General features: G+C 64.7%; 41 protein-coding genes (2 of these 41 only partly in view). 23 read left to right on the top strand and 18 right to left on the bottom strand.

The features are described from left to right. Positions 1-157, top strand: partial view of a glucosamine-6-phosphate deaminase gene (nagB, locus tag BOX37_RS08555; protein WP_071927177.1) — the 3' portion only. Its footprint begins 623 nt before the window's first position; 157 of the gene's 780 nt are visible here — the last part of the coding sequence; the start codon falls outside the window, past its left edge; it ends in the stop codon at positions 155-157. Position 158: 1 nt separating this feature from the next. Then, a complete protein-coding gene (locus BOX37_RS08550) occupies positions 159-902 on the top strand; it encodes a copper homeostasis protein CutC (RefSeq protein WP_071927176.1) in 744 nt (247 codons plus the stop codon). A 176-nt stretch (positions 903-1,078) separates the two neighbouring features. Here the strand turns inward: BOX37_RS08550 and BOX37_RS08545 are convergent, their stop codons facing one another. Together BOX37_RS08545 and BOX37_RS08540 are read right to left on the bottom strand one after the other, a co-directional pair. Then, complete coding sequence (locus tag BOX37_RS08545; RefSeq protein WP_071927175.1) at positions 1,079-1,720, bottom strand: HD domain-containing protein; 642 nt, start codon at positions 1,718-1,720, stop codon at positions 1,079-1,081. 42 nt (positions 1,721-1,762) lie between these two features. Further along, the gene (locus BOX37_RS08540) at positions 1,763-2,461 is read right to left on the bottom strand and encodes a class I SAM-dependent methyltransferase (RefSeq protein WP_240505271.1); all 699 of its coding nucleotides are present in this window, start codon (positions 2,459-2,461) and stop codon (positions 1,763-1,765) included. A 99-nt stretch (positions 2,462-2,560) separates the two neighbouring features. Here BOX37_RS08540 and BOX37_RS08535 point away from each other — a divergent pair, with 99 nt between their 5' ends. Continuing rightward, positions 2,561-3,145, top strand: a complete 585-nt coding sequence (locus BOX37_RS08535) for a TetR/AcrR family transcriptional regulator (RefSeq protein WP_071927174.1) — start codon at positions 2,561-2,563, stop codon at positions 3,143-3,145. On the opposite strand, the gene BOX37_RS08530 is transcribed toward BOX37_RS08535, so the two are convergent. Beyond that, positions 3,075-3,374: a hypothetical protein gene (locus BOX37_RS08530; RefSeq protein WP_071927173.1), complete on the bottom strand. Its 300-nt coding sequence runs from the start codon at positions 3,372-3,374 to the stop codon at positions 3,075-3,077. The two genes, BOX37_RS08535 and BOX37_RS08530, sit on opposite strands and share 71 nt — an antisense overlap. A 176-nt stretch (positions 3,375-3,550) precedes the next feature. On the opposite strand from BOX37_RS08530, the gene BOX37_RS08525 reads away from it, so the two are divergent. The 3 genes from BOX37_RS08525 (at position 3,551) to BOX37_RS08515 (ending at position 6,901) form a co-directional block, all read left to right on the top strand. Next, positions 3,551-4,483 (top strand): NAD(P)H-dependent flavin oxidoreductase, encoded by a 933-nt coding sequence (locus BOX37_RS08525; RefSeq protein ID WP_071931291.1) that lies wholly within the window; start codon positions 3,551-3,553, stop codon positions 4,481-4,483. Between the two features lie 39 nt (positions 4,484-4,522). Beyond that, positions 4,523-5,077 carry a TetR/AcrR family transcriptional regulator gene (locus BOX37_RS08520; protein ID WP_071927172.1) on the top strand — a complete coding sequence of 185 codons (555 nt, stop codon included), beginning with the start codon at positions 4,523-4,525 and terminating at the stop codon, positions 5,075-5,077. A 72-nt stretch (positions 5,078-5,149) separates the two neighbouring features. Next, positions 5,150-6,901 carry an alpha/beta fold hydrolase gene (locus tag BOX37_RS08515; RefSeq protein ID WP_071927171.1) on the top strand — a complete coding sequence of 584 codons (1,752 nt, stop codon included), beginning with the start codon at positions 5,150-5,152 and terminating at the stop codon, positions 6,899-6,901. A 213-nt stretch (positions 6,902-7,114) separates the two neighbouring features. Here BOX37_RS08515 and BOX37_RS08510 read toward each other — a convergent pair whose 3' ends face one another. The 4 genes from BOX37_RS08510 to BOX37_RS08495 form a co-directional block, all read right to left on the bottom strand. Continuing rightward, a complete protein-coding gene (locus BOX37_RS08510; RefSeq protein WP_240505270.1) occupies positions 7,115-8,746 on the bottom strand; it encodes a CocE/NonD family hydrolase in 1,632 nt (543 codons plus the stop codon). A gap of 97 nt (positions 8,747-8,843) precedes the next feature. Continuing rightward, complete coding sequence (gntA, locus tag BOX37_RS08505) at positions 8,844-9,536, bottom strand: guanitoxin biosynthesis heme-dependent pre-guanitoxin N-hydroxylase GntA (protein WP_071927170.1); 693 nt, start codon at positions 9,534-9,536, stop codon at positions 8,844-8,846. Positions 9,537-9,917: 381 nt separating this feature from the next. Further along, the gene (locus BOX37_RS08500; RefSeq protein ID WP_071927169.1) at positions 9,918-14,858 is read right to left on the bottom strand and encodes a DEAD/DEAH box helicase; all 4,941 of its coding nucleotides are present in this window, start codon (positions 14,856-14,858) and stop codon (positions 9,918-9,920) included. Then, positions 14,855-18,238: a hypothetical protein gene (locus BOX37_RS08495; protein WP_084759496.1), complete on the bottom strand. Its 3,384-nt coding sequence runs from the start codon at positions 18,236-18,238 to the stop codon at positions 14,855-14,857. Before BOX37_RS08495 ends, BOX37_RS08500 begins: the two co-directional genes overlap by 4 nt. Between BOX37_RS08495 and BOX37_RS08490 the strand changes: the two genes are divergently transcribed. After that, positions 18,184-20,355, top strand: a complete 2,172-nt coding sequence (locus BOX37_RS08490) for a DEAD/DEAH box helicase (protein ID WP_338039847.1) — start codon at positions 18,184-18,186, stop codon at positions 20,353-20,355. The two genes, BOX37_RS08495 and BOX37_RS08490, sit on opposite strands and share 55 nt — an antisense overlap. Here BOX37_RS08490 and BOX37_RS08485 read toward each other — a convergent pair. The 3 genes from BOX37_RS08485 to BOX37_RS33825 all read right to left on the bottom strand — a co-directional run bounded on the left by BOX37_RS08485 (position 20,352) and on the right by BOX37_RS33825 (position 28,009). After that, on the bottom strand, positions 20,352-25,607 hold the full coding sequence (locus tag BOX37_RS08485; protein ID WP_071927167.1) for an AAA domain-containing protein: 5,256 nt from the start codon (positions 25,605-25,607) through the stop codon (positions 20,352-20,354). The genes BOX37_RS08490 and BOX37_RS08485 overlap by 4 nt on opposite strands. 82 nt (positions 25,608-25,689) lie before the next feature. Next, a complete protein-coding gene (locus tag BOX37_RS08480) occupies positions 25,690-27,096 on the bottom strand; it encodes a serine/threonine-protein kinase (protein WP_071927166.1) in 1,407 nt (468 codons plus the stop codon). A gap of 1 nt (position 27,097) precedes the next feature. Continuing rightward, positions 27,098-28,009: a hypothetical protein gene (locus tag BOX37_RS33825; RefSeq protein ID WP_156910332.1), complete on the bottom strand. Its 912-nt coding sequence runs from the start codon at positions 28,007-28,009 to the stop codon at positions 27,098-27,100. 44 nt (positions 28,010-28,053) lie between these two features. Between BOX37_RS33825 and BOX37_RS08470 the strand changes: the two genes are divergently transcribed. From BOX37_RS08470 to BOX37_RS08455, 4 genes are all read left to right on the top strand, one after another. After that, positions 28,054-30,933 (top strand): helicase-related protein, encoded by a 2,880-nt coding sequence (locus tag BOX37_RS08470; RefSeq protein ID WP_071931288.1) that lies wholly within the window; start codon positions 28,054-28,056, stop codon positions 30,931-30,933. Positions 30,934-30,935: 2 nt separating this feature from the next. Then, a complete protein-coding gene (locus BOX37_RS08465; RefSeq protein ID WP_071927164.1) occupies positions 30,936-35,516 on the top strand; it encodes an Eco57I restriction-modification methylase domain-containing protein in 4,581 nt (1,526 codons plus the stop codon). Between the two features lie 259 nt (positions 35,517-35,775). Continuing rightward, positions 35,776-38,022, top strand: coding sequence for an ATP-dependent nuclease (locus BOX37_RS08460; RefSeq protein ID WP_071927163.1), 2,247 nt, complete (start codon positions 35,776-35,778; stop codon positions 38,020-38,022). Further along, positions 38,019-39,908, top strand: a complete 1,890-nt coding sequence (locus BOX37_RS08455; RefSeq protein ID WP_071927162.1) for a UvrD-helicase domain-containing protein — start codon at positions 38,019-38,021, stop codon at positions 39,906-39,908. The genes BOX37_RS08460 and BOX37_RS08455 overlap by 4 nt, the downstream gene beginning before the upstream one ends. Positions 39,909-40,036: 128 nt before the next feature. On the opposite strand, the gene BOX37_RS08450 is transcribed toward BOX37_RS08455, so the two are convergent. Beyond that, positions 40,037-40,828: an inositol monophosphatase family protein gene (locus BOX37_RS08450; RefSeq protein ID WP_071927161.1), complete on the bottom strand. Its 792-nt coding sequence runs from the start codon at positions 40,826-40,828 to the stop codon at positions 40,037-40,039. After that, entirely contained in the window at positions 40,815-41,633 is an 819-nt protein-coding gene (locus BOX37_RS08445) for a DUF5919 domain-containing protein (RefSeq protein WP_206045789.1), read from the bottom strand. Before BOX37_RS08445 ends, BOX37_RS08450 begins: the two co-directional genes overlap by 14 nt. 247 nt (positions 41,634-41,880) lie before the next feature. Between BOX37_RS08445 and BOX37_RS35175 the strand changes: the two genes are divergently transcribed. The 5 genes from BOX37_RS35175 (at position 41,881) to BOX37_RS08420 (ending at position 44,137) form a co-directional block, all read left to right on the top strand. Beyond that, positions 41,881-42,444: a hypothetical protein gene (locus BOX37_RS35175; RefSeq protein WP_240505269.1), complete on the top strand. Its 564-nt coding sequence runs from the start codon at positions 41,881-41,883 to the stop codon at positions 42,442-42,444. Beyond that, positions 42,441-42,902 carry a macro domain-containing protein gene (locus tag BOX37_RS08435; protein ID WP_071927159.1) on the top strand — a complete coding sequence of 154 codons (462 nt, stop codon included), beginning with the start codon at positions 42,441-42,443 and terminating at the stop codon, positions 42,900-42,902. The genes BOX37_RS35175 and BOX37_RS08435 overlap by 4 nt, the downstream gene beginning before the upstream one ends. A gap of 118 nt (positions 42,903-43,020) precedes the next feature. Then, positions 43,021-43,212: a hypothetical protein gene (locus tag BOX37_RS08430; protein ID WP_071927158.1), complete on the top strand. Its 192-nt coding sequence runs from the start codon at positions 43,021-43,023 to the stop codon at positions 43,210-43,212. Between the two features lie 14 nt (positions 43,213-43,226). Continuing rightward, on the top strand, positions 43,227-43,571 hold the full coding sequence (locus BOX37_RS08425; protein WP_071927157.1) for a hypothetical protein: 345 nt from the start codon (positions 43,227-43,229) through the stop codon (positions 43,569-43,571). A gap of 203 nt (positions 43,572-43,774) precedes the next feature. Further along, positions 43,775-44,137, top strand: a complete 363-nt coding sequence (locus BOX37_RS08420) for a macro domain-containing protein (protein WP_071927156.1) — start codon at positions 43,775-43,777, stop codon at positions 44,135-44,137. A 318-nt stretch (positions 44,138-44,455) separates the two neighbouring features. Here the strand turns inward: BOX37_RS08420 and BOX37_RS08415 are convergent, their stop codons facing one another. The 3 genes from BOX37_RS08415 to BOX37_RS08405 all read right to left on the bottom strand — a co-directional run bounded on the left by BOX37_RS08415 (position 44,456) and on the right by BOX37_RS08405 (position 47,380). After that, the gene (locus BOX37_RS08415) at positions 44,456-45,718 is read right to left on the bottom strand and encodes an Abi family protein (protein WP_071927155.1); all 1,263 of its coding nucleotides are present in this window, start codon (positions 45,716-45,718) and stop codon (positions 44,456-44,458) included. Positions 45,719-45,750: 32 nt separating this feature from the next. After that, positions 45,751-46,851: an IS630 family transposase gene (locus BOX37_RS08410; RefSeq protein WP_071927154.1), complete on the bottom strand. Its 1,101-nt coding sequence runs from the start codon at positions 46,849-46,851 to the stop codon at positions 45,751-45,753. Positions 46,852-46,975: 124 nt separating this feature from the next. Then, complete coding sequence (locus tag BOX37_RS08405; protein WP_156910331.1) at positions 46,976-47,380, bottom strand: restriction system modified-DNA reader domain-containing protein; 405 nt, start codon at positions 47,378-47,380, stop codon at positions 46,976-46,978. Positions 47,381-47,674: 294 nt separating this feature from the next. On the opposite strand from BOX37_RS08405, the gene BOX37_RS08400 reads away from it, so the two are divergent. The 3 genes from BOX37_RS08400 to BOX37_RS08390 all read left to right on the top strand — a co-directional run bounded on the left by BOX37_RS08400 (position 47,675) and on the right by BOX37_RS08390 (position 50,411). Further along, complete coding sequence (locus BOX37_RS08400; protein WP_156910330.1) at positions 47,675-48,574, top strand: ABC-three component system protein; 900 nt, start codon at positions 47,675-47,677, stop codon at positions 48,572-48,574. A gap of 257 nt (positions 48,575-48,831) precedes the next feature. Beyond that, positions 48,832-49,131, top strand: a complete 300-nt coding sequence (locus BOX37_RS08395) for a helix-turn-helix domain-containing protein (RefSeq protein WP_071927151.1) — start codon at positions 48,832-48,834, stop codon at positions 49,129-49,131. Continuing rightward, complete coding sequence (locus BOX37_RS08390; RefSeq protein ID WP_084759493.1) at positions 49,128-50,411, top strand: type II toxin-antitoxin system HipA family toxin; 1,284 nt, start codon at positions 49,128-49,130, stop codon at positions 50,409-50,411. Before BOX37_RS08395 ends, BOX37_RS08390 begins: the two co-directional genes overlap by 4 nt. A 145-nt stretch (positions 50,412-50,556) precedes the next feature. On the opposite strand, the gene BOX37_RS08385 is transcribed toward BOX37_RS08390, so the two are convergent. Together BOX37_RS08385 and BOX37_RS35950 are read right to left on the bottom strand one after the other, a co-directional pair. Then, positions 50,557-51,144 carry a HEAT repeat domain-containing protein gene (locus BOX37_RS08385; RefSeq protein ID WP_156910329.1) on the bottom strand — a complete coding sequence of 196 codons (588 nt, stop codon included), beginning with the start codon at positions 51,142-51,144 and terminating at the stop codon, positions 50,557-50,559. Between the two features lie 309 nt (positions 51,145-51,453). Next, entirely contained in the window at positions 51,454-51,642 is a 189-nt protein-coding gene (locus tag BOX37_RS35950) for a hypothetical protein (protein ID WP_071927150.1), read from the bottom strand. A gap of 465 nt (positions 51,643-52,107) precedes the next feature. Between BOX37_RS35950 and BOX37_RS08375 the strand changes: the two genes are divergently transcribed. After that, the gene (locus BOX37_RS08375; protein WP_071927149.1) at positions 52,108-52,689 is read left to right on the top strand and encodes a hypothetical protein; all 582 of its coding nucleotides are present in this window, start codon (positions 52,108-52,110) and stop codon (positions 52,687-52,689) included. Beyond that, complete coding sequence (locus tag BOX37_RS08370) at positions 52,686-54,983, top strand: AAA family ATPase (protein ID WP_071927148.1); 2,298 nt, start codon at positions 52,686-52,688, stop codon at positions 54,981-54,983. The genes BOX37_RS08375 and BOX37_RS08370 overlap by 4 nt, the downstream gene beginning before the upstream one ends. A 20-nt stretch (positions 54,984-55,003) precedes the next feature. On the opposite strand, the gene BOX37_RS08365 is transcribed toward BOX37_RS08370, so the two are convergent. Then, positions 55,004-55,372 carry a hypothetical protein gene (locus BOX37_RS08365; protein WP_071927147.1) on the bottom strand — a complete coding sequence of 123 codons (369 nt, stop codon included), beginning with the start codon at positions 55,370-55,372 and terminating at the stop codon, positions 55,004-55,006. Positions 55,373-55,477: 105 nt separating this feature from the next. On the opposite strand from BOX37_RS08365, the gene BOX37_RS08360 reads away from it, so the two are divergent. Both BOX37_RS08360 and BOX37_RS08355 read left to right on the top strand, forming a co-directional pair. Next, on the top strand, positions 55,478-57,442 hold the full coding sequence (locus BOX37_RS08360; RefSeq protein ID WP_084760735.1) for a TerD family protein: 1,965 nt from the start codon (positions 55,478-55,480) through the stop codon (positions 57,440-57,442). Between the two features lie 102 nt (positions 57,443-57,544). Continuing rightward, positions 57,545-57,671, top strand: the start of a protein-coding gene (locus BOX37_RS08355; protein ID WP_071927145.1) for an McrB family protein. 1,919 nt of this gene lie beyond the right edge of the window; only the first 127 of its 2,046 coding nucleotides appear in the window; its start codon is at positions 57,545-57,547; its stop codon lies off the right edge, out of view.

The raw sequence follows: 57,671 nt of genomic DNA, 5'->3' as shown, positions 1-57,671 counted from the left end.
GGCCGAGGGGCCGCTGTCGGCGTTCTGCCCGGCCTCGGTGATGCAGTGGCATCGGCATGTCACCGTGGTGATCGACGAACCTGCGGCGAGCAAGCTGAAGCTGGCGGACTACTACAAGTACGCGCTGGCGAACAAGCCGGCCTGGCAGTCGTTCTGAGGTGACCGCGCTCGAGTTCGCGGTGCAGGACGTGGCGGGTGCGCACGGCGCCCGCCGGGCCGGGGCGGATCGGGTGGAACTGTGTGCGGCGCTGGGCAGTACCGGCGGGCTGACCGCGAGTATCGGCACGATCGAGGCCGTAGTCGGGGCCGGGGTTCCGGTGCACGCGCTGATCCGTTGCCGCGCAGGCGGTTTCGTGTACACCGATGACGACGAGATCGCGGTGATGAACGCCGACGCACGGGCGGCGGTATCGGCCGGAGTGGCGGGCTTGGTCGTCGGGGCGTTGACCCAGGACCATCGAGTCGATGTCGAGGTGATGCGCAGGGTGCTCGACGGTATCGAAGTCGACGACATGGAACTCACCTTTCATCGGGCGATCGATCAGATCGACGACCGCTCAGCAGCATTGGACACCTTGATCGACAGCGGAATGACCCGGGTACTCACCTCGGGCGGCGCATCCCACTGTGCCGAAGGTCTCGGCGAACTCGCCGCGATGGTCGAGCACGCCAGGGGGCGGATCCAGATCATGGCGGGCGGCGGCGTCACCGTCGGCGACATTCCCGGCCTGCACCGAGCCGGGGTCGACGCGATCCACCTGTCCGCCCGGCGGGTTGTCCCCGACGACGGCGGTCCCGGCGGTGGTGGCACCTCGGGTCACGAGCAACTGGACAACCACCTCGCGGCCGCCGCGGCGGAGCAACTGCGGTCAACAAGCAGCGCCGAACATCCGACTTCCTAGCGCTGGGTGTGCGAACAGCAGCCGAGCGCGAGCCGAGTTGCTGGTACCCGTAGGACCCGCTCTGGCAGGCCGATGTCTCGGGTTCGGCGACGCCGTCCGCGCTGGGTCGTCCGCTGAGTCAGTGAACGTTCAGCGCGGGGCCACCGGTCGATGGCGGACGCCGAGCAGCCAGGGACTCACACCCGTTCGGCGAGAATCCGCTCCGCTTCCCCCGGGTCGCAGTCGAAGGCGGCTTGTACCGCCGCGATCGCCTTCTCCCGCTCCCCCACGGCGAACAGACGGTCGATCTCGACCCACTGATCGGTCGGCGGCGCCACCGACAGATCGAGACACTGTTCGAGCCTTTCCCACATCCGCGCCACCGTCGGGTCGTCGGGTAACAGCCCACCGAGGTGCGCTTTGAAGGTGGGGTGTTCGGTGCGGTACATACCCATCCAACTGCTGGCGGGCGGGCTGGCCTCCGCATTGGCGGTGCGGTCGGCGAGTTTGAGGATCACGGCCCGTGGGTGCGCGGCGATCTTGTTGTAGGCGTCCAGGTTTCGCGCCTTGCGATCGGGGCCGACGCCTGTGACCGCCCAGACCAGATCGAGAACCTCACGGCCGAAACGGGATTCGACTTCCGCGGCGGTGACGGGTGTGTCCTCGACGACATCGTGCAGCCAGGCGGCGAGCGCGAGATCACCGCCGTAGCCGAAGTCCGCGAGCACGCCGCGCACCGCCGCGAGATGTCTGCTGTACGGATGCTCCCCGTAGCGCTGGTCGCCGTGCGCTGCGACGGCGAACTCCCGCGCCTCGGCTTCGCGCTGATCGAACGTCATGCCACACCCCCGTGCTCGATTCCGATCCTGTCGAAACCGACCCTAGCCGAGGCCACCGACAACATCCGCCGATCCGTCCGGCGGGGCGCTGCCCTCGGGTTTCACGGCGGTCAGGATACCGGTCTGGTACCGGCTGTCGGTGTAGTCGAGGTCGGTGAAGCCCACCGCACGCAACTGCTCGGCGTAGCGGCGGATGTCGACCTCGGCGAACGGGTCACCGGACCGCCGCGCGAACACTCGGCGCATCCACGGCGCGGGCGCCGCGTCGGCCAGCAGGACCCGACCGCCAGGGCGTAGCACTCGCCACATCTCGGCGAGCGCGGCGTCGCGATGCTGCTCAGGAACGTGGTGCATGACGAATGTGCAGGTGACGACATCGAATTCGGCGTCTGCGAACGGGAGTTCCTGCGCGGGTCCGCGCTCGTAGCGATGATTCGCCGCCCGGTCACGCCGCCGATTGTCGGTGATCGCGGTCTCCGACGGGTCGACCCCGACCGCGACACCCGACCCTCCGACCGCGGCACCCAGCGCCCGAACGAGTTTGCCCGGCCCGCAGCCGATGTCGAGCGCGCGCTCCCCCGGCGCGGCACGGGAGATCGCGGCCAATTCGGTGAGCAACCGACGATGCCTGCCGAGAAAGAACACCGCGGTGAACACGTTGTACCGGCGCAGGCCCGCGATGACCAGGCCGGTGTCACTGTTGTCGACGAACATGGGAGTGAGAAGCTGGTTTCCTGACATGCGTCCATGGTCGAACGCCGACACCGCGCCGACCAGGAACAGAACGGCCGGATCCGTCCGTTTCCGGACAGATCCGGCGTATCCGTCCCGGGAGGAACGATGGCCGAGTACACCGATCGCCGGGTCCGCCGCACCAGAGACCACCTCCACCGAGCGCTGATCGAGTTGATGATCGAACGGGGCTACGACCGGGTGACGGTCAGCGACATCATCGACCGGGCCGATGTGGGACGCTCCACCTTCTACGCCCACTACCGCGACAAGGACGACCTGCTCCTGGTCGGCTGCACCGAGTTCCTGCGCCGCGAGATCGCCCGCACCACGGTGCCCGGCTCACCACTCGGCCCGCTGCGGGTGATGTTCCACCTCGCCGCGCAGTACCCCGAGGTGTACCACCCGCTGATCGGCCCGAAAGCCACCACGACGGTGCTGCACGCCTACCGGCGCGGGGTCGCCGACATCGTCGGTGAACTGCTCACCGATCAGCCCGCCGACACCGTCGCGTTCCTGTCGTGGGGACTGCTCGGCCTCCTCGGCGTGGTGATCGACCCGGTCGCGCCGGTGCCGCCCGCCGCGGCGTGGCAGCGTTTCGAATCCCTGGCCCTGCGCGGACTCACCCTCGGCGGCGCAGATCCGGCCACGGCGGACGACGCAGAATCGCCAGCGCCACGACCACCCCGGTGACCAGACCGATCATCTCGCCCAACTGGGCGATGCGGGTGGCATCGACCGCCGGCGTCCAGTGCGCGCGGCCGTCGTGGAGCACGAACACCCCGACCGGCTTCGCCGAACGACCGAAACCGCCGCCACGGGCCACGGTGATCACCGTGGCACCGTCGGTGGTCCGGATCGGCTCACCGAACACCATCGGCGACTCGGTGACCATCTGTTCCAGCCGATCCCTGATGGTCATCCGAGCCCCTGTTCGTGGTAGCGACAGTGCGACCATACGCGTCCCAGCATCCGCCGGGTCCGCGAAACAGGCCCGCACGACGCGACCGGGAAAGTCGGTACGGACTGCCATGATGATTCGCCGGAGCCGCGACGAAAGGTGATGAGCCGATGAGCACTACCTCGGAGCCCGATCCGATCCTGTCGACCACCTGGTCCCGCGCGCTCGGATTACGGGTGCCGGTGGTGAACGCGCCGATGGGCGGCGCGGCGGGCGGCCGGCTCGCGGCGGCGGTCACCGCGGCGGGTGGGCTCGGCATGATCGGCATGGGCAGCGCGGGCTCGGTCGACGCGCTCCGACGGGAACTCGTCGAGGCCGGTGACGCTACCGTGGGAATCGGACTGGTGGACTGGGTGCGCACCCGCGAGTCCGATCTGCTCGACACCGCGATCGCCGCCGAACCCCGCGCGCTCTCGGTCAGTTTCGGGACCGATTTCTCCTGGGTGCCGGCCGTGCGGGACGCGGGCATCCGCACGGTGACCCAGGTCTACGACGTGCCCGGCGCGCACCGCGCCCAGGACGCCGGGATCGATGTCCTCGTCGCCCGCGGCAGCGAAGGCGGTGGTCACGGCGCCGATCGCCTCGCCCTCCTGCCGCTGCTCGACGCGGTGCTCGAGATCGCGACCGTTCCGGTGCTGGCGGCGGGCGGAATCGGTTCGGGGCGCGCCCTCGCCGCGGTGCTCGCGGCAGGGGCGTCGGGGGCGTGGCTGGGCACCTGTCTGGCCGCGGCCGAGGAATCCCTGCTGCCGGAGAACGCCCGCCGGGCCATGCTCGCCGCCGACTCCACCAGCACCGTCCTCACCACCGCCTTCGACGAAGCACTCGATCTGCCCTGGCCACCGATCTACCCGGCCCGCGTGCTGCGCAACGAGTTCACCGATCCGTGGTCGCGGCCCAATGGCGACGAGGAGCCCCCGAGTACCGAAAGACTGCGCGAAGCCATCTATTCCGATGATCCGCGGCTCGCTCCGGTCGACGCGGGGCAGGGCGTCGGCCTGGTCACCCACGTCGAGCCCGTCGCCGTCACCATCGAACGCCTGTCCACCGACGCCGCCGCCCTGCTCGGCTGACGGTTGCCAAAATATGTCGATCGGTCTAGTTTTGGGGGCATGGGCAAGAAGGGCGCCGAGACGCGGAGCAAGCTGATCAGGGCCACACGCTCGCTGATCGAGTCGCAGGGCTACTTCGGCGCCGGACTCAATCAGATCGTGCAGGACAGCGGAGCGCCACGCGGGTCGCTGTACTTCCACTTCCCTGGCGGCAAAGACGAACTGGTCTCGGCGGCACTCACCGAGAGCGGGGCCGACATCGCCCAGATCATCCGCACCATCGAGGCGAGCGACGCCCCCGATTTCGCCCGCAAGATGCTGACCCTGCTCGGCGATCAACTCGAAGCCTCGGACTGGACCATCGGCTGCCCTGTCGCCGCCGTCGCGTTGGACACCGCATCCACCAATACCGCGGTGCGGCAATCCTGCTCGGCTACCTATCAACTCTGGGAAGAGGCGATTCGCGAGCGACTGATCGGCTTCGGCCACCCCGAACCGGAACGTGTCACCACCGTGGCACTCGCCCTGATCGAGGGCGGACTGATTCTCGCCCGCACTCATCGTGACCGCCGGCCGCTGCGCCAGCTCGCCGACACCATCGACATGCTGATCTGACATCGCGCGCCGAACACAGCCCCAATCCATCTCCCAAAAATATGCCAATCGGTCTATAGAAAGAAGTGCATCATGGTCACCACCGACTCGATCGTCTTCGGCGCCGCCGGATTCATCGGCCGCTCCCTCGTCGCCGAACTGTTGCGCACCGGACACACCGTCACCGCCGCGCTGCGCGCGGGCAGCCACGATCGGCTCCGCACCTGGCTCGACAGCCACGACGTCGACACCACCGCGCTGACAATCACCACCACCGACATCGGCGAACCGGATCTGGCCCTCGGCAAGCCGATCGAAGGAGTTCGCGATGTCTACAACGCGGCCGCGCTGATGAAATTCGGCCTCGATGCCGACGTGGCCCGCCGGGTCAATCTCGACGGGGCCCTGCACGTGCTGGAATGGGCCGCGCGGCAACCGGATCTGCGGCGCATCGTGCACATCACCGGCTACCGCGTCCAGGGATCGGACAACAGCCTGGAAGCCGACTACCGCAACGGCGCGTACGGCGCCTCGAAGACCGAAGCCGACGTCTTGCTACGCGAGGTCGCCGCCGCACGCGACATCCCGTTGACCTTCGCCAACCCCGCCGGGGTCCTCGGCCCCGGCCAGTACTTCGGGCTCGCCGACATCATCGACAATCTGTGGCGGGGCCGGTTGCCCGCGCTGCCGGGCTCTGCCGACACCTTCATCCCGGTCGTCGACCTCGACTACCTGGTGCGAGTCATCGCCGGACTGCCCACGCTGCCCGACACCGTGGGCCGGTCCTACCCGCTGCTCGACGCGACCACGCCGAACCTGCCCGAGTTGATCCGGCTGGTCGCCGACCACTTGCGCGTTCCGGCACCACGTTTCACCATTCCGGTCTCGGTGGTGCGCCGACTCCCCCGGGCACTGTCGCACGCCGATCCCGAAACGTTGCCGTTCATCAGCGACGACCGCTACGACACCACGGCGAGCGAGGACGTCGCGCGACGGCTCGGTGTGGCGCATCCGCCGGTCGGCGACCTTCTGCGTACCTACGCCGAGGGGATCGTCGCCACCCGCAACGGCGCCGTCGACGCACCGGCGCACGCCGGATTCCGGGACGGCACCTGGGTGAGTGGCGATCAGCGGGACCCCGGTTACGTTTTGTTGCACGGGATTCCGATCGACAGCGATTCCTGGCTCGACGTCACCCAGCGATTGGACCGACCGTATCTGGCGGCCGATCTGCCCGGGCTGGGACGATCGGCGAAGTCGACTGCCTCGCCGGGCGACTGGGCCGATGAGCTCATGGCGCCGGTGCGCACCACGCCGGTGCTCGTCGGTCACTCGCTCGGGACCGGACCGGCGATCGAGTTCGCCCTGCGTCATCCCGAACGGGTGGCGCGGCTGGTACTGATCGCGCCCGCCCTTCTGCAACAGCCCGCCGCGTGGCTGATCGGCACACCGATCACGGCAGAGGTGGTCAAGCGGCTTCCCACCGCGAAACTCGCCGAGTTGCTCGGCACTCCGGACGGCCCGGCAATCGCCTCGGCTGCGGCCAACCTTCGACGTCCCGGTGTCGCACAGCGCACCTTCGCTACGCTGCGCGCTGCCGGTGCAGCTGCCCGCCGGGCCGAACTCGCCGCGAAACTCGCACGCGTGCAGGTCCCGGTCGACATCATCGTCGGCGCGAACGATCCGCTGACCGAACCGACGGGCCACTCTGTCATCACGATTCCCGACACCGGCCACTACCCGCACCTGACACATCCCGAACTGGTGGCGCAGATTCTGCGCGGTGAACCTCCCGCCACGACAGCGGGATCGGTTCAGAATTCCCGTCAGGGCATCACGACCTAGCGCCTGTTCCAGCGGCAAGCGGTCCCCAGCGCCCTGTTGGGCGGTTGATCACCAGGCTCTCAGCATCGGCCCCGAGACGCGAACGCCACCATCGCCTGCTGTCCGTCTGTCCAGGATGTGAACGCACCCTTTGCCGCACCGCTGTGGGCGCCGACAAGGGCCGTTGCCCTCTACACCCCCGCGTCGGGTGTAGAGGGCGCGAGGGAGACGTGTTCAGTTCACGGTGGGCAGTTCGACTGCGTGTGCGGGATCGGACAGCATCGCCTGGTCGAGGTGGACCGCTTCGACGTTGCGCCAGCGTTCGTGCCAAATGGGGACGCCGCCGGTCAGGTCCAGCTCACGCGGAGTGGTGAGCAGCGGCAGGTCGAGGCGCGCCGAGGTCACCGTGATGATCGCGTTCGCCGGGATGTGCGACCAGACGTCGTCGACGACATCCGTGATGCGAATGCCGAGCCGATGTCCGATGTCGAGCCGGGCGTCCTGCCAGAGCAAGCGGATCTCGGCGTCCGGGCCGACCGGAGCGATGCCACGCGTGAAGACCGTGGCCTGCCCGTCCGGGGCGATGTCGTAGAGCTCCAGCGCGACGGTGGCATGGTGTGGTCCCGCCAGCTTCAGCGAGGCCGTGGCGCGTCCGGCCAGGTGCACGGGCTCGGACACCGGCGCCGAGATCGACCAGATCTCACGGTCCGGTCCGGGCAGCAGCCCACGATCGGTGTAGGTGCCGGTCCGCAGATCGACCGACACTCGACGGGAATCAGTCGGCGGCCAGACAGGCTCACCACGCCACCCACCGTCGAACTGGCCGACCGTGACCGGCGGGCCCGGCACCTCCACCTCGGCACCCGCCACATGCCGGTCGAGGAAGGCGAACAGTTCATTCGCGAAATGCGGTGTCCCACAGCGAGTACTGCAGTCGGAGTGTCCCCACTGCCCGAACCACGCCCGGTGCTCGCCGGGACCGCGCGCCTCCCACGCCTCGATGACGCGGTCGGCCCTGGTGTTGGAGTCGAGGAAACTCTGGCCGAGGAACAGCGGAATCGTATTGCCGCGCAGCGCATCGACCATGTTGCGCTCCTGCCAGCCAGGGTTGGCACCGTTGTGGTCGGTGGTGAGTGCCAGGTAGCCCTCGGCGCAGCCCGGAGGCATCGCGACGGCATTGGCCCGGTACTCGTCGGAGTCCGACCAGTGACCGGGCGTCGAGGCGATCGCGAGATGCTCGGCCCCCGCGGTGTCGGCGGGCCGAACCCCGTCCTCGGTCAGCGGCTTGCCACCGAATTTCCACGCCGTGCCCTGCATGTACAGATAGGAGTACGGATCGACGACCGGTTCGAACGCCGCCACCGCGGCCAGCCCCTTCGCCTTCCCGGCCAGCGCCATCATGCCGGTCCAGCCCTCATACGACGTCCCGACCATCCCGACCCGCCCCGTCGACCACGGCCGGCTCGCCGCCCACTCCACCGCGGCCACCACATCCGACTGTTCCCCCGGCCCACCGAAATCCGGACACCCGTTGGACCCACCGAACCCCCGAAGATCCACGATCACATAGGTGTACCCCGCCCGCAGCGCCCACTCGACGGGCAGATTCTCCGTCGACGGCCCGCCCTCGGGCCGTGGCTGACTCAGGTAGGCCAGATGCGCCCGATACGGACTCGCCGTCAGGATCACCGGCGTCCGCTCATCGGCCGCCACCCCCGCCGGCCGCAAGATGTCAGCATGCAACCGGGTCCCATCGGGCGCGGTCAGATACTCCTGCGTCCACGTGTACTCCACCGTCAACGGCTCAGCCGTCACCGGCACCGCCACTGCCAGCACCAACGCCACACCAACCGCTACCCGCGCCACCAACGCACCCCATCGCACCACTGGACTATCGCCGTTCGTGACAACGGCGTCCAGCCCCGAGAATCCGGGGCGTGTCACCGCCACGGCGACCGGGCGGTCAGACGTGCCGAGCACCTGACAGCGCACCCTCGGCCGCCGCGGCACGGGCGCTGAACGGGCATTGCCAATCCGCGGGCTTGGGGCGACCGGAGTAGCGGCGCGCTTCGGACAGCGTCTCGTACTCCATCAGATTCGGGTTGATGTCACCCTGCAGCATGATGTCCTGCTTACGGATCTTGTCTGCCAGCCGATCCCACATCCCGTCGGCCTTGATCCGCGCGAACTGCTCGTGGGAATTGAACGCCAGCATCGGAAACGGCGGACGGCGGCCGACCCGCCGATGTGTCTCGTGCAAGCCGATCACGAAGAACGGATGCCCCGCCACGCTGTACTTGAACTCACCGGACCGCGGATCCGACGAACATCCGGCCGCCCAGGCGAACCGGTCCGCGTCCGCCTCGTGCAACAGCTGCAGGTGCTGCCACAACAGCTCTTCGAAGCGCAGCTCGTCCACACCGCGAGGCTGCTCGAAGGTCGCGATGAAGCTGGTGAACTTGCGAGAGCCCCAGTCGGCGCCGTCAACGAACTCCGCGAGATCCGCGGCCAGCAGCCGCGCCGACTCCTCGCCGCCCATGACGTCGTAATGGCCATGAGTGATACCGCCCTGACGCCAGGCGGAGCGACCCGCCAGACAGGCGAACCGGTCTCCGAGAAGGAAGGACTCCACCTCGGCTCGCACATCCGTCGCCAACCCCGACGTTCCTTTCCCACGATCTCTACCCGAGCGGGTGCGCTGCGATCCGCAGCCACCTCGCCCACACTGCGGCGCTGATCCTGTCAGCCGACCAGCCCGGGACGCGAATCGATGGGATCGACACCGCCAGCTGTTCGCGCCGCTCGAGAGCCGAAACGGCCGCGCGAACGTGTTGCGGATCACGTCGCTGTCCAGACTGTGAACCGGCAGCACGGATCGCGGCCCGGGTACGACGCACCTCGTCCTCGGACAACTCCGCCGGTCGAGACCTCGACCCGTGACTGGCCCGACAGCTCGACGCTGGTGGTACCTGGGGTTGGAAAACCGGTCCCGACCACCTGGCCTTTCGCGGTGGGCGCAGTCAGCAGAAAGGGCCCTTCACCGCGCCGTGAACAGCGCGCCGACCCGCCGTGCGACATCGGACGCCTCGACCGGAATCACCTGGTAGCCGTCTTCGTTCAGGCCTGAATCGCGGTCATCGTCCAGGCCTTCGACAACGACGACCTTCTCCGTGGGCCATGCGAGTTCGACCGGCCAATAATGACGACCTTCCTCGATCCCGATCTGAGGTTGCGGCACCCCTGCCTTGTCGAGCTCATCGAGCAGTATCCGGACAGCGTCGGATACCCCCACCGACTCCGAGTCCCAGCGCGCGACAGCCGCACGAGGGTCGGCGTCGGGGAGACCGAGACCGTCGAATATCGCCAGCGCACCGGCCCGGGACAAACTGTCGTGGTGGCGCTCATTGCGAAACGAGCGTAGGCATCCATAGCACGAGGTCTCTGGACCACAATCGCAATCGGCCACCCGCCCCGCGGCGACACGCAGGACCCGATCGAGTTCAGCTGCGATCTGCTTCGACGCGCCCGCCCCTGCCGGAACGGTATCGAACAGTACGATGCTGCGTCGCCCGTCGACACTCCACGACAGCGTGCCGTCGATGTCATCGCGGCTGATCTCGAGCGCTTCGGAAGCCCCCTCGAGCAACGCATACAGCACCGACAACCACCGCGCTTCGGCTTCGGGCGTGTAGGTGAATTCGGAGGAGAAGGTGATCTCGGCGACGTCGGTCTCGTAGCGATGCGCCAGCGAAACCACCTCCAGCGGTCCGGAACACTCGCTTCCCGTCGCGGGACGATGATGGGATTTGGCCTTGCTGCGGTTCGGGCCGATCGGGTCCGCCCAGCCACACCACGTGCAGAGCACAAAGCCTGCGCCCGATCCTTCGCCGATCACCGCGAGCCTGGCCCGGGTGCCGGAGCGCGCGCGTACCTCGACCCCGGTGTCCGATCGCCACGGCGGCAGTTCGACCGCTTCGCCGATGGTCTCCACATAGCTGGCGCCGAACCACGCCCGCCGAGGCGGCTCGGACTTCACGTCCTCGGGCTTGCGGTCCGCCACGAATCCGAATTCGGGTAGCACGCATCGCTTGGCAGGTCCGAACTCGGTGCCGCAGTTCCGGCAGACCGACTCGTCGAGCACATGTCCGGACTCGAAGTGGTTGCACTCCTTGCACACTCGGTACTGAAGCGACTCGAGCTCTCGCTTCGGCAACTTGTGCAGGCCGCGTGAAGTCCACAGCTTCCCGCCTGCCACCACCTGATTGCCGGGCGCGTAATCGTAGATTGCCTGCCCGAGATCTCGGGACAGCTCCAGCCTGGCACCGATACTGCCCTCGCAGTGCGAGGTCCGCAGTTCCACGGTATCCACCGGGAACCCATATTTCGGCAGCACGTTCTTGTTGGCCAAGTAGCCGAGCAGCTGGCGGTCACTGATCGTGCGCAGTGTCTTCTGCAGTCGCGCCCCCAGGTCGAGCCGGCCTTCCCGTACGGCTTGGTCGATCAGCTCCTGAAACGTCGCGATATCGGAGCGGATATCGTTCTCGGCATCAGCCAGCTGGTCACACAGGTGCGCGACCCACGCACTGTCCTCGACGCCGATCTCGCGCTGGATCCTCGCCGGGAGCGCAGCATGCAATGAGGCCCGCACAGCATCCGGAACCGGAGTGAGGAATTCCCGGACACGCGAGGCCGCGGAGTGCTGTGTGTTCTCAACGGGTGTGAAGAATTGTCCAGCAGTACGCCATTCTTCGCCGCCCCGGTCATAGCAGTGGCGGAAATAGGCCGCCAAGGCGATCGAATGCGCGTGCCTGCGCCCGATCCTGTCGTTCTCGATGGGAATCCACGGAATCCGCATCCGCCCCGCGATCATGGATTCCGGGTTCTGGAACTTCGACAGGTCGTGTGAGCTGCGCTTGGCATAGGTCACCACCAGCGCGGCCGAGGCGGCGCGACGACCCGCGCGGCCCGCTCGCTGCACATAGTTCGCGGTTTTGGGCGGCATGTTGCGCAGCATCACCGACTGGAGATCACCCACGTCCACACCGAGCTCGAAGGTCGTCGAGCACGACAGGACATTGACCTCGCCGGAAACGAACTCGCGCTGTACTTCCGCTGCCGCGGTCGCTTCCCATTGCGCGGTGTGCTCGCGCGCCGACAGCGGCAACATGGCCAGCGTGCGGTAGGCCGTGCGGTAATGGTTGGTGTCGGCACCCAGCGGTGGCAAGGTGAACGTCGTCAGCCTGCCGTCGCAGTTGCCCTGCGGACACAGTTCGCGAATATTGTGCGTGGTCAAACGACGGCACGCGCTGCACTGGAACCACTCGCAGTCGGCACCGGGACGAATTCGCAGCTGTTCCTGGTCGAGCTGGTAGAGCACACCGGCGATCCGGTCGTTCTCTTCGGCGAGCAAGCGGTGCTCCAGCAGGAACTTCCAGCAGCCGTCGAGAACCAGCTCGGCATCGGCCGACGCACCAACTGCGGCCAGCACCTTGCGCAGGAACAGAATCCGGTTGTTCGTTGTGCCAGGCTTGCCGCCCGGCAGCCAGCTGATGATGCGGCGGTCCCGGTCGGAACTCCGGGAACGAACCCTGATCTGACTCGCTCGCGGCTCGAAAATCGGTTCTTTGATGTCGACTTCGGGCAGCAGATTCATCGCGCCCTGGAGCCGGATGGTCTTCACGAGCTCGTCGAGCAGACCCCAGAATTCCTCTTCGGTCAGCCCGATCTTGGCGAATCCGGCCGGTATCTTCGCCTTCCGTGGCCGGAACAACCCGACCGACATCAGCCCGAGGCCTTCGAGGGACAACCGCTGGTCCATGGCCATGAGCTCGGCCATCACCCACGGGTTGACGGCCCGTTTGAGCGTGGTACTCGTGGCCCGCTCGTCGAAGTGCTCGGCGCGGACCGCTACTCCTCGCGCACCGGCGGCGAGATCTTCCGGACAGAGCAATTCACCGGAGTTCTTCGACAGCGCCAGTACCTCCGCGAGGTACCGGCGCTCGAGCATCCGACCATAGGTCTGTTCGAGATAGGGCGCGGCGAACGCGGCCTGTTGCCGCGAGTCGGAGAACATCAGGAGCTTGCGTCCCCCACCGACGTTCCCCGCTGTCTCGTCCTCGGCCGGTGGCAAGTTCTGATACAGCGCGGTGGTGATCACCGCCGGTGCGGCATTCGTGTCGGTACGCAACCGTCGGATCACCTGCCGGGACAGCGCTCCGCACTCGGTGCACTTGCTCATGATGCGTTGCGCCAGCCGATGTTCACGCACACGCAGCACCGGCCCGCCCGGGCAGTCGGCCCCGCAGGATCCCAAGCCCCCGTCGAGCTTCCCACAGCCCGCACACAGTGCCCGGGTACCTGTTCCCCGACCCGGACCACTGTCTTCGTCGAGCGTGGCGTCATCTTCGTCGACAAGATCGGCCGTCTCGTTGTCGGTGAGCACCAGCCACTTCACCTTGGAATCCCGTTTGGCGGGACGGAAGTACTCACGGACACCGTCGAACTCGGGTTGTCCGGCAAGATGAACGGCGCCGCATCGCTGACAGGTGCCGAACTCGAATACTGCCCGTCCGGTCGCCGGATCGATCTCGTGCCGTCCGAGCAACACCGAAGGTCCGGTGTCGGTGAAGCTCACATAGGCGCCCTCGGTGGCGCGGACAAACAGGTGGTAGCGCGCGGAGAGCACCGGATTGCCGTCTCGGCCGGTTACTTTCGAGCCCAGCGCGACCAGCGCTTCCAGTTTGGTCACGGCCAGAGCGTCGTCGGGCCACATCTTCGCCGCCAGATGGGCCACGCTCTTGGGGCCCGGTCCCGCGTGCTTCTTGAGCTCGGCAGTACGACGCTCGGCATGGAGAGCATCGGCGACGTCGCCGGACGGTGTGTTCGAACCGACCCAGTTCAGGTCCGCGTCGGGCTCGGCCAGCAGCATCAATTTGTCGTCGTCGAGTTGCCAGGTGGGTTCGGGCCTGCGCGGCATCCGCGTCGCGGTCACCAGGTCCTGGCGCGCGGGGTCACCATCGACGAACTCGAACGGCGCGTCGAACAGTTTCTGTGCGAAGGCAGTGGCTTCGGCCCCCTGTTTGTCGTCGGTGCTGCCCGACAACGATGCCGAGGTCGCGATGCACTGCAGCGGGAGGTCACCGGCGACGCGGTCACGCAACCGGCGCAACAGCAGCCCTACCTCGCTGCCCTGCGCACCGTCATAGACATGTGCTTCATCGAGGGCGATGAAGCGCCAAGTTCCCGAGTGTCTTCCGTCGAACAGCTCGATGTCACGCGGACGCAGCAGCAGATATTCGAGCATCGCATAGTTGGTGAGCAAGATGTTCGGCGGGGACTCCCACATTTCCTCGCGGCTGAGCTGCTCATTCGGCAGTCGTTCGGTGCCGGGGAACATCGACCGATATGCCGCTTCGGCGTCGGCACGGCGCTGCTTGGTCTCACCGGTGTATCGACCGAAGGTGATGTCCGGTGTGGCAGAAAGGATCTGGCGCAATCGCTTCAGCTGGTCGTTGGCCAGCGCATTCATCGGATACAGCAGCAGTGCCCGCACACCAGGGCCTAGCGTGCCAGCAGCCTTCTGGGCGACCAGCTCGTTGAGAATCGGCAGCAGGAAGCTCTCGGTCTTACCGGAACCGGTTCCCGTGCTCACCACCAGATTCCGACCAGCGACGGCCTTGCGCACCGCGGTCTCCTGGTGCCGATACAACGGCCGGTCCAGCCCGATGGTCGCGGCGAACTCGGAGAATCCCGGGTGCAGGACACCCTCGGTGATCAGCGACCGCAGTGTGGCACCGGCCGCATAGGGCGGGGTGAGCTCGAGCAACGGCCCTTTGACGAGCAAGGAAGTTTTGTCCACGGCTCGGTCGAACGCTGTCGCCAGGGCGGGATCACGCGGCGCCAGTAGTGTTTTCAGGTACCTCTTGTAACCGGCCTCGATGTCTGCGCCGGCCGCGAGGGGATCGAGCCGCTCGGTCACCGTGGTTCTCCGATCTTGTTGACGAGGTCTTGGTGCACCGCGTAGGACGCGAGGGCGTCGGCGATGAGCACGTCGGTGCACACCAGCGCGGGACAGAGCTGAGCCAACTGCGCCCAGGATTCGCGCATCGGCGCAGGCATCGACCAGCCATGGAGCATCGATCGCGCGCTCAGCCGGGCAACCGCGGCGAACAGCAGCGATTGCATCGATACCAGCAACCATGGGAACTGGGTCGTGTCAGCACCTGTCAGGACTTCATTCCGGGCCTTGACCACGTCGTACAGCGCCGGCGACGCCCTGCGCAGCAGTGGCATCAGCTCCGCCGACTGCATGGTCATCGTCGCCCGAGCCGGGTCGTCCTGCCAGCAACGCCGTTGGGCGAAGGCTTCGAACACCGCGCTGCGGCGAGTATCGGCGTCGAGCAGCGCGGCGGGCACGATTTCGCAAGCTTGCTTCAGCGCCGCGAACTGTTCCTCTGGCATGAAGTGCAGCGGCACCGTATCCGCGTCGAAGATGTCGGAGTACGCGCAACGGGCATCACCGGTCAGCAGGTCCCGAAGCTGCGCACCACCGTAATTGACCAGTTCGGCCCGCAATTCCGCGCCCGGCACCGGATCACGCAGGTGGAGTGCGGCATACGGCAAGTCGGCGATGCCGACCAGGCAGCCGAGCCAGGGATCAGTGAGGGTATCGGAACGGATCGGCGACGACAGATCCCGTTCGATCAATCCGCTGCTGATCAGCAGCGCGGGAACCTCGGTCCGCGGAATGATGCTGCGGTCCAGTGCTTCTACTGAGGAGCGTGGGTCGGCGCGCAGCACCTCGAGCAAGGCCGAACGCACCGTCGACCGGTATCCCTGTCCGCTGCGCGCGTCGGCGAAGACCGTCCACGCCTCTGGCACGGCCGAGCTCGTGCCGGGAAGGTCACCGGCCCCGGCCAGGAACCGAGCCAGTTCGGCACGGCCGAGGTCGTCGTCGGGCATCCAGCCGGGTTGTTCCACGATGTCGGCGGTATCGTCCGGATGCTCCGGCGCCGAAATCACCGACCACGGGTCATCGACGAACACCTGTACGGTCAGCGGACCCGCGCCGACGAATTCCCGAGGCAAAGCGGCTTTTCCGTCGACCAACTCGACTTGGATCGGCGCCTGCCACGGAGCAGTGCACGGCCAGACGAAGGCCGCCAGATCCGAGTCGGTCGCCCCGGCGAAGACGAGGTCGGCACCTTCGAGGCGCACAGCCGTGCACAATCTGCGCGGCTGAATCCGGGCGAGGGTCACCTCCGTGGTCGATCCGTCGTCGGTGTCGATGCGCAGCACGATCCGAGATCTGCGCATCAACCGTGCCGTGTCGGCGAACTCGCGAGTCGATATCTGGAAGACATTGTCGCGCGCTGTCTTCGGGCATGCTGCCTGCCGGACCGCGCCGCGTTCGTCGGTCAACACCATGTCGACTTCGACGGACCCGGGCACCTTCGCCGCCACGATCATGTACTCGGCCAGGTCGTCCACGGTGAGCACCGGTGCCACGGTTCGCCAGCCGGCAATCGATCCGATCGGATCCACCCGTAGCTCGACTGCGGGTGGGCGCACCACCAACCGTTCGGTGTCAGCGCCCGACGTCACGACGACGTTCGCTTCGCGGTCCAACGCACCGAACTCGATCTCGATGTGATCGGTGCGCAACGGCGCCTCCGCGAGCACGATCGCGCTGGTCGGCGCCAGTCCGTCCGGGACCGGAATTCGGAACTCGGCGGCATGCTCGACGGTGAGCCCTTCGGCGAGGAACACGCTGTGCCGGATGTCCTGTCCGAGCGGTCCGCTGATGACGACATCGAACAAACCGAGCAGGCCCGGGTCGATCCCTTCGAACGGATCGAGGGAGACTGCTTCGGTGTCGGATTCCCAGATGTCGTCGGCCAGCCAGTCGACGGTGCCCGAATGCCGGACCCGTACTCGCCACTCCACCGGCTCCACCGCGTGCGGCGGCAGGTCCACGGTCGGCCGGTCGGCATAGACGACCAGCCCCGACCTGGTGTAGGCACCTTCGACCGGTTCCGGCAGGACCAGGCGCGCCGAGCCGGTCCGCCGAACCTGCCGCGGTACACCGCATCGAGCGCCGTCGCGGAGCACCACGGCGTCGGTGTCGGTCAGGTCGTACACCCGGGCGACCCAATCCCGCCAGCCCACCGGTGTCGCCTCGCCCGAGTGTTCGATCTCGCTGCCCGAGTGGGCATCACGCAAGATCGCCCGGGCGGGGTGTACAGCTATCACCTCACCGCGAGGCAGCGCCACGTGACGCGACAGGTGGCTACCCTGCTCGTCGAACAGCAGAAGCGGATCGGCCTTGTCCACCAACGAGATTCGGTAGAGCTGTCCGGATTCCTCATGGCGCAGCACCACCTCCCTGACCTGCCGCGACACCGGCACGGGCGTCGGTGGTTGCACTTCCCCCGCCGACAACCCCCAACCGCGGCGCGCCTGCACCGTAGTGGTCTCACCATCGAAGGAAACCAGCCACGGGATCTCGGCGCCCGCGGCCGGATAGGGCACTTCGACAACAATCTGATCGTCGGTGCGGACGTAGGTGAGGGCTGGGCGGCGGGCTCGCGGCACCCGGCTCGCGAGCGCCGCGTCCTCACCGAACGGCCGCTCTTCCCAACGCTCGATCAAGGCATCGAGCAGCAGACTCGGGATACCGGTGGTCGAGGTGTCCAGATTGAGGTCGTTCGCGAAGTCGGGGTGCTCACGGGTGTACCCGGCGAACTCGATGATCCGGTCCACGATGTCGACGGCGACTTCACCGCCGTACTTCAGGAAGTTTCGCACGGGAACATCCAGATCGTTCATGCGATATTCCAGGCCCGGCTGAGTCAACCACTCGAAGACCGCGGCCCCGCTGGGATCCCGCCCCTGTGCGATGTGCTGTTCGACAACATCGACCAGATCACCGAGGCAGTGCACCGGAACACCGGCGTGAACCGCCATCATCTGGACGTACTGTGTCCCGAGATCGGGGAATGTCCGCATTCTGAATTTGCGCAGGTACACCGGAAGCCGCGCCCGCAGCAGATTCTCGAATTCCTGCTCACGTGCCAGGTCGAGTTCGGACCAGAAACTCTCCCAGTACTTGCCCTGCTCGTAGTCGAGACCGGCATGACCGATCAACGTGGTGACCGTCAGCGCCGGAAATCTGTCGAGCAACCGAGGCAAACCGAGGCGGTGCCGGTGTTCGCGGATCAGCTGGCCGAGCAGGTCGCGGGTGCGCACGATTTCGTCGTAGTCGAGGTTGAGTTCGGCGAACAGCGATACCTGCTCCAGTCGCCGTGCTTGGCGCAACTCCTCTTTTCCGGCCTCGTCCCAGACGAACGTGTCCGGCATCGCCCCTCCGCATCACCCACCCGCTGCCCGGTTCGGACCGCGGCAAACCCACCATTTTCGCCTGCCCATCATTGCACCATCGAGCCCTTCAGGGAGCTGACTCGACAACCGGGATCACCTGTGCACACTCCTTCACGTCGACCGCCGAGCCGCTACCCTCATTTCGTGGCCGTGCGGCCGAAGCGGGAAGGTGGTGCGGGGTGGGGGATGAGCGGACGGACCCAGGAGAAACGACACCGCACCAAGAACAGTCGCCACTTCGCGTATGGCAACAGCGCGCGCTGTCGGTGTGGACGCGCAACGGAACCAAGGGGATCGTCGAGGCGGTGGGCGGTACCGGAAAGACCGTTCTCGGAGTCCGGGTGGTCGCCGCGGCCGTCGCATCGAACACCCCGGCGGTAGTGGTCGTCGCCGACGACACCGTCCGCGCACAGTGGCTGGACGAGCTGGCGGAGGCGGCACCGGACTGCCGGGTCGCCGGGCTGGGCGCCAATCCACGCCCGAGCGCCGAACGCACCTGGCAGGTCGCGATCGTCACGGCGTCGACCATTGCTCGGCTCCGTCAGATCGCTTCCCCCGCACAGTGCTCGAACGCGATCCTCGTCGTCGACGACCTCGACCGCTACGGCGGTGGCGTACTGGCCCAGATACTCACCGACCAGTTCACCAGCCGGCTCGCGCTCACTCGTGCCCTCGATCGCGATGACCAAGCTGTTCGTTCGCGACTGCTCCCCTATTTCGGACAGGCGATCACGGGATGCGACTACCCGACCGCGCACGCCCAGGCCTTGCTCGCCCCGGTCACAGTGATCCACATCGGCGTCGAACTCGACGCCAAAGAACGCGCGCGACTGACGCACTTGGATTCGCTCGTCGACCGTGAATACGACACCCTTGTCGACAGCTACGGCGCACCGGCGAAACCGACGGAATTCCGAACATTCGTCGACGTACTCGCCACCGGACGTGGTTCGGGCGCCCAGCACGCGAACCGGTATCTGACCGCCGTCGCCGAACGCGCAACGCTGCTGGCCGAATGCCAGGCGAAGACAGATCTCGTCGGCGTGCTTCCCGCCGAGGTCATGACCGCGACCCAAACGATCGTCTTCGCCGACCGACCAGTATCGGCCGCACAGGTACACCACACCCTGACCACCCACGGAATTCCGGCAGCCACCACCGCCACACCTCCCACCGCTGCACAACGGACCGCCACAACCGACGGGCTGAACGACCACTCACTCGCAGTTCTCGTCGAACAACGTGTCCTCGATCCGACCATCCCGGTCCCCGGAGCGGAGATCGCGGTCCTGCTCGCCCGCCACCGCAACCACACGCAGTTGATCCAGCGGCTCGGGCGGGTCCTTCGCCCCGGCAGCCCGACCCGCAAGCAGCTCATCATCAACGTGTTCGTCTCGGGTTCGGTCGAAGATCCCCGCCAGGACGGCGGAAGCCTCGCGGCATCAGTCGGCCCGCTTGCCACCGAGACCATACGAACCGATGCCGCCGGCCTGACCACTTTCCTGCGCAGCTGGAAATCGGCCCATGCGTCCGATCCAACACCGGTGGCGGCTACCGCCGCACCCCAGGCGCCAGCCCCCACACCAATGCAGGCCGCGGCGCCGGTGCCGCGGTCGATCCCCCAGTCGGCGCCGGGACCGACACAGCGGCCGGTGCCGCGACCAGCACCAGGTCCGGATCCCCTCCCGCAGTCCCCCCGAAATCCGGATTCCGAGCAGATCGCCGAGTTGCTGAACGAGCTCACGAACCTCGGCCAGATCGCCACCGGCGAAGAAGTAGGCGACCTGATCGGCTTCACCGACCCCAGCGACCTGCGCATACTGACCGAGACAGCGGCCCGCGACGAACAACTGGTGTTCATCGAAGTCGGCGGCGACAGCGATGACCTGCTCCTACTCGGCACCGCGCCACACACCGATCTGCCCCGAACGCGAGCCACCGCAGCGCGAATCACACTGTGGGCCACTTCCTCCGATGACCCGATCGGTGCGCTGTACGAGTTGATGTCGGATCTGGACGGGGTGCATGTCCCGCCCCATCGGCTCGTTCAGATCGCGGCATTCCTGCGAGGAACCACCCCGAAGGCATTGCTCTAGCGCGTGGTTCGAGCCGCCGCTGCCCGCTGGGCGATCGGCAACACGATGGCCAGCATGGCGATCACGCGATCGTTCAGCTGACCATGCCCCAGCGCCGAAGCAGCACGCTGCATCAGGGCGGCGCGATTGCCCCACCCGGTGGATTCGGCGCTGCGGCTCAGGATTTCGGCCAGCTCTCGCCCTGGCACCTGCTCGATCGTCCGGGTGCCGAGCAACCGCGGCCGCGTCACCGGCTGGGTCGGCGTCCGATAGCTGACCCATTCCGGCCGCCCGAGTTCGAGGATATCGTCGGTGACGAGCAACCCCTGTGTGACAGCCGCCTCGAGTGCCCGATCGATGAGCACCGGGAATCGGTCCCGGTCCTCGTCCTCCACTCGAGCCCGCTCGAGCACTGCAGCGAGACGACCTGCGGTCACCGGGCCTTCCACTTCGATCACACGCAGCAGATCCGCCTTGACCGAGGCCACATTGTGGCCTGCGCGCGACACCGCCAAAGGCTCGGTGAATGCACGATATTCAGCAACGCCGTTCACCGCGGCTGACGCGGTCTTCGCCGGAATGCCTGGAGCCAAACGAACCCCGGTCGTCGATGCCGATGGTGTCGGCGGGACAGCCTCCGGGGTGATGGGTGCGGCTATCTCCTGGTCGGATTCATCAACATCCGGCTTGACCCAGTCATAGCTGCCGAGCAGTTCCGTCAGCGGTTTCGGCTCGAAACCAGGCGGTTGCGTCGTCACCGGCCCCGCAGGCACCACCTGCTCCCGCACGGGAACCGCCATCTGCTCCCGGACGGACTCCGCTACGGGCGTCGGCGGCGAGACCGGCGCAGCGAGGACCACCGGTTCGTCGGTAACCGGCGCCAGTCCGATCGAATCCAGCACCTCCCACAGCGGCGCGAGCGCCTGCTCCGGGTCCGCGACGAATGCCGACCGCCGAACCCGGAAGAACGGCCACCCGCACCGCTGCAGATCCCGCTGCCAGGTCAACGCTTGCCGATAGGACTGCGGCCCGCCCCACACATCGCCTTCGCACAGCACCGCGACGCGCCCGTGCCCACCGACCACCACCATGTCGAGCGTATGAACTCCGACGTCATAGCGAGCGATCACCCGGTAGCGCCGCGCCACGATCCGGTTGAACACCTGTTGCTCGAACACGGATTCGAACGGCGGCACCAGCCGGTCCTCTCGCACCGGTGCCGACAGTTCGAATTCCTCCGGCGCTGCGGACTCCTCGGCCGACAGACAGTAGTCCAGCAACTGGTAGCGCAGGTCGTTGGGATTGCCGAGTTGGTCGAGGGATACCGAATGAAACAGCCACAGCTGATCGGCCGCTCGCGACACCGCCACGTTGTACCGCTGAATCGCCGATTCGGCCGATTGCGCCACCAGCCGCGAGTCCGGGCCGGGAGCTTTCACCATCGACAGGAAGATGACATCGCGCTCAGCACCCTGGAAGTCGGCGGCGTCACCGCATCGCAGCTGCCGCCGGTCGATTTCCTCGGGCGCGACGACGAGCAGCAGCTTGTTCCAGATCAGTTCTGCCTGGGGAGCTCCCAGTAGTGAGACGACGCCGAAGGTCTTCGCCGCGTAGCGCGGGTCGGCCAGGCACTCCACCACCCGTGCGACGATCCGGTCGGCTTCCACCTCGTTCACATTGCTCTTGGTACTGACACCATCGGCCACATATTCGGTCCGGATCGGCGGGAGGCGGTCGCTGCCGTAGACACGCACCGGGATGAGCGGCTTGGCGTCCTTCGCGTAGGCGATCTTGTTCGAGAACCCGATGATCTCCGGCACACAGCGGCGGTGTTCGACGAGGGTGAGCCGCGAGGAGAACCGCATGCCGGCGTCGTCGAACAGGCTCCGCTTGGTGTCGATCCAGCTCGCGATATGGGGGTTGTCGGCGAGGTACTGCTCGGCCAAGCCCCGCACGGTCTCGATCTTCACGCCGACGCCGGACGGCGAAACCTGCCGGTCGTCACCGATGACGACGATGCGCTTGGCGAGGTACTGCAGAAAGACCGCCTCGGCGCCCGCCTGGGATGCCTCGTCGATCACGACCACATCGAACATGTCCGGTTCGATGTCGAGCTGTTCCACCACCCGGTAGATCGGCATGATCCAGACCGGCACCGCCGACCGGCAGCGCCCCATCGTGTCCCGGATCTCGCGGCGCCTGCGGTCGGCGTGCACGCCCGTACCCTTGCCATAGCGTCGGACCAGCTGGGCATACTGCCGCAGGTCCGTCTGCATTCCCCGCCCGAGGCGCTCGGGCGCGACGGCCTTGTCCCAGGCCTTGGTCACCGCGAGTTGGGTGGCTTCCTCGCGTAACCCGGCCTCGATGTCGTCGAGCTGATCGAACAGTTCGTTGGCCGGCTCGGTATCGACAGCTTTCAGCGACGCACCGAGTACTGCCCAATCCCAGGCCTTTTCGAGCTCGCCGAGGCGAGAGTCCCACACTCGCGACACCGCGGTGGAGGTGACGGCTTCGCGTAACTGAGGCAGCGCCGTCATCCGGGCGTCCAGCTCGCCGCGCCGGGCAGACCGCGCACGCAGCGTGTTCAGCTCGGCCAACCGTGTATGCGCACGCTGGTAGGCCTCGATATCGCGACGCTGCAGCGCCTCGTGCAGCGCGTGCAGGTTTGCGGTGGCACCTGGCTGATAGCGCAGCCCGGCCACTCGCGCGGCGACGTTGTCGAACAGTTCGGCCACTGCGGTCTGCTCGTCGATGGCCGCGGCCGCGTCGAACGAGGCGAGGAGGGCTTGGCGGGCAACACGATCCGACCAGTCCGGCTCGGCCATCCCGTACCCACGCAATTGCTGTCCCGCACCGACCAGTTCGGCGCCGACAGTGAGCAGCGTGCGCAGTTGATCGGCATGTTCGCGATGGTGAGCCAATCGCACCGACACGGTGCCGGGCGCCGCGGCAGCCACTCCGGATCCCGCCCACACTTCGTCGAGTTGCTCGACCAGCCGCTCGACCTTCTCGTAATTGACGAAGATCCGCAGTTGGTCAGCGGTGACCGGGATCCGGCCGTCCACCCGAACCTGTTCGAACAGTGGCGCAGCATCTTTCACGACGCGGCTCGTCGTGAGACCGACTTTCGGCGCACCATCCGGGCGCAGTTTCAGCGCTCCGTTCTTCTCGAGATGGCCGAGCACCGATTCGGCCAGGGCAACGAGCGTGGCGCGATCGCCCTCGGACACTCGTACCTGAGCGATGCCGAGTTCACCGATCAGCGTTGCTGCCGGATCGAGCAATTCGACCAACCGCATGCGCCGTCCGTGCCAAACACCGCCTCGCCCTCTGGCCACGTCGGCCACGGCCTCGCGAACCCATCCGTCACGGCTGCCTGCCAGTTCGTTGAGCTCGCGGTCCACCTTTCGCACGGTGGCCAGCAGCTCACCCCGACTCGCAGGCGTGATGCCACGGATCTGTTCGATCCAGGACCGCATCGCGGTCGGGACAACGGCATCGACCCGCTGTGTCGCGTCGGCCAGCCGAGCGCACCACTGCGCCACCTGAGCGACCGGCGGTAGGTCGTGCACGGTGAGCAGTTGCGGCGCCGCGACCTCGGGGTCCGCCAGTGCGCCGTCGAGCAGGAGCGCGCGCCATTCGAGCGCCTCGACGGAAGAAACCGGAAGCACCGCATCGACATCGACATCGGCGAGCCCCCGCATCCAGCCGAATCGCGTCGCTTCCGACCGATGCCGCTGGATCAGTTCGGTCAGCGTGCCCTGGTAGGGACCAACGAGGTGACGGGTCACCTCCTGCTCACGACGGCGGACCAGCTCTTCGCCGACACGCGCGCGATCCGCTCGCAACTCCGCGACGCGCGCGTTGCTCGCCTCGACTCGGCGACGGGCGCCCGGGGCATCGTGATCGTCGGCCGCCGCGGCGATCCGCTCCATCGACAGTTTCAAATCGTCGAAGTTGTCCCGGCTTGCCCCGGCGACCGAAACACACAGGTCGCGCATCCGGACAGGGAGTTTTCCCCGCACTTCGGCCAGCGCCCGGTCAGTGTGCGCGGTGACGAGTACTCGCTTGCCCTGGGCGAGCAGATGCGTGATCAAGGCGGCAGCCGTGTGCGTTTTGCCGGTACCCGGCGGTCCCTGCACGATCGTGTGCGGGTGGCAGTCCACGTGCTGCAGGATCGCCAGCTGAACCGCGTTGAGCGGCAGCGGAAGGAAGCTGTCGGGCCCGTCGTGCACCATCGCGCCGTTGTCCGACGGCAATTCCGCGGTCGCGGCGTAGGCCGGGTCGACCAGATTGCGCAATCCGGCAGGCACCCGGCGTTGGTCATGAATCCGGTCGGCGATCGTGTCGAGTACCCGGGTCAGCCCTCGCTTACCGCGGGACCGGACGATCAGCGCGGGAGCGTAGTAACCAATGGGGTCCGTCGTCGCTGCGGCCGGCATCATCTCGTCACGGAAATCCGTGGCGGGGCCGAGGCTGTGCAGCAGCTTCCGCATGAGTCCCGCGATCACGTCACGATCGAAGGGGTCTGCCCCGCTGAGGAATTCGCGCTCGACCGAGCGCAGCAATGTCGGATCGATGATCTCGCCAGGGTCGAGAAAGTCCGACAGCTCCATTGTCGATCGCCCTGCGTCGAGGTCGAGCCGTACGGTCAAAGTGCCCGAGTCGGTGTCGAATTCGAATTTCACCGGCATGGTGAGCGCATGTCGGCGAATCGTCCCCGTCCCGGGCCGACGCCACACGACGCAGCCCAGCGCCAGCACCGCTTCCTTGGCTTCCGCCGAGGCGTTGACATCGGAGTACATCCGGTAGATCGCCTGATACCAGCGATGCGCCGGCTCCTCGATGCGAGCCCGCTCCGCCCAGGCCCGCCATCGCCGCAGCCAACCGTCGAACTGCTCCGAGATCTCGGGGTGCTCGGCGAGTCGTTCCGTCAAAGCGTTGCTGTTGACCCGTTCGGAGCGCACAGCAGGCTCGGCGGTGTGGTCGTCGAGCCGTCCGGGGAGCAGCCACGCTCTGACCTCGGGTCCGGGCGGGCCGATCGGCGGGGAGAACGGCACCTTGTCCAGCCGCAGGAACGGCTTGTCCTCCGACCCTGGCGTGAACCGGACAGCCTCACTCGGCGGCAGCGCGCCGAGCCATTCCACCGCGCCCAGATCGTCGGCATCGAGGATCGCGTGACCGCCGACCCCCTGCACCCGGGCCAGGAACCGGAACAGCCGGGACGCCCGATCCGCCAGATCGGCTTCCAGCACGGACCCCGGTTCCGCCATCCCGACTTCTCCTCACCCAGGCAAACCAACCTGTCAACGGTATCGCCAGCTCACGGGCCCGCGCTACAGACCAAATGCCTCGTTATCTGGAGCCGGCCCGAATCTGGGCGATCATCTCCCCCAGCTGCAGGACGCGCGGATCCTTCTCGCCGTGCCAGGCGGCGAGCTGGGCATGCAGTTTCCGTAACCGGGTCAGGGCGGCCCGCACCTGGCCGCTGTGTACCTGGCAGGTGGCCAGCTGCCGTTGACAGAACATGACCTGGTCGTCGTAGGGGCCACGCTCGGCGGTGAGGTCGTCGATCAGCTCGCTGTACAACTCGGCGGCCTGGATGTAGTCCCCGGATTCCAGGCACAGATCTGCCAACCGAATCCGGGTGTCGACCACATCGGCATCGCGGGCACCCAGCTGCGGGACGGCGACCGCCAGCAAGTCCCGCAGCTCCCCGACCGCGGGGACGTACTGGGATTCGTCGGCGAGATCGCGAGCGTGGCGGACCACCCTATCGATGTCACCGCGGGTGAACTCCGAGATGGGAGCCGAGTCGGGGCTCTGACGCAGTTGAGTCGATGCCGTCCGTGTCGCCGCGGAGGCCCCGACCGCGGTGGCGTAGAGCCGGGCAGGGCTCATCGGGTCGGCCCGGTCCATCAGTCCGTCGATCGCGCCGACATAGCGCATCAACACCGCGTGCACAGTTGCCGCGTCCGCCGGTCGGTCGAGTGGCTCTTTGGCGAGCATGCCCGCGACGAGCACCGCCAGCTCCTCGGGCACATCGTGCCGCTCCCGGGTCAGGTCCGGCGGGGCGGCATTGACCTGATTGATCATGGTGTCGATCTCCGAGCCACCGAGCATGGCCCTGACCCCGGTGAGCAGCTCGTACATCACCAGGCCCAGCGAATACAGATCCGTTTGCGGCACCACCGTCTTTCCCCGCACCTGTTCCGGCGCCATGTATTCCGGCGTGCCGATCCCTGACCCTGTCCGGGTCAGCCGGGGCTGGCTCGAATCGAGCGCCACGGCGATACCGAAGTCGAGCACCCGAACCGTCCCGTCGGCGCAGAGCATCAGATTCGACGGCTTCAGATCCCGATGAAAGATGCTGTGCCCGTGTGCTTCAGCGAGCACGGCAGCAGTTTGCGCGGCAATTCCCGCCACCGCACCGACCGGCAGGCTCCCCCGCCTGGCCAAAATGCTGTCGAGGGTGACCCCGTCGATGTATTCCATGACCAGGAAGGGCTGCTCGGGCGGTCCCGGGTCGATCCCGGCGTCGAAGACCGTGGCCATTCCGGGATGACTCATCCGCGCCATCAGCTCGGCTTCGCGCACGAAACGCCGTTCCCACTCATCGTTCTCGGCGAGCCTCGGGTGAATGAACTTGATCGCGACCCGGCGCTTGAGACGCCGATCGAAGCCCCGATACACCTGCCCCATGCCACCACGCCCGATGACCTCGATCAGCTCGTAGCGCTGCGCCACGATCCGTGGAGTCATCTCATTCCCCCACATCTCCTGCCCCGGGCTGGGCGCGCAAAGTGCCTGTGGCAAGTCCGGCAAGACCGGCACCGACCAAGCGCTCCACCACGAGGCGCTGAGCACGCCAAGCACTTTCGATGTCCATCAGTCGCCCGATCGCCGCGCCGGCATCTCGCTGACCGCCGAGCGGCAACCGCGGAAAATTCACCGCGAACAGGTCGACCTGCTTGCCCGCAGCCGACTCACCCGCAGCCCGGATGACACCCGAGAGGAAGACCGCATCGATCACCGTCGGGTTGCCGCGCAGCACCATCACTCCAGGCGCGACCAACACCTCCGCAGCGCAGACGCGGGCCATGGTCGGTACACCCACCGCGACCACAACGTCCCCCTGTTGCGCCGTCACGGCCCCAGGCGTCCGCGGGTCACCGATCTTCGACGACGCGCGCCCGAGCCGAATATCCTTGGCGGTCAACATGTCCGACCCCGCGTCCGTTGACATGAGGGTCGGCGGCGATTCCAGCATGGCGAGGGCGCCGGCGTCGACCAGTTCACCGAGCGTCACGGTCGGCCACGGGCTCTCACCCGGCTCCAGTTCCGGCAGATCCGGTGTGCGAAAGGCCGAGGTGATCTCGCGTAATTCGCCGTACGCAGGAACCTCCCGGCGCGGCCCATCAGGAGCTGTCAGCTCGGTCCGTGCCCCCGCTGCGTCTGCCACTTCCCGCACCCCCACCTGTCCAGGCGACCACGGTAGCGCACCCAACCCTGGTTTCGCCCAGCACAACCGATATCGATTGACATTGTTTTCACGTCGCCCTATGCTTCGGGAACGCGTCAGGGCATGCAACACCCGAGGCCTGTTCGCCGATCTCCACACTGCCATGCCCGCCGTTCTAAACATGCGGAATTCCGAATGAATGCCGTTCGGCACTACATTCGGATCACCTCTGCGTCGACCCACCAGGAGTGCAGCTGATGCCCCAAGCCGTCGAGCCCCGCGAGCTCAATGTCGCCCCCGGCTCGATTGTCGTGGTCCGCGACGAGGAATGGCTCGTGACCTCGGCGGAACAGGGTTCCGACGGCTGGCTCCTGCGTGTTCGGGGTCTGTCGGAGCTGGTCGCCGACACCACAGCGACGTTCTACAACAGTCTCGACGACATCGAGGTCCTCGACCCCGCCCGCGCCCAGGTGGTCCCGGACGGTTCGTCCGGCTACCGCGATTCCCGGCTCTGGCTCGAAGCACTCCTGCGCAAGACCCCGTTCCCGTACGGCGACCAGACGCTCACCGTTTCCACCCGTATGCTCGCCGACTCCCTCGGCTACCAGCGCGCTGCGGTAGCGAAAGCCCTTGATCCCCAACATATCCGGCCACGCATTCTGCTGGCCGACGCGGTAGGTCTCGGCAAGACCCTAGAGATCGGCATGATCCTGTCCGAACTGGTCCGCCGCGGACGGGGCGAGCGCATCCTGATCGTCACCCCCAAGCACGTCCTCGAGCAGATGCAGCACGAACTGTGGTGCCGCTTCGCGCTGCCGTTCGTGCGCCTGGACTCGGCCGGCATCCAGAAGGTCCGCCAGAAGCTGCCCGCAACCCGTAACCCGTTCACGTACTACAAGCGCGCGATCATCTCGATCGACACCCTCAAGAGCCCCCGCTACAAGGCCCACCTGGAGCGTCAGCACTGGGATGCGGTGGTGATCGACGAGTCCCACAACCTCACCAACGTCGGCACCCAGAACAACGAACTCGCCCGCGTCCTGGCTCCCAATACCGAGGCCCTGATCCTGGCGTCGGCCACCCCGCACAACGGCCGGGAGGAATCGTTCGCCGAGCTGCTGCGTCTGCTCGATCCCACCGCCGTCGCCGCGGATGGTTCGTTCACGAAGGACGATGTGCAGTCCCTGCTGATCCGCAGGCACCGTCACCATGACGAGGTCGCCGCGGAGGTCGGCAGCGACTGGGCCGAACGCGCCGAGCCCGTGCACCGGCTGGTCAAGGCATCCGGCCCCGAAGACGATGTCGCGCGCGAACTCTCGCAAGTCTGGTTGCACCCTGAATCCGGCGGCTCACCGTACTCCGGCGAAACAAAAGGCCTGTTCCCCTGGACCCTTGCCAAGGCATTCCTGTCCTCCCCTGCGGCCTTGCGTGAATCGATCAATCAGCGACGCGCCAAGTTGTGCGAAAAAGGCGGTCCGCACACCCCCGAGCAGCACACCGAGCTGGCCGCGCTGACCAATCTGTCCGACCTCAACGACAAGTCCTTCACCGAGTCCGCGGGCAAGCAGGCCGCCCTCATCGCCCGCCTGCGCGACATCGGCGTCGGCCCCAAGTCATCGACACGTGCCGTCGTCTTCGCTGAACGCGTCGCGACGTTGACATGGCTGCACGACCTCCTGCCCGCTGCCCTCGGGCTGAAGCCCGAGAACATCGCCATGCTCCACGGCGGCCTGTCGGATGTGGAGCAGCAGGAAATCGTCGAGAGCTTCAAGCTCGAGACCTCCCCCATCCGGGTGCTGGTCACCGGTGACGTCGCCTCCGAGGGCGTGAACCTGCATGCCCAGTGCCACCACCTGATCCACTACGACATTCCGTGGTCGCTGATCCGCATCGAACAGCGCAACGGCCGCATCGACCGCTATGGCCAGAAGTTTCCCCCGGTCATCTCCTCGCTGATCCTGGCGCCGTCGGACCCCGAGTTCTCGGGTGACCTGCGTGTGCTGTCGCGCCTGCTCGAACGCGAGAACCAGGCGCACACGACCCTTGGCGACGTCGCGTCCCTGATGGGCAAACACAGTGTCGGCGAAGAGGAATCGGCGATCCGCGACGTGCTGGCCCGCAAGGCCAGCCTCGATGACCAGGTCAAGACCGTCGAGGACGTTCTCGAGGGCGACGATTTCGACTCCTTCTTCGCCCAGCTCGACCAGGACTTCACCCCCGCTCTCCCCGAACTCCCCCGCCAGAGCCTCTACCCCACCGACGTCGACTACCTGGACGAGGCCCTGCGCGCAGCCTTCAACGACGTCCCCCACGCCGCCCCGGACAACGGCGGCGTCGGCTGGACCGTCCACGCCAATCACGGCATCGCCGAACTGGTCCCACCCCGCGACCTCCGCCAGCGTCTGGCGCACCTGCCGCAGAACTACCGAGACAAGGGCCAGATCGACCAGCGCCTCAAGCTCGCCACCTCCCGCCAAGTCGGCGACGCACAACTGCGTGCCGCCCGCCAGGGCAAGGGCATCAACGGCACCACCTGGCCCGAAGCCCACTACCTCGGCCCCCTGCACCCGGTCCTGGACTGGGCCAGCGACCGCGCCCTGTCGGCTCTCGGCCGCAACCAGATCTTCGCCATCCGCGGTGAGGTCGACGCCATCACCGTCGTCCTGATGGGCACCCTGATGAACCGCCGCGGCCAGCTCGTCTCCCGCGTCTTCTCCACCGTCGAATTCCCCGACCCCGATCGCCCCACCTTCGCGATCCCCAGCCCACTGGAAAGCCTCGACTTCCTGCTCACCGAAACAGGATTGAAGCCCAACACGGCCAACCCCGGCCCGATCCCCGACCCGGACCGCTTCCAGCAGCTGATCCCCGTCGCCGTCGATCAGGCCACGAAGTCGATGAAACTCATCCTCGACCACCAGGAACGCTCCGCCAACGAGCGCCTCGACCAGTGGCGCCGCCGCGCCGACCGCTGGCATTCCGGTGCCGAACAACTCGAACTGTTCGGCAGCCAGAAGAAGAAGGTCGACAAGTACGCCCGCCGCATCGCCGAGGAACAGCGCCTCGCCGAATCCCTCGCCCCCACCCAGCAACTGGTGCGCCCGCTGCTGGTGATCGCCCCCGGAAAGGACCAGTGAACATGGCCTCTTTCGACTCCATCGTCGTCGGCGAGGACTGGATCAGCGAACACTACTTCACCACCGACTCGGTGAAGGAGTCGTTCCACGGCAAGGTCATGGAACTACGCAAGGCCTGGGACACCGAAGCCAAGGAGGGCCGCAAGACCGTCCGCAGCAACCTCCTCTCGGCCGCCGGTGACCTGCACACCCTCTTGGGCTCCCTCGCCGAAAACCCCGAAGCAGCGCCCAAGGCACACGCGCTGGTCCGCCAAACTTTCGGCTTCCAGGGCGAACTGACCCCCTTCACCGCCGAACGCGCGGGCTCCGAACTGGTCATCCCCGACGCCCAGCTCGTCGGCACGCCGAATGTGCTGTTCCTCCAGTCGAACCCGGTCGAGTCCGTCGAAGACTTCCTCGGCGAAGGCACCCTGCTCACTCCCGCCATCGAGGACAACAAACCTCTCGAATCGGCCTCCAAAGCAGTCTCGGCCGCCTACCGCTCCGACACCCCACCCGCCTTTGTCGTAGTCCAGGCCGGCCGCTGGCTCCTGCTCACCGAAGCCGAACGCTGGGCCGAAGGCCGCTACCTCGCCCTCGACCTCCTCGTCGTCGCCGAACGCCGCCACGACGCCCGCGGCGGCGAAATCGACCGAGCCGCCGCCATCTTCGGCCACCAATCCCTGCGGCCCGACCCCGACGGCAACATCTGGTGGACCGGTGTCCTCGAAGACTCGGTGAAGCACACCGTCGGCGTCTCCAAGGACCTCCGCGAAGGCATCCGCCTCTCCATCGAAATCATCGCCAACGAGGTCGTCCGCCGCCGCCGCGCCCGCGACCTCCCGATGGACAACATCGACGGCAACGAACTCGCCAAACACTCCCTGCGCTTCCTATACCGAATCCTGTTCCTGCTCTACGCCGAAGCCTCCCCGGAGATGCAGGTCCTCCCGACCGGCGCAGCCGAATACGAAGAGGGCTACGGCCTCGACCGCCTCCGCGAACTAACCCTCACCGAGCTGGTCTCCCACCACGCCCGCACCGGCACCCACCTCTACGAATCCCTGGCGAAGCTGTTCTGGTTGGTGGAAAACGGCCACACCCCGACCGTGCGCGAGGACGTCACCGATGACCCCGCCCCCGGCCTCGAATTCAACCGTTTGCGCGCAGACCTGTTCTCCCCCAATGCAACCGCGCTGATCGATGAGGTCCGCCTCGGCAACGAGGCCACCCAACAGGTCCTCGCCCACCTCCTCCTCACCAAGGAATCCAAGTCCCGCAAGGGCGCCGACCGCGGCTTCATCAGCTATGCCGAACTCGGCATCAACCAACTCGGCGCCGTCTACGAGGGCCTGATGTCCTACACCGGCTTCTTCGCCGAAGAAGACCTCTACGAAGTAGCCAAGGACGGCAACCCCGAAAAGGGCTCCTGGGTGGTCCCGGTACACCGCGCCGACCACCTCTCCGAAACTGACTTCGTCCGCACAGAGGACCCCAGCACCGGCGAGAAGAAGCCCGTCCTCCACCCCAAGGGCACCTTCGTCTTCCGCCTCGCCGGCCGCGAACGCCAACAGTCCGCGTCGTACTACACCCCCGAAGTCCTGACGAAGTTCGTCGTCTCCCAGGCCCTCGAAGAACTTCTCGACCAAGACGGCCACCGCACCACCCCCGACGAAATCCTCTCCCTAACCATCTGCGAACCCGCCCTCGGCTCCGGCGCCTTCGCCATCGAAGCAGTCCGCCAGCTCGCCGCCGAATACTTGAAGCGCAAGCAGGAAGACCTCGGCGAACTGATCGACGCCGACCAATACACCATCGAACTCCAAAAGGTGAAGGCCCACATCGCCATTCACCAGGTCTACGGCGTCGACCTCAACGCAACAGCCGTCGAACTAGCCGAAATCTCCCTCTGGCTCGACACAATGGTCGCCGGCCTGCAAGCCCCCTGGTTCGGCCTCCACCTCCGCCGAGGCAACTCCCTGATCGGCGCCCGCCGAGCGGTCTACACCCCCGCCGACCTCACCAAAAAGGCCTGGCTCAAAACCGTCCCCAAGGACGTCCCCCTCGGCACCGAAATCGGCACAGGCATCCACCACTTCCTCCTCCCCGCCGAAGGCTGGGGCGCGATAGTCGACACCGCCGAAGCCAAAAACTACGCCCCCGAACAGCGCGAAGAGCTCCGCCTGTGGCGCAACGAAATCCGCAAGTCCCCCTCCAAAGACATCACCAAGCGCCTCGCCTCCCTCGCCCAACGCGTGGAAACGCTGTGGGAGTTCACCCTCCGCCGCCTGACCATCGCCGAGTCCGAAATCCGTCGTGACCTGCACTTGTGGCGCAGCGAACCCATCGACCATGTTCCAGCGGTCACCCGCGAACAGATCGAAGCGGTCCTGAACGACGAGAATGGCTCCTACCAGCGGTTGCGTCGCGTGATGGACGCCTGGTGCGCGCTCTGGTCATGGCCAGTCACCGGCGACATCACGGCACCGGACTGGGACCAGTGGGTCGGCGGCCTCGAAGCCGTCCTGGGCACCACCGCCAAGGCAGGTAAGTTCGAGAAGTACGGGCAAACCAGCTTCGCTTCGGACATGGGCTGGTTCGAACTCGACGCAGCCGAAGACAACGACCGGATCTTTGCGCAGGCCAGACCAGCGAGTTCCGCCTTGTCCGAATTCCCGTGGCTGAGCGTCGCCTCCAACATTTCCCAAGGCCAGGGGTTCCACCACTGGGACCTCGATTTCGCACCAGTCTTCGCCCGAGGCGGATTCGACCTGCAGGTGGGTAACCCGCCATGGGTGCGACCAGACTGGGACGAGGCGGGCGTGCTGGCCGAGTTCGATCCCTGGTGGCAGCTGGCTCACAGACCCTCAGAGTCGGACAAGAAGGCGAAAGCGGCGTTCTCACTAGGAATCCCCGCAGTCCTTACTTCACTGCTGGATGAGCGGGCTGTGCAAGCGGGTCAAAACCAGCATGTTGGGTCAGGTATCGACCGACCGACGCTTGCTGGCCTACAACCCGACCTGTACAGGTGTTTCATGGAGAGAACATGGCGGTCTGCGGCCCCTTCAGGAATCGTCTCGCTAATTCACCCGGAAAGCCATTTCACTGAAGCACGAGCAGGAACACTCCGCCGTGCATGCTATCGACGATTAAAGCGCCATTGGCAGTTTCGAAACGAAGCGCGACTGTTCGAGATACACAATGCGAAAGAGTATGGGGTGCACGTATATGGAGCACCTTCGGCAGTCTCATTCAAGCAGAGCGCGTCACTATACCATCCAGATACGGTCGACCGGTCTCTGAGGCACGATGGTTCAGGGGAGACACCGGGCGTCAAGGACAGTGACGGCCACTGGGATCTGCGCCCACACGCAGAGCGGATCGTCGAAATATCCGAAACAGACCTAGCCCGATGGGCCGAGCTGATCGGTGAGCCGGGCTCACCCGCGAACGAAGCGCGTATGTTGTACCCGGTTAACCGCGCGAGCGCAATTGTGCTCGACAAGATTGCTGCCACGACGAGACCTGCCAATATCGAATTCCAGTGGACTCGAGGCTGGGAAGAAGACCGCGACCGACGTGATGGCTACTTCGAATCCCGGTCTGCTGTGCCAGATAGCCTCAATGATGTAATTATCCAAGGCCCACATTTCACTGTCGGGTGCCCGATCTACCAACAGGGCAACCCAACCATGCGTAGCAACAAAGACTACTCCGAGGTTGATCTTCAGACTATTCCGGAGAATTTCATCCCACGAACGAACTACCAGCCGTCGCGGGCCGCTGCGGACTACCTGGCGGCATACCCGCATTGGAACGACGAACCGAGCTCATGCTTCTTCCGACTCGCGTGGCGAGAAATGTGTGATAGCAATAATGTTCGTACTCTCAAGTCTGCACTCCTACCGCCTGGACCAACTCATGTGCACGCCGTCCATACTCTTAGTCTGCCCAGCGACAACCCCGGACTAGTTCTCCTGGCCGGCATAAGCCACTCGATCATCGCCGACTTCATGATCAAGGTTATCGGAAACGCCCACATTAAGGCCGCGACCTGGCTCCAGTTCCCATTCCCGCAAGAGCACCCGCTTGTGGGAAGGCTACACGCCCGCACACTCCGACTCAATGCCCTGATCGGCGCCTACTCGCCACTGTGGTCAGAGGTGTACAACCCAACATGGAAATCAGACACATGGACACCTAACCTCAACCCGGGCTATCTACGAACCGTTCCGTTCGCCCAGATCACCCCAGAATGGACCTGGCACACCCCCTTGCGCAACGACGCCGACCGCCGCCAAGCCCTCATCGAAATCGATGCCATCGTAGCCGTAATGCTCAATATCACCGCCGAAGAACTCCTAACCATCTACCGCACCCAATTCCCCGTTCTCCAAAAATACGAACGCGAAGCCCTCTACGACACCACCGGCCGCCAACTCCCCACCAAACTAGCCACCGAATACCGGAAAAAGAGCACACTCCCCGACGCTGGCCTCACGGTCGACGGAATCACATACATAGAGCCCTTCACTAGCGTCGACCGGGAGCTCGACATGGAGCTCGCTCATCGCCACTTCTCAGCATTAGCTAGCGACCACTAAATACCTACCAGTTGCACTAATCGGCTCATGCACACCGTACGAGCCGCAACGCACGCAACCGAGGAATCATTAACCGGCCGCCGCTAGCAACCCAACCTCCTCATGGAGGGCCAATCCGGGAAGTGGACTTTTCTGGCGGGCTTCGTAGGCTGATCGACATATACGCCAGCGCGAGCCATTCAGTAACGCAAGTGATTTACAGAGGAGCTACTCCTCTGCATGTTTCGCAGGGATTTCATCCATACGTGGAGGAGAAGCGTTGCGTATCAAGTCATTTCGGATTCAAAACTTCCGTCGACTGAAGGAAGTCACGGTGGACCTCGATGAGCAGACCACCGTCTTTGTCGGCGCGAATAACACCGGAAAGACCTCGGCTACCAGGGTTTTCCAACGCTTTCTGGGCAAGTCGGATCAGTTCCAGATCTATGACTTCACTGCGGACTGCTGGGCGCAGCTCGACTCTCTCGATCCAGGCAATCCCGATTCGGCCGACCAAGTGCCGAAAATATGTCTCGATCTTTGGTTTGATGTAGATGACGACAATATTCATCGCGTCGTGCGCCTACTGCCGGACCTCGATTGGGATGGAGAATTGATCGGCCTAAGGATGGTCTATGGGGCGAAAGATTCTTCGGCCATGCTTACGAGGTATCAGATAGCGCGCGCAGCCACGTGCCCTCCTTCGAATTCGAACGAGGATAGGGCGACCGGGTATAGGCCATGGCCGCAGACGCTGACTGAGTACCTGGAAAAACGGCTGACCGATGAGTTCGAGATCACATATCACGCGCTCGACGAACGGCGATGTGATGGTCGACGTGTCCCGTTGCCCGACTACACACCGTACTTCCTGGGATCGCGCCAATCTGGCGCTGGTGAAATCGTCTCCTCCCTGATCAAGGTGGATTTCCTAGACGCACAGCGCCATCTTGCCGATTCAGAATCGTCCGGGCGTTCAGGGGATCAGCCGCGCGGGCGCGCAGAGAACCTCTCCTCGCGGCTCGGTCGCTTTTATAGACGGAACCTCCCCCAGTTCGAGACTGACTTGGCAGCGCTCGGCGCGATCGCCAATACCGAGTCCGCGCTCAATGATCACCTCGGGGAGGTGTTCGAACCAATTCTGCGAGGCATCGGCGAGCTAGGCTACCCAGGGGCAGCACACCCTGAACTCCTATTAAAAGCATCGTTCAGCCCTGCTCAAATCTTCAGCGGAAGTGCGCGAGTCCACTACGCGCTGCCGGGTGCCGACGCCGGGCCGTCAGGAGGATCGCTAGCGACGTTGCCTGACCAGTACAACGGTCTAGGGTTCAAAAACCTGATCTACATGGCGGTGGAGATTCTGGACTTCCATAACGCCTGGGCGACTTCACCCGACGATCGCCAACCGGTACACCTGATCATGATCGAAGAGCCCGAAGCGCACTTGCATGCCCAGCTCCAGCAAGTCTTCATCCGGAAGGTCTTCGCTCTCTTGCCACCGCCCGACAGGGGATTCCAGACACAGATGGTGGTGACCACGCACTCCTCTCACCTTCTCTACGAGAGCAGCTTCTCGCCGATCCGATACTTCTCGCGGGCGTCGATTTCAGGCCCGTTGGCTTGCAGTGAAATCAAAGACTTGTCGGTCTTCGATCAACGGCAGGAGGCCACCACCAGGGAGTTCCTGCAACGGTATGTCAAGCTGACCCACTGCGATCTGTTCTTTGCCGATGCAGTTGTCCTGGTCGAGGGCAATGTTGAACGGCTCCTGTTGCCGCTGATCATCGAGCGAAACTTCCCCGAGCTGAGATCGGTGCACCTGACCATCCTGGAGGTTGGCGGGGCCTTTGCACACATATTTGAAGGACTATTGGCATTCCTGTCGATCCCGGCACTGATCATCACCGATCTCGACAGCGTGAAACCCCCGCCCGCAAAAAAGCCGATCAATGCCGCACAGGCAGTACCTCCTATCCGTGACGGAACATCTTGTCTAACAAACTATCCCGGTGCAGTCACGTCCAATGAGACATTGAAGCACTGGCTGGAGAAGTCACCGACAGTCACCGACTTGCTCGACTGCCCAGAAGCCGACAAAGTGATCAAGCTGGATGGCCAGAGCGAGGGAAATATCCGGCTCGCATATCAGACTCGCTGCGATGTGATGTGGTCAGGACTTACCGCCAAACTTGCCGGCCGCACGCTCGAAGAGGCGTTTGCTCTGCAAAATCTCGTCTGGACTCAGGATCCTGAACGTAAGAACCTCGGCCTCCACATTCGGAAAGGGCACACGTGGACCTTGGAGGAGATGCACGTCAGGATCTTCAACCGGGTCCGCAACCTCGACAAGACAGCGTTCGCGTTGCATCTCATGGCTGACGCATCATTAGAGTGGGTTGCTCCGCAGTACATCCTGGATGGACTGGCGTGGCTCCGGGACCGCCTACAAGTCCCGGCTCCGGTACTTGCACAAGTTGAAACTGTGGCATCACCCGAGATGACTGACGTGTCAGGTGTCCGGCCATGACCTCACGCGTGGCGGCTCCGGACACGGCCGCCGATATCGCGCTGCGGGAGGTCCTCGACCGTTGTGAGCGGAGGGGATTCGTCGTCGTCGCTGGTGCTGGATCAGGAAAAACCACGTCACTCGTCAAAGCACTCGACCATGTCGCTGTTAGCCGTGGACCGCGACTGAGAGCTCGAACTCAGCAGGTCGCGTGCATCACCTACACCTCGGTTGCGGCCGAGGAGATCGCTGCTGACGTAGGTCACAATCCGCTTGTCTCAGTATCAACGATCCACAGCTTCCTTTGGTCCTTGATCCGGCCATTCCAGCGTGACATTCGCGCGTACGTAATCCGAAAATTGGAGGCCAAGGCGGAGGAAATCGCTTCCAAGCAGGATTCGTACCCCAAAGGAACCCAACGGCGCACGATCGAAAAAGACGCCGGAGACCTGCAGCGATTGCGCCGCCAAATCGAGGCAGCGGTGTCGGTAGAGAAGTTCCAGTATGGGTACGGAATCGACTATGGCACGGGAAGCCTGGGACACGGCGATGTTATGAAGATCGGTACCGAATTAATCATTGGAAAGCCTCTACTGGCCCAGATCGCCGCGCAGCAGTATCCTTATATATTCGTCGACGAGAGCCAAGACACCTTCGCCGAAGTGGTCAAGGCTCTAAAGCACATATATACCCAGGACGTAGGCGGAATCTGCCTAGGTTTCTTCGGGGACCCGATGCAACAGATCTACCAACGGGGTGTAGGCGCAATCGAGCTCGAACCCGGTTGGGATCGTATCCAAAAGCCTGAAAACTTCCGCAGCTCACGCCGGGTGCTACAGATCGTCAACCAGGTTCGGTCCAAAGCAGACGGGCTAATACAGGTCCCCGGGCGAAAACCGAGCGAACAACGTGAAGGTGAGTGCTTCGTTTTCGTCCTACCTGCCGACGAGCGACGTACAGAGTCCTTGAACCAAGCGCGGCGCTGGCTGAGCCAGCACAGCACGAATGGTGCCTGGACGCCAGGGACCGATATTGAGGACGACGGCGCAAAGATTCTGATTATCATGCACCGAATGGCAGCAGCTCGTCTCGGGTTCCTACAGCTGTTCTCCGCGTTTCACGACTACCGGGACAATGCGCTGAAAGACGCGTTCGACGATGGTACCGCGTGGCCGCTGCGCCCTTTCGATGAGCTCATCTTGCCGCTGTGCGCACCAGAGAACGAAGGATCACCTGCAATGGTCAGCGTGCTGCGCGACCACATCGACCGTGAACTCGCTGTACCAGGCGCGGATCCACGTACCGTACTGGCGACGACACGTGCCGCAGTTAGCCAGATCAAATCGACTATGATGGCTGGCGGAGCCGATTCAGTCGGGAAAGTTCTGCGACTTGCAGCAAAATACGGCCTCTACAATCCCGATCCGCGATTCTCTATCATCCTTGACCCAGATTCCGTCGACGACGATGATGCCCCGGCATCGCCGGTACAGGCGACTCTCAAAGCCTTCGCAGCATGCGACACTCGGCAGCTGGAGAACTACTATAGCTACATCCACCAGCAGTCGCCCTATTCAACACAACACGGCACCAAAGGCTCCGAATTCAGCAAAGTCCTCGTCATCCTCGACGACGAGGAGGCTTCGCGATTCACCTTGTACTCCTACGAGAAATTGTTTGGAATCAAAGACCTGTCAGCCAGGGATCTGGAGCACCAAGCATCCGGGAAGGACTCTGTTCTCGAACGAACACGCCGGTTGCTCTACGTGTGCGTCTCGCGCGCCGTCGAATCACTCGCAATCGTAATTTTCGCCCACGACATTGAAGCGGCAAAGGCTGCGGTAGAAACTGACCTGCTTATTGACGGAAAAGCTCTCACACTGGCAAACATCTCTCTCGGAGGCTGACTTTCGATGATGACAACAAATTCGTACGCACCTGCGAACCGGACGTCGGTCGATTCACGGATCGCCGCCCGCAACCCGGCCGAGCGGGTGAAAACAAACTTCCGCCGCTCCTCCTCACTGCACCCTTGTCAGCTTGAGGTTAGTAAATCGACCATAGACAGCGCGAGTTCAGCACTCGCGCACCCCACAGTCGTGAGCGCCGACAGCGTATGCGGATCACCTCGAACGTCATTGATCACGGCGCCCGCTTCTCGCGCCAAAAGGGCGCCCGCCGCTGTATCCCACGGCTTGTTAGCCATGATAACGCAGGCGTCAGTCCGCCCCTGAGCCAACCACGCGAGATCAAGCGATGCCGCGCCGAGCATCCGAACGCGCTCAGCCTGACCTGCAAGCGCCGCAGTCACTTTGAGCCGTTCGACATTCTTGCCCGGCGCATCTGGGCCGACCGCGTAGTCACCGATCGACACCATCGCGGATGAGATCTGCAGGACGCCGCTCGCAAAGATCTGCTCGTCGTTCGCATACGATCCACCCCCATGGCTCGCGTAGAACGCCTGGCCGAGAAACGGTGCCACGATCGCCGCAACGACTGTCGTGTCACCATGCAGTAGTGCCAATGACACGGCACACAAAGGGATTCCGTGGACGAAATTCGACGTGCCGTCAATGGGGTCCAACACCCACCGATACTCGCCACCAACGTCGTGACCTGGACTTTCCTCACCGAGGAACGAAAAGTCCGGCGTCGCAGCGGCGAGGTACTCCCGGACCGTATGTTCGATCTCAAGGTCCAGATCGGTGACGTAGTCACGGTCGCCCTTCAAGCGGACGGTGGCCGGACGAGCGGAGGCCAACATGTCGGCACCGACCGCCGCAGCATCACGCGCGAGGGCAAGGACATCCACATTATCGACGATCATCAACCGGCTCCGCTCCGCTAGCCCACAAGGTTTCGAACACTCCGCTGAAGGTGGCGTACAGGCCTGACGAGTCGGCATCGACAACGAATGCCGGCGACTCCACCCCGCGAGAGGTCGGCAAGTACGGCTGGCACACGCATGTCCGATCGACGATCGCGATGTTGAACCGGGCGGGTGCGTCGTAAGTCCGAATCGTCAGCGTGCCCACAAAATCCTCGGCCGCGATCTGCTGGACGATCCGGCGTAATGCCGAGATGTTGAGACGAGTGAGTGCTGTCAACGAACCCGCTGGTTGGCCCTCTTCCCGTTCACGATCCGCGGTGTGTCTGCTGTTCGGATCGAGAAACAGGCAGCGGATCTGGGCGCCCGAGCGCAACAACTCGACGATCTCGGGGTCAGGGAACTGCTGGCAGAACAGGTTCAACGAGATTCCGACAATGTCAGCCCTCGTCACGCCCGGAAATAGCTCCGTCGGAGGAAGATTGCGAAGCAGCTCGCTCCTGGTCGCATACGTGGTGACTATTTCGGGGCCGCCACCGCAGACCTTACTGGTCGAATAATTCTGCGTCCCGACAGATTCTGCAAATAGCTGGCCCGCAGTGTAGTCAGGAAACATCGCCTCGAGAATCCGGCAGTGGTGCGGATACGGAAGCCCCGCAACGCCGCCAGACAACCACCGATAGAACTGAGCCTTTCGCGGGCCTGACCCGACCAGGCCCGGCTCCACACGTCGAGCCACCGCGTTGTACTCACGGTCGAACGCGCCATGCGTCTGCAGGTGCTTCGACTGGAGCAGAACCTTCAAAGTGACGATGTGCCAGCCCTCCCGATCTGGATGATCCCGGATAACGCTCGAAGTCGATGGTACGGGTCCGACTACCGCAAGACATCCGGTTTGAGCACCGAGAAGATTCAAAGATCAGACTTGCCGACCAATTGGGGACAACCTCGGACATCGGAGGCGACGCGGCCGGACACTGCCCTCCGGCAGTCTTCGACGCATCCAAATCGAGGAGGAGCCCACGATGTCGAAGACCCTTCCCGAGGCACTGGTGTTGCGCATCCTGCAACCCGGCGGCCAACTCATCGACCACCAAATCGCCGCCAACACAGCACTATCCATCCGTCGAACCAGGCACGCCATTCGCGCTCTCCACCAAAGCGGCCTACTCCGCCACGTCACCCACCGCAACGCCTGGGAACTCTCACCCTGCGGCCACGCCTACACCAACACCCCCCACCGGCCAAGCCATGCTCGACGTCCCCCGATCCGCCCTCGCCGGATGAAACCCACCGCCATCGGATACCTACGATCCGACATCTCCGGCACAGCCCAGAACTGGGACGAAATCCGAATCCGCTCCCTGGCAAAGCGATACGGCTACGACCTCGCGAAAACCATCGTGTGCACCCCACGAACCTCGGACCCGATCACCCGATTGATCACCACCGCCCACCGGACCGCCGCCGAAACCGTCTTCACGCCCCACCTCGCGCACCTCGGCACCGAACTGCCCAATGCCCTCATCCGAACATGCGACGTGATCACCGTCAACGACGAAAACACCTACGCAAGAACGTATTTTGTCTTCGCGAGCCCTACGGTGATCACATGATCCGTGAGCAATCCGGCGACCTGCTCAGCGCCGACGTCGAAGCACTCGTCAACGCCGTCAACACTGTCGCAGTGATGGGCAAGGGGATCGCGCTGCGGTTCAAGCAGACCTACCCTGAGATGTTTCGGGCCTACGCCCGCGCCGCACGGGCGGGCGAGGTTCAGATCGGGGCGATGCACGTGTGGGAAACGTGCGCCACGACCGGGCCGCGGTTCGTCATCAACTTCCCGACGAAGCGGCACTGGCGCTCCCCCAGCCGACTCGACGATGTCGCCGCAGGGCTCCCCGCCCTCGCCGAGTCGATCAAACGGCACCGGATTTCCTCGATCGCCATCCCGGCACTCGGTTGCGGACACGGTGGCCTCGATTGGCATCAGGTACGGCCACTGATCCACCAGTGGCTGGATCCGTTGTCCGACACCGTCGATATTCGCGTTTACCCGCCGGCCGAGAGCTGAGCGACCAGCCCGAGAACGGCCCCGCAGTCACCCACGTCCGGCGACACCCACACCCGTCGTCGTACGCTCGCCCAGTGACCACGCCCTCACCGGCGCGGCCACGTTATCGAAGGAGCACATGAGAATACGAATCGCAGCCACCAGCCTCGCCACCCTCGCATTCGCCCTCGTAGGAGCGGGCAGCGCGAACGCCGTCACCACCGGATTCTGCGAACAACACGGCGGCATCGCCATCGGCATCCAAGACGGCACCTGGTGGTGCGTCGGCGGCTTCGGCGACGGACAACAAATCCTGTTCCCCCGCACCTAAATAGGAGACACCCGATGGAACACAACGAAACCAAGACCGAAGCCACCGGCCTCGCCCCCTCGGTAGCCGCAGCACTGGCACGCGCGACCCGCATCGCCGCCGACAACGACCGCACCTGGGTCGGCGTCGAAGACCTCCTCGTCGCCCTCCTCGACGCACCCACGATCACCCCGCTCCAACTCCACTGGCAACGCTGCGAGCGCGACGCGATGACCTACAGCGAGCTCGTGGAATTCGCGAAGTCCTTGGTGCCGGGACGCACCCCATCCGAGAACGTGCCAGCCACCGCGGCGACAGTCACCTTCACCGCGACCGGACCCAACGCCGAGGAGTTCGCGGAGGCAGTAGAGCGCGCCTGAACCGCTACATCGTGGATCTCTCTCGCTCCCCCGGAACGGACGAGAACCAGGAGACCGCGCGGCGCCGCGCGGTCTACCACGCCATCGGCCAAGCTCAGCGCCGCCAACCACTCCACCGCCCCTGGTGAAGACTCGCCAGGATGAATCGATGAGGTGGTGTCGTAGGCTGTCCGCAACAGCTGGTGGCCGGGTAAGGGATCGCGATGCAGTTCAAGCAGGCCTACCCGGCGATGTTTCGGGAGTACGCCCGCGCCGCTCGGGCAGGCGAAGTTCAGATCGGCGCGATGCACGTGTGGGCAACGGGTGCCATGAGCGGTCCGCCGTTCATCATCAACTACCCGACGAAACGGCACTGGCGCTCCCCCAGCCGCCTGGCCGACGTCGCCGCGGGCCTACCCGCCCTCGCCGAGACCATCGAAGCGAACCAGACCCGGTCCGTGGCCATCCCAGCACTGGGCTGCGGGCATGGCGGCCTCGACTGGGCAAGCGTGAAGCCGCTGATCCGCCAGTCGCTGGAGCCGTTGCCAGCAGTGGTCGATGTTCGACTCCATCCACCACCGGCATGAGGATGCCCCGTCCCCGCCAGGACTATTGGACCGCCGCCGATCTCACAACCAACTTCGCTCCGACACAGCGAACGGATGGAACGGCGTCGCCATACTTCACGCTGCAATTCACTTCGGGTGCACTGATCCGAGGTATCGGGACAGGCACGCAGAGCCCCTCGGTGCCGTCAGACCTGGTGGTCTACGCCGGAAAAGTGGCTGCAAGCAACCGGCGGCGGCCCACTGCCGAGTTTGCCAGCGTCATCGGCACCGCGCCATCGACACCCGAGTTGGCGGTGATCCACCAACGAGCGGCGGCCCACGGCTGCCTATTCGCCTTCAACGCCGAGTTGATGCGCATGACTTCCGGGTGCACACCGCACGAGTTCGTGTCGAACTGGAAGCTGGGAAACCGCAACGACCGGCCGACCGGCAATCCAGCAGCTGATTGCGCGACCGCAATGAACGCACGGCACTTGCCCTGCGTCTCGGCTCCCTGCTGGAGTCGATGAACTTGCCGGCGTCCGCAGTGCCCACACATTCGAAGTGCTGCAACATTTCCCGATGTTCGGCGGGGACAGGATCGACCGGCGGTCGGTAGTGGGCAGACCAGATCGCTTCGCTCAACCATCCTTTCGGGAACCCCATGTGTTCGACGGGCAGTCCGAGCCGAGAGAATTCTCCGGATACCAATTCGATCACCCGAGATCGCCACGGCGAAGCAGGATCGATGTGAATGGTGAGAAATGCGAGTACAACGAGGGAAGCGTAGACCCGCGATCTGGGCTGCGCGCCTGACGCATGGACGAGTGCGGGAACGCCTTCCAACCGCCTGAGCTGAACCACCATGTTCCGGTTCCACAGTCGGCCATGGTGAGCACACACATTCCGGATGTAGGCGAGGTTCGACATCCAGCTCGCCAGCGCGGCGCCATCACCGTCGCAGTCGGAATCGAAAATTCCGAACGTCTCGGCGATCAAACTCTTGTGCCCAGGCTTCAACCCATCGACAAGCTTGGCCAGACTGCCGAAGGTCAACAGTTCCGTGACGACCCAAATAGGGAGTGGCGTACCGTATTTAGATTTGAAGTGGACGACGAAGTCTTCCTTCGAACGACCTTCTTCCGACGTGACGTTGGCCAACCATTTGGCATGTTGACTGCCGAGCCAATGCGATCTGCTGGCAATCGGGCGTTCCTCATCGAACCCGGTGAATGCGGGGTCGAGCGCGGCCGGGTCGAGATGAGCGAATGCGCCGCCCGCACCGACGACGTACCCCAGTCGCATCCGCAACGCGACCTCGACCCGTTCGATCCCGTCCAGGACGAGTAGCCGCAACGCGCGGTCGAACTCATACAAATCGACGACCTGTTTGAGCGTTGTTCCGACGACGAAGTTGTCTCTACGTCGTGGACAGCCGCAGGTGCTCGCGCATGGCACAGCGTGCTCACGGAAGGTGTAGCAGTAGCCGCTGAGCCGGTAGTACCCGATCGCGAGTAGCTGAGCAGTCGCGGCAGGTTCGTCGCCAATCGCCATGCCGCGATCGCGTAGCAGAGCAACCTGCTCCGGCAGGGTTTTGTACGGCTTGCTGTAACTGGTCACGAGCGGCTGCGTGCCGATTTCTCAACCCCCTGCTAGTGTTCCGCGCCTGAAATCCGTTGCAGATATCGTGCGAGGGAGTCGAGTATCTCGTCGGCGGTCTTGCGCCAGACGAATGGGCGTGGGTTGGTGTTCCACTGGTCGACCCAGTCTCGGACGTCTTTCTCGAGTGCAGCGACGCTTTTGTGGACGCTGCGGCGTAGTAGTTGCTGGGTGAGGAGCCCGAACCAGCGTTCGACCTGGTTGAGCCAGGAGGAGCCGGTCGGGGTGAAGTGCACGTGGAATCGTGGGTGGGCGGCGAGCCATTGCTGGACCATCGGGGTCTTGTGGGTGGCGTAGTTGTCGCAGACCACGTGCACGTCCAACTCGGCGGGCACGGTCTTGTCGATGCTGGTCAGGAACTTGCGGAACTCGGTGGCGCGGTGGCGGCGGTGCAGTTCGCCGATCACTGTGCCGTCGGCGATGTTGAATGCGGCGAACAGGCTGGTGGTGCCGTGACGGGCGTAGTCGTGGGTGCGGCGCTCGGGCATGCCGGGCATCATCGGCAAGACCGGCTGGGACCGGTCCAGAGCCTGCATCTGAGACTTCTCGTCGACACAGAGAACCACGGCTCGTTCGGGCGGATTGTGGTACAAGCCAACGACATCGACGACCTTCTCCACGAACAACGGGTCGGTGGAGATCTTGAATCCATCGGCCAGGTGGGGTTTCAAGTCGAACCGCCGCCAGATCCGCCCGACCGTCGATTTCGACAGCCCGGACCGCCCGGCCATCGCCGACCGCGACCAGTGCGTGGCATCGGCCGGGACCTGCTCGAGGGTCATCTCGACCACCTGCTGCACCTGATCGAGCAGGATGGACGGCGGCCGGCCCGGCCGCGGTTCATCGGCCAGACCGGCCAATCCGTACTCGATGAACCGGTTCCGCCACTTGCGCACCGTCATCGCCGACACACCCACCTCAGCGGCAACGTGGGTGTTGAACGCGCCCGGCTCGGCGCAGGCCAGCACGATCCGGCACCGCAACGCATACGCCTGCGTCGACGTCGCCGCTCGCGCACCACGCACCAACTCCCGACGCTGAGCGTCGGTCACTACCAAATCCGGACCCGATCTCGGCCGCCCCGTCCTAGCCACCACCGAATCCTACAATTAGACAAAGGATTTCAGGCGCGGAACACTAGTATCGAACTACATGGCCGATCGTCCACTCCCGCACCAGGGAGGGGCGGTCGGTTCTCTTGTTGAAGCCCCTGGCCGCCTACAGGGCGGAACGAAGTTCACGCAGGCTCTTGCCTGAGCGAACGTGTATCCAGTTGTGCCAACCGTCGATGTCAGTGCCGATCAGGTCCTTGAGCGCGGGCGAGGGGGCGCTGTAGAGGCCATTCGCGGTTCGGATCGAACCACCTTCGGCCACCTCAGCGACGAGTACCTGCCCCTTGCGAACTCGTTCATGCCGCAACTCATCGCCCACTTCGATCAAGCCTGCATCGACAAGCGCTGACAGCCGACCGATGCGGGGTTTTTCATTCGGTTGGCCCGAGGTCCCCGTCCCCTCCTTGCCGAGCAGGAGTCGCCGCAACACCTCGTTAGGCTGCTCGAACCCGCGGCGAGACCGAACAAGTGCCTCATACACGTCGCGGTCGACGCTGATTTCGTAATTCATTCCACACTACCTCCACGCAACACTCTAGTGCTCCCAGTTCTCCAAGTCTGCCAGATTTCAAAGATTGATGCTAGGGGACAAGTTCCCGCGACCCTGAACCCGCCGCCCGTGCCTGCCGGATGCTGCACGGAGAGCTGCTCGACCGGCATGAGGATGCCCAGTCCCCGCCAGGAGAAATCGCTGGATCTGCATTCGAAGGACCGCGACCTGCGCATCTTCCCGCCGGTAGAGTCGCCGTCACGAGGTGCGGTGCGATCGGGGCCCGGCCGACGGGGCGAGGGCGAGGGCGGGGCCATGATGGATCTGGCGTCTGCGAACTGGCGCGACTGGTACCGCTTCCGTCATCGTGAAGAATGCTTCCGGTCCGGTGCCGCCTACGAGGAGTACATCGCCAAGGTCCTCGGCCATTTCCACGATGACTTCCTCAACCCCTTCCCGACCGGAACGTTCGGCGACGGCGGCTGCGACGGGATCGCGGAGGCCGGCAGCATCGCCTATGCCTGCTACGGGCAGCGACCAGGGCGGAATGCTGAGGAAGAGCTGGCGAAGAAGGTCCGACCGGACTTCGACCGCGCCTACGGAGTGTGGGCCACGTTCAGTACCTGGCGGATCGTGACCAATGCCCCAGTCGGACCGAAAGCTTCGGCAGTCTTCGTTGACCTACAGCAGACGCATCACGCACATCCACTGCGCCCATTGAAGATTCGCCATTTCGGTACAGACAAGCTGTGGACCGACATGGTGAGCAAGCTCGATGTCGACGTGCTGGACGAACTGTTCCCAGGCGTGCCCGGTGCCGCGAACGTCGAGCTGCAGGATCTGATCCCACTCCTCGACAAGCTCGGCACCGAAAGCCCGAGCCCCGACGCTGCGGGGACGATCCAACCAGTCCCGCCCGACAAGATGGAGTTCAACGAGCTCCCCGAGAGTAGCCGCGTGGCATTCAACAGTGGTCGTCTGCTCGCGCCGCGGATCAACGAGTGGTACGCGGGCGCTTCTGACCCGGCGCTCTACGACGCGCATGGCGAGCGCTTCCGCGCACTGTATCGGGATATCCGAGCGGTGACGACGCAGCCAGCGGAGATCCTGGAGCGGCTGTACGTGGCACTTGCCGGTTCACTCACGTACGAACGCTGGCATTGCAACGTCGCTGGTTTCCACGACCCACCAGATGAGACTCCTTGTGGGGGGTGACGGGTCCCGTCAAGGTGGTGATGTGAGGGTGTGACCTGCAGGATCAGGGTGCGCCCGCAGGTCCGGGCGGCACTGGAACCGTTGCCCGAAGCGGTCGAGATCTGGCTGAATCCACCCGCGCCGAGTATGTCTACATCATCAATGCTTCCGTCGACTTCACCAGCGTGCATAGACCTCAACCGAACCCTTGGGACGATCATCAGGAGTTGTGGTTACCATACTGGCCTTTAAACGAGCTAATGCGTACTGTACTAGCCATGAAGCGGCCCACGTCTCCCGTCGTCATGCGGAGCGCAAAGCAGCTCGGGGAGTACCTGGCGAACTGGCGGAAGCTCCAAGGTTTGACAGCCGAGCAGGTAGCTCAGAGAGCGAACATCACACGCACGACCTTGCGCAGCGTCGAGAACGGCGGGCTCGGCGTGACGATGGAGACCTACCTGTCGGTGTTGCACGCACTTGGCATTCTGCGCGACGCCGTCAACGCTATCGACCCTTATGAGTCCGATCTCGGACGAGCTCGGGCCGACCAGATCCTGCCGAAGCGGGTGCGGCCGTGACGACACCGGACAAGCTCGTCGTCGCGATCGACCTGGGCGGCGACACGGTAGATGCCGCCATCGCGCACTTCAACCGCCGTGGCGGAACGATCAGCACGACCATCCAGTATTTTCCGGACTATCTATCGGACCGGCGCGCCTATCCCATCGATCCCGGCATACCGCTCACTGCTGGCAGTTTCAGCGTTCGAGGTTTGCCCGGAGCATTCTCGGACTGCGCGCCTGATCGGTGGGGAAAGAACCTCGTCACCAAGCGGCTGGCTGCAGAAGCTCGTGAACAGGGACGCCGACCTGCCACCGTGACAGACATCGACCTGCTCGTAGGTGTCGCGGACGCGACTCGTCAGGGCGCGTTGCGCTTCCGCGAGGTCGAGGGAGACGCGTTCCTCCATTCCGATGCCTCGATTCCCCCCTTGGTCGACCTCCCCCGGCTGCTGCGCGCCGCCGACCGCGTAACTTTCGGACCACAGCCGCGGTCATCCGACCTCGCCGCTATCAAAGAGCTGCTGGCCGCGGGGACTGGCACACTCGGTGGAGCGCGTCCGAAAGCGTCGGTCCGTGACGGAAACCGACTGCTCATCGCCAAGTTTCCGCATCGCGACGACACTGTCGATGTCATGGCGTGGGAATGCACCGCGCTCGACCTGGCCGAACGAGCGGGAATCGAGGTTCCTCCGCATCGCATTGCACGGATCGACGGACGCACGGTACTGCTGCTCGATCGATTCGATCGCCACCCCTCCACCGGACAACGAGTCGGATACATCAGCGCGATGACGCTCACCGAGCACACCGACGGCGACACTGCCGACTACTTGGATCTCGCTGCCGCACTATCCGTCACCGGTCAGCAGCCGAAGGATGACCTGGTAGCACTGTGGCGCAGAATGGCGTTCTCCGTCGCCATCCACAACACCGATGATCACCTTCGAAATCACGGGTTTCTCCACTTCCGCAACGGCTGGACGCTGGCGCCGCTGTTCGACGTGAACCCGGACCCCGACCCGCACAGTCAACGCGTAACCGGAATCTCGGGTGCGCGCGCGGCGGACGACGAAATCGATGCGCTGATGACGAGCGCCGCTGAATTCGGCCTGGCGCCAGACCAGGCGGCGGCGATTCTTGCTGAGGTGTTCACCGCGACGCGCGATTGGCGAAGTATCGCTACCGCCAATGGCATTTCCGGTTCACAGATCGCCGTTTTCGAATCAGCGTTCGAGCAGCTACGTGACGAGGTGGCACTTGCGATCGTCAAAGGCGGTCCCGGAAGTCCGGGATAGCCGCGTCGGACCTGGCTCTATGCATCCGTGTCAGCGGAATCGGACGAGGTCTCACTCGACGATGTCCAGTCGTTTGCGCTGGAGAATACGTGCGACGTGATTACTGTCGATGACTGAAGCACCTACTTCTCCGAGCATCACCGTGTCACTCCAGTTGCTTCATGGCGGTCTTGACCCACCGGCGAACTTGCTCGTTCTCATCGTTGGCGTACCGGGCGATGAGGGGACGTGTGCCATCAGCTTCGGCGAGAATCAGCGCTTGGATGGCCCACTGCCGCGTACCGGGATTGGCAAGTTCATCGATGGCGATCTGGATCGCCTCACGCGACTTGGACCTGCCGAGATAGGACAGCAGTGCGGCCCGTGCTTCGTCCGCGGTGAGCTGGCCGAACAGCTCGAGTATCTCCGAGTAGTCATCGGGGCGTGCGATCTGGACCAAGGCGATTCCAGCAGTCCACTGCGTACCGCCGTTCAGGGGTGGTTGCCTTCGTAGTTGCGCGATGACCGCTGCAATGGCCGAGGAGTCGCCCTGGACTGCGGAATCTGTCAGATTCCGCAGGAGGAGGGTACGGATGCCGTCACGATGGAGGGTTTCCGGCCCAGGGATCTTCGCATCCAGATTCGTCAGCCAGTCCACGAACACGGGAATCGCTTGCCGGTCGGTTCTCGGATACTTCCTGAGGTCCTGCAGGGTGTAGCACCGCACACCGACCGCCGCCAGCTCGCGTGCCAATCGCAATTCGAACCCGCGGACACCATCCTGGTATCGGGGCGGGAGGACGTCCAGCCAGTCGTCTCCCTCTGGCATCCCCGGATAGTTCGCTCCTGTCCACCGCGCTGCGGGGTCGGGGTCTGAGCCGGCTTCCCGGATTCGGTGACGCGCTGCGGCTGCCGCGTCCTCGAGACCCTCTGACTTGGCCTCGATTTCCGACATCTTGGCCCGGAGTGCCCGTAGCGCCGAATCGCGGGTGCCGTATTCATCTGTACTCACAGTTCTCGCCCACCTCCTCCCTGACCAGGCATCGAAGTTGCTGCCGGGATCTCACAGCGCTGTCAGCAGTTGCGGGAATTCCGAGTTGATGAAGACCCCGTCGCAGCCGGTCTTCACGTCCCGCAGCATCCCGGCCGCGGCGAGCCCGCTCAGCCAGCTGGTTGCCATGGGGCGCGACACATCGCAACGTTCCATGACGGTCGCGATGCGGATCTGGTCACCACCTCCAACCTGCCACACCCGAGTTGATAGGCAACTTTTTTGCCGGTTCTTTTACACGTCATAGAGACATGCAAAGTTTCTTGCGATGGCGAGACTGCCCCGAGCCAGCACAAGACAATGAAAACATTGTCAACGCATACGTTGATGGTGTACGTTCATCCCTGGGTTGCCGGGCGCGACGCACGACCCCGAGGCGGCGCCGACAGCGGCGTCTCCTGCCAACGACAACCTCAGCAGCCCTGGTTATTTCGCTGTCGGTAACGGTTGGCGCGTCGAAGTCTCGGGCGCCCGCACGTCGGCGAGGTCAACCCGAGTAGATCGGTAACGAGCACCCGGCGCCGTGCGAGATCATGCTGTGCCCGTCATCACATCGCTGACATCACACGGGCCCAGAACCGGTCGCCTGATGGTCAGAGAGTGGCAGCGACGGAGTCACACGATCAGTCGAGCACGATGGCAACGAAGCAGAAGACCAGGAGAGATATGTTCGCGTTCGCGATCATCGACCGGCAACCATCCGCCGACGCCACGGCTGTGTGGTTGACCCACCGCACCGACACCACCTTCGTCCGTAACACGAACGCCGTCGTCCTTCAGCACGACGATCCGGACTACGAGAAGAAGATTCGGTCCCTCACCGCCGACCACTCGGTTGTCCTCACCGACGGGACCGAATCGCCGCTCGAGTTCGCCCATGCCGTGCGGATCGACCTGTTCGACGATCTGATCGCAAGAACAGCCGCCCACCAGGAGCGCATCAGCGCGGCGATCGTCGACTACGCGCGACGCAAACGCGCCAAGCTGGTGGTCCCCCGCTTCCTGCCGGTGCCCGAACTGGCGACCCCGGAGCGCGACGAACCGCAGGCCCGGGCCCTGGCCGCCGCCAACTACGTCGGCGAGGTGTGGGCGGCATGGCTGTTCACCGACGAACAACGGCACCGCCGTACGGTCACCCCGAAGACGCAGGAATCGCCCTGGATCATGCCGGCCGAACTCAACATCCCCACCGTCGCCGCGCTACCCGCCGAATTCGCCGACCAGGTCAAGCCCGAGCCGCTGCCATGACCACCACCGAGCCGCCCAACTTCACCCTGACCGAGGAGTTCGCGGAAGGGCTCGAGCGGCTGGAGCGGGGCGACAATCTGTTCCTCACCGGCCGGGCAGGCACTGGCAAGTCCACACTCATTCGCCGTTTCCTCGCGACGACGGACCGAAACGTCGTCGTCGCGGCGCCGACCGGCATCGCCGCGCTCAACGTCGAGGGCTACACCATCCACCGGTTGTTCTCCTTCCCGGCCGGGATCAACGTGGAGACAGTTCGATCGAAGGAGTACTTTCCGGCGCGATTCGCCAAGACCCTGCGGCAGCTCGACACCCTCATCCTCGACGAAGCGTCGATGGTGCGGGCCGACCTGTTCGACTGTCTGGCCGTCGCGCTCGAACGATTCGGGCCCAAGCGCGGAATGCCCTTCGGTGGAGTGCAATTGGTACTGGTCGGCGACCTGTATCAACTTCCGCCCGTGGTCACCGAAGGTGAGAAGGAGTACTTCGAACAGCGGTACGAATCACCGTACTTCTTCTCCGCCGACCACTACGACCGCGACCACTTCCCGCTGATCGAGCTGACCACTGTCTTTCGACAGATCGGAGACAGCCGGCTGGTCGAGATCCTCAACGACGTCCGATCCGGCGCCCTCCTGGAAACTGCCCGCGCCGAACTCAATTCACGCACCGACCCCACATTCCAGCCGCCGATCGACGAGTTCTGGCTGACTCTGGCCACCACCAACCGGATCGCCGAGGCGCGCAATCGCGAGATGCTCGGCCTCGTACCCGGACAGGAACTGCACTACCAGGCCATCACCACCGGCGACGTGGATGGCTTCGAGCGTCCGATCGCGGAGAAGCTGGTCTACAAGGTCGGTGCCCAGATCATGCTCGTCACCAATGACCCCGCGGACCGGTGGGTGAACGGCACGATCGGACGGATCACCGGACACCACAACGAGCAGGGCACACCGACCTTGTCGGTCGCACTCCCCAGCGGCCGGGAGGTCAGGATCACTCCGCACACCTGGGAGATCACCCGACCGACGGTCGAAGCGGGGGTACTGCGACACGCAGTGATCGGCACCTACACCCAGCTGCCGTTCCAACTCGCTTGGGCCATCACCATTCACAAGAGTCAGGGCCAAACGCTCGAGCGCCTCGTCGTCGATCTCAGCGGCGGCACGTTTGCCGACGGACAGCTCTATGTGGCGCTGAGCCGCTGCACGTCGATGGACGGGCTGGTCCTGAAACGGGAGGTCCGAGCACGCGACCTCAAAACCGACCTGCGTATCCACCGGTTCCTGCTCGCGGGTCGGCCACGTGTCCGGTCGCGCGGAAACGCCTATCTCGGCATCTGCGCTGTTGGCGACGAAGGACGCATGTGGCGGCCGCGGCCGGTCGAGATCGCCGTGGTCACCGACGACGGCATCGAGATCACCACGCTGGTCAACCCCACCCGCGACCTCGGTGATGCCCGCACGGTCTACGGCATCACCGCTGGCGACGTGCAGTTGGCGCCGTTGCTCACCGAAGCGTGGGCAGCTCTGGCCCCGCACCTTGCCGGACGAACCCCGGTCGGCGTCGACATCGACCACCAGCTCCGCAATCTCGACTACGAGCTCAAACGCCATGGCTACGTGATCACCATGCCGCTCGGCATCGACCTCGACACCAGCGGGTTGTCGGCCGCGGAGCTGACCCGTATCAACGCGCCTCGGGCAATGGATCGGGCCCGGGCGGTGCGGGAGATCGCCTGGCGAAAGCTTCCTTTCATGGGTGCGGCGGTCGACGTATTCCCCCTGGCCGATGACCGCACCGGCTATGTCCTGACACGTGGCGGACGAGCTGACTGCTTCCAGGCCGCAGGAACGCCCAGCACCGATGCGGTTCTGGCGGAACACCTCCTGTCGAAGGTCAACACGATCCACGTGGACGACCAGACGCGTTCGATGCTGCGCGATCTCGAACTCCGTCTAGGACGAACCCTTCTCGACCACGAAACCTCCTCCGGAGCAACGGATATCGCCGCCGTCCTGGTAGCCGGCGCCAGAGTCTGTTTCACCGGAACAGCTGTCGACGACTCCGGCCGGGAGCTCACTCGAAGCGATCTGAAGGCAGTGGCCGAGCGGTGCGGTCTCGAGCCGGTCGAGACCGTCACCAAGAAGCGCTGCGATGTATTGATCACCGCCGAGGCCGGGACCATGTCGACCAAGGGACGAACAGCCGCCAGGTACAGCAAGCCGACCTTCACTGCGACGCAGTTCTTGGCCTGGGCCACGACGAATACGACGTCGAATCAACGACGATAGGGCTGCATCGGCGGTTTGGATCAGAGGACGACTATCTGCTCGGGATCCGGTAGCGTGCGAGGACGCTCGTCGGTGTACCAGGCGTACTCGACGCCGCTGAGCCACCCGTTCTCGACCCACAGGATGAGCTCGCCTACCGACGATCCGTTGAGATCGGTGACGGCGCCATTGGCGAAGACTCCATCGATAGGACCAGCCGCGGTTGCAACTCCCCACTGCACCATCAGATCGACGCTGGGCGACCCGATGCCCCAGGTCGCGACAACCTGGGTACACGGGATCTGCATCAGCAATTCAGCTGCGCCGACTCCACCCGCCGACAGCAACTTGGTGACAGCATCGGATTCGAGGTCGGTCAGCGGGCGCGGCTCAATGGGTGTACTGCTCATAGATCTCCTCGGATCTGCTGTGGTCAGGCGCCACAGCAAAGCGGCTGCGGACTCCGCGAAGTCGACATGTTGACCAGTAACGAGAACCTGCCACGATGCGAGATCATGGCAGACCCGTCCAGACAGACCGCCGTAACCACGAAGGGCACCGAAGCCGTGACGCCACCGAAACTGCTGCGCGGGCAGAACCTCCCACTTCCCGCCGATGCGAACTGCATCGACGCCGTCATCGGCTGGGCAGACTCCGCAGCCGATGTAGACGCTTCTGCCCTGTTGCTGGGTGCCGACGGAAAAGTCGGGTCCGACGCCGATTTCGTCTTCTACAACCAGCCGCGATCCGCAGATGGTTCGGTGCGGTTCGAGGGCACCGACGCCTCTCGCGGACGCGCACGGGCCCGGATCGTGGTCGACTTGTCCGCGGTTCCCGAGCATGTCCATACGGTGGCGCTGGTCGGCAGCGTCACGACCGGGAACTTCGGCGCGCTCGGCGATCTCACCCTCGAGATCCTCGACGGGGCGGGCAGCTCTCTCGCTGAATACGTCACCTCGGACGCGACCACGGAAACGGCGTTCGTCTTCGGTGAGGTCTACCGTCGTGCCGGTGCGTGGAAGGTTCGGGCGGTAGGACAAGGTTGGGATTCCGGGCTCGCCGGTCTGGCAACGGATTTCGGTGTCGAAGTGGACGATGCGGCCGAGCCCGCGCAGGGCGAAACGCCCGGGCCGGCGAGGATTTCCGCGCACGAAGCGGGCTCGCCGTATCGATTGTGGGGTCAGCCGCGAAGCTGGCACGACCACGAACTCGAGGTGAAAGACGAGTATCTACCTGCTATTCGAAGTCTTCTTCCAAACCCCCTGCCCGAGGACCGGACTGAGCTGAGTCCCGAAGTCGAGCTGATTCCCGAACCAGCCGGTCCGCAGGGCCCCTGGGCGATTTCGGTGCGCGTCGAGCGGCGCACGATCGGGTATCTGAATGCCGAGATCAGTCGGGACTGGGCAGGTCCCATCAGGCGCATCATCGCGTCCGGATTCATCCCGACGACGTCGGGCCGCATCTGGTATTCCGAGTACGACGGATGGGACGGAACCGAGTCAAGAGCGTCGGTGCAGCTCGGTCTCGGCGAAGCGTGCGACGCGATCCCGCTGAACGAACCGCCGACGGTCCCGTACACGATCCTCCCGCGCTCGGCCATCGTGCAGGTCACCAAGGAGCACGAACACTTCGATGCACTCCGGAAATTCGTACCCGGCAGCGGACACGGCGTACTGATCGTCACCCTCCACGAGGTTGTGCCGGAATCCGGGAAAGCGAAACCCCACGTAGAGGTTCGGGTCGACGATCAGCGGATCGGCCAACTGACCCCGCAGACGAGTCAGCGCTTCGCACCGCTGATCCAGCATCTCGCGCGACGCGGACTCGTCACCGCCTGCTGGGGCGACATCACCGGTTCGGCTGTCGCCGCGAAGGTTCGCATCGACAGCATCAAAGCAAATGAGGCAACTCCACAGCTGCTGGACGGAACACCTGTCACGTGCCCCCAGCTGTGCCCCGAATCGCCCGATCCGCTCTGCTATGACCTCACCGCAGCCAGACCTCTCCTCGAACCGCTACCGCTTGTGCAGGCTGTAGCGAGGCCTTTGCCCGTCGAACCATCGGACGGCTCGATCCTGCGTTTCAGCAGGGGTGGCTACAACTATGTTGCGGTGCGCCGCGGCGAGAGCTGGGAGACCACGTCGACAGGAGGCGGAGGTGCGATCAGCCAGGTGATGTCCTGGACGAACCTCGGTTCACGAGTCCGGAAGTTCGATATCGCAAGAGGATTCGCCCCAGTCGAGGGCAGCGGAGACACCCGTATCCGGCAATCGCTCGCTGTCGTCCGCTTCACCATGGGTGGCCACTATCTGGCGGCGATCAATGTCGGCTCCACAGGGAGCGAAGAAGGTGTCTGGTACACGACGGTGACCGAATCTGCAGCAGGCCGACTTTCGTTCGCGGACTATGCGAGTTGGCCGGACATCGCGCAGCACGGGCAGAGCATCCAAGTTGTGTCCCAGTGGACGCCACTCGGCTGACGCGCCAGTGCGACAGCGAATCACCAACGAAGGACTATCGACCTGGAATCCGCCAATCCAGCGACCCCGAACCAGGCGAATTCGACCGTAGGACAGGGACAAATGGAACTCTCAGCCGCGATCGCCGACTTCGACCGAAGCCGTGTCGCCGACCGCGTCGCCAATGCCGAGCAACAGCGGAAACGAGTTCTCGCCGAGTTCCCGCTGGAGGCGTGGCCGGCGCTCGAAG

Origin of the sequence: Nocardia mangyaensis, assembly GCF_001886715.1 — a bacterium.
GTDB lineage: Bacteria > Actinomycetota > Actinomycetes > Mycobacteriales > Mycobacteriaceae > Nocardia > Nocardia mangyaensis.
Note: the sequence above shows the minus strand (reverse complement) of the source record. Positions and strands in the feature narration are given on the sequence as shown.

Coding starts and splice junctions, on each gene's coding strand:
- BOX37_RS08480 (WP_071927166.1), bottom strand. CDS start 27,096: ATGACTCCACGGATCGTGGCGCAGCGCTACGAGCTGATCGAGGTCATC.
- BOX37_RS08545 (WP_071927175.1), bottom strand. CDS start 1,720: ATGACGTTCGATCAGCGCGAAGCCGAGGCGCGGGAGTTCGCCGTCGCA.
- BOX37_RS08435 (WP_071927159.1), top strand. CDS start 42,441: ATGATCCGTGAGCAATCCGGCGACCTGCTCAGCGCCGACGTCGAAGCA.
- BOX37_RS08470 (WP_071931288.1), top strand. CDS start 28,054: ATGCCCCAAGCCGTCGAGCCCCGCGAGCTCAATGTCGCCCCCGGCTCG.
- BOX37_RS08465 (WP_071927164.1), top strand. CDS start 30,936: ATGGCCTCTTTCGACTCCATCGTCGTCGGCGAGGACTGGATCAGCGAA.
- BOX37_RS08400 (WP_156910330.1), top strand. CDS start 47,675: ATGATGGATCTGGCGTCTGCGAACTGGCGCGACTGGTACCGCTTCCGT.
- BOX37_RS08485 (WP_071927167.1), bottom strand. CDS start 25,607: ATGGCGGAACCGGGGTCCGTGCTGGAAGCCGATCTGGCGGATCGGGCG.
- BOX37_RS08370 (WP_071927148.1), top strand. CDS start 52,686: ATGACCACCACCGAGCCGCCCAACTTCACCCTGACCGAGGAGTTCGCG.
- BOX37_RS08540 (WP_240505271.1), bottom strand. CDS start 2,461: ATGTCAGGAAACCAGCTTCTCACTCCCATGTTCGTCGACAACAGTGAC.
- BOX37_RS08425 (WP_071927157.1), top strand. CDS start 43,227: ATGGAACACAACGAAACCAAGACCGAAGCCACCGGCCTCGCCCCCTCG.
- BOX37_RS08405 (WP_156910331.1), bottom strand. CDS start 47,380: ATGAATTACGAAATCAGCGTCGACCGCGACGTGTATGAGGCACTTGTT.
- BOX37_RS08495 (WP_084759496.1), bottom strand. CDS start 18,238: ATGCCGGACACGTTCGTCTGGGACGAGGCCGGAAAAGAGGAGTTGCGC.
- BOX37_RS08515 (WP_071927171.1), top strand. CDS start 5,150: ATGGTCACCACCGACTCGATCGTCTTCGGCGCCGCCGGATTCATCGGC.
- BOX37_RS08360 (WP_084760735.1), top strand. CDS start 55,478: ATGGCAGACCCGTCCAGACAGACCGCCGTAACCACGAAGGGCACCGAA.
- BOX37_RS08430 (WP_071927158.1), top strand. CDS start 43,021: ATGAGAATACGAATCGCAGCCACCAGCCTCGCCACCCTCGCATTCGCC.
- BOX37_RS08535 (WP_071927174.1), top strand. CDS start 2,561: ATGGCCGAGTACACCGATCGCCGGGTCCGCCGCACCAGAGACCACCTC.
- BOX37_RS08455 (WP_071927162.1), top strand. CDS start 38,019: ATGACCTCACGCGTGGCGGCTCCGGACACGGCCGCCGATATCGCGCTG.
- BOX37_RS08450 (WP_071927161.1), bottom strand. CDS start 40,828: ATGATCGTCGATAATGTGGATGTCCTTGCCCTCGCGCGTGATGCTGCG.
- BOX37_RS08375 (WP_071927149.1), top strand. CDS start 52,108: ATGTTCGCGTTCGCGATCATCGACCGGCAACCATCCGCCGACGCCACG.
- BOX37_RS08395 (WP_071927151.1), top strand. CDS start 48,832: ATGAAGCGGCCCACGTCTCCCGTCGTCATGCGGAGCGCAAAGCAGCTC.
- BOX37_RS08365 (WP_071927147.1), bottom strand. CDS start 55,372: ATGAGCAGTACACCCATTGAGCCGCGCCCGCTGACCGACCTCGAATCC.
- BOX37_RS08530 (WP_071927173.1), bottom strand. CDS start 3,374: ATGACCATCAGGGATCGGCTGGAACAGATGGTCACCGAGTCGCCGATG.
- BOX37_RS08420 (WP_071927156.1), top strand. CDS start 43,775: ATGCAGTTCAAGCAGGCCTACCCGGCGATGTTTCGGGAGTACGCCCGC.
- BOX37_RS08520 (WP_071927172.1), top strand. CDS start 4,523: ATGGGCAAGAAGGGCGCCGAGACGCGGAGCAAGCTGATCAGGGCCACA.